This is a genomic window from Paenibacillus luteus, from assembly GCF_006542765.1.
Lineage (GTDB): Bacteria > Bacillota > Bacilli > Paenibacillales > Paenibacillaceae > Pristimantibacillus > Pristimantibacillus luteus.
On record NZ_SKCD01000016.1, the window covers coordinates 1 to 57671 of the forward strand.

Here is a 57671-nt window from a genome sequence, read left to right on the forward strand (position 1 = left end):
TCAGTCATGCGACCATATCGCGTATCCGGTATTAGCATTCGTTTCCGAATGTTATCCCAGTCTTATAGGCAGGTTACCCACGTGTTACTCACCCGTCCGCCGCTAAGTATCAAAGGTGCAAGCACCTTATCAACTCCGCTCGACTTGCATGTATTAGGCACGCCGCCAGCGTTCGTCCTGAGCCAGGATCAAACTCTCCAAATTGGTGTTTGAAATGCTCATTACTTTTTTATCGCTTTTTTCGCTTATCCCGAAGGATTTGCGAGGCAGTTATTACTCGTTGTTCAGTTTTCAAAGAGCAATCTATTCTTTCCTTTGTGTTGCTTGTTTTTCTTGTCGTCCGCATGTTTCTCTCGGCCGGAATTAGAATATATCATGCTACCCTACAATTGGTCAAGCCTTTTTCGAAAAAAACTTTAAAATCATCGTTTATTATTATTTCTCCGTTTAAAATAGGGAATATTTCAACAGTAACATTCCTATTTTTTCAGAATTGATACTATATAAAGTCCATTCGCCTATTATAAAATAAACACATCATCTATTCTATATCTGATTCACTCGAAGGAGCTGCGCTATGTCCCTTACTGAAATCCAACGTCTTCAAACGCTTCTGCCTACGTGGGTTGAAACGAACCGGCTGCTTAGCGCCAATGGAAAGGTCGCATCTTATATACCAGAGCTTGCTAAATCCCCGATCGATGCCCTTGGCATCCATCTCATCGATGCGCAAGGGAATTCCGTCTCCGCAGGGAACGCCGAGCTTTCGTTCACCATGCAAAGCATCTCCAAGGTATTCACCTTAATTCTGGCGTTGATGGATAATGGCGAATCCGGTGTCTTTGACAAAGTAGGCATGGAGCCCACAGGCGACAACTTTAACTCCATGCTCAAGCTGGAGTTGGTACAGCCCGGCATTCCCTTTAATCCGCTCATTAATGCTGGCGCAATTGCAATATCCTCTCTGATCGCAGGGGAAAGTCCCACTGAAAAGTCGAGACGGGTACTTGAATTTTTCCGTCTTCTCTCTAATAACAGCTCGCTGGATTACGATCTGGACGTATACCGCTCCGAATCCGACACGGCCAACCTGAATCGTTCCATGGCCTATTTCCTCAAAGATAACGGAGTGCTTGAGGGCGCAGTTGAAGATGTGCTCGATGTCTACTTTAGACATTGCTCCATCTGCGTAACTTGTACTGATCTCGCCCAGATGGCCTTGGTGCTTGCCCATAACGGCACGAACCCGATTACAGGAGAAGAACTCATTCCGCGCCGATATGTCCAGATTGCCAAAACGTTTATGACCACATGCGGCATGTACAACGCATCTGGGGAATTCGCGATTCAAGTAGGATTGCCTGCCAAAAGCGGTGTGTCCGGCGGCATTTTAACACTGGTACCGGGCCGTTACGGGATCGGCTTGGTCGGTCCGTCCCTGAATCGCAAAGGAAACAGCATCGCAGGGGTTGCCCTGCTTGAGCAAATGTCCCAAACCTTTGATTGGAGCTTGTTTTAGCCGCTGATCCACTGGCAAAATAAAAGGACGTCCGGCACGTTTCATCAACGTGGGACGTCCTTCATTGGGGATATACCGCTAGCTTATGGCTGAGTATTTACCAGCTTCACACTTTTGTTAAGGATAAAGAACTGCTCCGCCTTCTCGCGATGTTCATCCGTAATTTGCCCGCTAATTGCCTTATAAGCCACAAATATGGCCGTTGCGTCATCAACAAATCCGACTACCGGAATAAAGTCCGGAATCAGGTCAATCGGCAAAATCCAGTAAGCTAGCGCTCCAATTGCCGTTACTTTAGTAGCCAAAGGCGTCTTCGGATCTGCCGAGCAATAATACAGCGTCACGACTTCCTTGGCGAACGGAACTTTTGCCGCATGACGCTTCACCTTTGCCCAGAACCCTTCCTCTACATACTTGGTTTGCTTCTCATGATCCCCGATTTTCCCTATCCACTTATGAATGTCGACATCCTCTGGCTTGTTCTTGTCATCTATATTCATAGAAGCCTGCAACTCCTCATCCGTCACCTCATAAGGTACAGTTTCCTGAACCAGCTTCACGCCGCATGAGGAGCAAACGGCAGTCATAAGCTTGTCCGTATCCATCTCAATATTGAGTCCACAGCTGGCGCACTCCACTTTTGCCATGTTACCCACCTCCTTGTTTAAAATATTACAATTCCTATGGTTCATAAGATAAGTAGTCTTTATTTCTAAAAAAACAGCTTCCCTCTTCTTGCTAAGGACGACGAAGCCGTTTCTTCTTGTACCTAGTAATACTGTTCATCGGCGAAAATAGTTGCAATAAGGTTTTAGCTGCTCTGCAGCTGTCCGCCCACAAGCGAGCTGTAAAATCCTTTTAGATGCAGAAGCTCCGCATGAGAGCCTTTCTCTATAATAGCGCCATCCCTCAGCACAACAATCTGGTCTGCTTGTTGAATCGTATTGAGACGATGAGCGATCACAAAGCTTGTTCGGCCCTGCATCAACCGCTGCAGCGCTTCTTGTATTTTGATCTCGGTGACGGTATCTATACTGCTCGTTGCTTCATCCAGCACCAATATCGATGGATTGGCAAGAATAGCTCTCGCGATCGCAAGCAGTTGCTTCTGCCCTTGGCTAATGCCGCTGCCATCCGATTTCAGTATGGCATGGTATCCACTCTTCATCCGAACGATAAAGCTATGGGCATTTGCAAGCTTAGCCGCCTGCTCCACCTCGGCGTCTGTCGCATCAAGCTTGCCATAACGGATATTATCGCTAATCGTGCCCTCAAAGAGGAAAGGGTCCTGCAGCACAAAAGCCATATGAGAGCGCAAATTCTCGCGTTTGATCTCCTTCGTGTCCTGTCCGTCAATCCGAATGCTGCCAGAGCTGGGATCATAAAATCGGCACAACAGCTGGATAAGTGTTGTTTTACCCGCACCTGTGGGACCGACCAAGGCAACCGTCTCGCCAGGCGCTAATTTAAAACTTACATCCTTAATCGTCGCCGAGCGCCCTTCATAGGCGAAGGTAACGTGATCGAACACGACATGTCCTTTGACCTCGGCAAGCTCTGAAGCATTCGCCTCATCCGTGCGCTCCTCTTCCTCGCTAAGCACATCGAATACCCGCTCCGCGCCTGCAATCGCCGACAGCATCGTGTTCCATTGATTTGCAAGATCATTCAATGGGCGAGTGAACTGTCTGGAATATTCGGCAAAAATAACGATTACCCCTACCGTAATAGCATCATTTAAAACAAACACCGCGCCAATGCCCGCAATGATGGCAAAGCTTAAATTGTTGAGTGCATTCATCAGCTTCGGAATAAAGCCCGAGATCGTTTGAGCCCAAAAGCCGGAAACGAGAATGCGCTCGTTACGCTCCTTAAAAGCAGCGATGACCGTTTCCTCCTGCGAAAATGCTTTGACAATGCGCTGCCCCGAAAGCGTCTCTTCTATATAACCATTCAAGTCACCCAAATTGCGCTGCTGCGCTTTAAACAAACGGCCAGTCTGCTGTGTTATCCATTTCATACCAAACAGCATGAGCGGTATGACAAGAAACGTTAACAAGGTCAGAAGCGGACTAAGTGAGAGCATTACGCCAACCGTGCCGATAAGCAGAAGCACACTCGAGAACACCTGAATGACCGAGCTGTTCAACGAAGAACTGACGTTCTCGATATCATTCGTTACCCGGCTCATCAGCTCTCCGTGCTGCCTTTTGCTGAAATAAGGGATAGGCAGCCGGTGCAGATGCTCAAATAGCTGTACCCGCATGCGGTATACGGTCTTTTGCGAAATCGTGATCATCCAGATGCTTTGCAGCCACATCGTAATGGAATGGAGCGCATATACGACAGCCATGCCAATAAGAAACACCACGAATCCGCTATCCCTATTCATAATGAAATGGTCAATCGCTGTCCCGGCCAAGTATGGGCCCAACAAGGAGAAGCCGGAGCTGAGCAATATCATAATCATGACCGCAAAAAGCTTGCCTTTGTATCCAATTAAATAGCTCCACATCTGCCTAAGTGTCTGGGAAGCATTTTGAGCTCTTGGTTTTTTCTTCCCTTTGCCTGCGGCCTGCCCGCTTGCCGGAACCTCAACAGCTTTGTCTGGCCTTTGATATTGAAATGGCTCTTTGAGCTGTCTAAGCACGGGATACACCTTCCTTCCCGAACTGTGATTCGTAAATTTTCTGATATAAGCTGGACTCTCTAATCAATCGTTCATGCTTGCCCTGCGCAAGCAGCTCACCTTCGTCCAGCAGAAGTATAGAGTCCGCCGATATCGTAGAGCTGATTTTTTGCGTGACAAGAAAAGTCGTGCAGTTCATTTGCTTAAGCGCTTCAAGCAGCGCCGCTTCCGTCTGTACATCAAGCGCGCTAGTACTGTCATCCAGCAGCAAAATAACCGGCTTCCGAACGAGTGCGCGCGCAATGGTCAGCCTTTGCTTTTGCCCGCCGGACAGATTGACGCCCTTCTGCCCTACAATGGTGTCATATTGCTCCGGCAGCTTCATAACGGTGTCATGAATTTGCGCCAGCTTCGCAGCCTCTACAACCTCTTCGAATGTTGCATTTTCCTTGCCCCATCGAATATTTTCCTGCACGGTGCCCGTGAACAGCATAATCTCTTGAGGTACATAACCAATTTGCTTGCGGAGCTGCGCCAGCTTCAGATGACGATTGTCTATCCCGTCTACCCGAACATCGCCGCTCTGAACATCGTAAAGCCGGGGAATAAGCTGGATTAGCGAGGTTTTGCCAGAGCCTGTTGCTCCCATAATAGCAATTGTCTCTCCCGGCTTGGCCGAAAACGAGATTTGATGCAGAATCCGGCGGTCTGATTCCGGGTATTGAAACGAGACCTTGTCAAAGGATACCCCGCCCTCCTTGAGCCTTACAGCTTTATCGCTTTCGTCTGTATCCGTCAGGTCAATATCGGTCAAGATGACCTCCTCAATCCTTTGAGCCGATGCGCGTGCCCTAGAGAAGTTGACCACAATCCACGACATGATGGACAGCGCCGCTGTTGTTCTAGTCGCGTAATTGACAATGGCAACGACCTCCCCAACGGACGCGCCCTTCGTATCCAGCTCAATGCGGCCAAACCAAAGCACCGCCATCACACTGGCATTCATAACGAGCAGGATGATCGGCATGGTTGCCTCCGTCAAACGAAGAGCGGAAATCGTGTGATCCATCAGAAAACCACTTGCTCCTGCAAAGCGCCTAGATTCATGGTTCATCCGCACAAACACGCGAACGATTCGCATCCCGATTAGATTTTGCTGCATTACGCTATTGACTTGGTCGAGCTGCTGCTGAACGGAACGGAATAAGCTCTCGCCCTTCTTGAGCACCCAAAGAAGAAATACAGCCAGAAAAGGGATAACCACCGCAACCCATATCGCCAGCTTAGGATGGACGATAAAGGCCATCACAATGCTTCCGATGACAAGCAGCGGAGCGCGAAGCATAATTCGCAGTCCCATGAACACCGTATTTTGCAGCTGCGTAACATCATTGGTTAGTCTCGTTATAAGTGATGATTCAGGAAAGCGATTAAAATTGGCAAATGAGAACGATTGCACTTTTTCGTAGAGCCTCTCTCGCAGGTCAAAGCCGAAGCTTTGGCTAACATGGGAGGCATAGAAGGAGCTGAGGATACCAACGACAAACGCAATGAAGGAGCAACCAATGAGGAAGCCGCCCCATTTCAGTACAACAGACAGGTTATCCTGTCCAATGCCGTCATCAATGATTTTGGAAATGATATAAGGCTGCAAAAGCTCCACCATAAGCTCAATTAACATAAGAAGTAGAGCAACATAGGCGGCAAAACGATACTTTTTGAGAAAGGTGAACATGGTCAGCATCTTTAATCCTCCGAGTAAGGTTGGCTTATATTACCTGTCTTACCCATTATATCTACTAGTTTTAAAAATGGCATGTCGATATAAAAAAAATTAAGCAGTGGTAAAGGAAACTTTCGAGGTCATCTAGATGTATGGAGGGGGAAGAACATATAGCAAAAGGCAGCTAAGCTGCCTTATACGCCACGCACATCCTCATAAAAGACTCGGAACATAATATCATGGTTGTAGTTGCCGAAGCCTTTGCCGTACAAGGTCAGCCCGCCAACATGGACAGCGTCCTCCTTGACACCAATGCGGAAAGTCCAAAAATTGCGCTCCAGTCCAATTTCACTAATGCTGACGGACGACATATGCTGGCCATCAATTAGCGTGCCATCCTCTTGAATGCGAATCACCTTCAGCAGGCCGTACTGATTGACACGGTCTCCCCACCAAGCAGGAGAGAAGCGTCCTCTGACTTCGCCATAATCGCCAGGGCTTGTCCACATTCCGATATCCAGGCCATTCAGTGAAAAATCAATATCCGATGGCCAGTTATCATTTACGCCCGGCGCTTCCGACCCCAGCTCCAACGTAATTTCCAGTGCGACGGGACGCTGTCCCGAGAGCAAATAATTCGGTACTTTGTATTCCACGTAACCTTTACCGAACCACAAAATACCAGCATTCATCCGCTCCGGCTCCAGAAAGAAGCGTGGATCATCAAACTGTCCAATCAGCTTATCTACCGTTGCGATGCCGCAGGTTGGGAATACCTCGAACTCTGTAAAATGGCCAACAGGCACGCTAACGTCATGCACCTTCCGCAAATCCATCGTGGGGTGCGGCAGCTCGATGGCAATCGAACGCTCCGCAAGCGAGCAAATTTTATGCGTCCCCCCTTGCTTGCGCACCATTTTCGTCTGAACGATTCCAGCCTTCTCCAGCTTCCGGATGTGCATCGTCACAATTGCGCTGCTGAGGCCGACTCCCTCTGCAAGCTCTTTCACGTTCATCATGTTAGTTGCAAGCAAATTTATGATGGAGAGCCTTACTGGGCTCGCTAACGCTTCATATAAAGGCAGCCATGCCTCATCTGTATTTGCATTGATCAATACGGTCCTCTCCTTTCTATACTCCTTAATAATAGAAGGGCATCCCAAAAGCCGCAATAGCGGCTTCCGGATCCCCTGTCAGTTCTTCTTATAGCTTGATGCGAATCACGTTCCAAGATGCTTTGCCAAGCGTTGCTTGAATCTTCCCGCCGTCTGAAAGTGCAGCAGTGCCGGATGTATGAGGGGCTACGCGGTTTGGCGCGTCAACCGTGTTCGTCATTTTTAGATCCTCATGCTCAAGCACAATATGCTCGATAATCTGGAAATCTCCGAAGCTGCGAAGATCGATTTCAAAAGGCAGCGCTTCTTCGATGTTGCGGTTAACCGCAAAGATCGTCACTTCCTCTTTCTCTTCATTATGGACAGCCACCGTCTCCAAATACGGAACATCTGTAAAATCCTTCGTATCGTGCTTAGGCGATTTCACGAGCGGTACAAGAACCGTTCCGCGTCCGAAAATACTAGCATGCATATAAGGATAATAAATCGTTTGCTTCCATGCCGGGCCGCCGTTTTGGGTCATGATAGGCGCTATCACGTTTACCAACTGTGCGATGCAGGCCATTTTGACACGGTCGGCACGCTTCAGCATGCTGATCAGCATACAACCGACAACAAGTGCATCCTCATGGGTATACACGTCCTCAAGCTGAGGAGGCGCGATTTGCCATGGTTCCAGCTCTTTGTCTTGAGCGTTAGAATGGAACCACACATTCCACTCGTCAAATGAGAGATTGATTTTTTTCTTGCCGCGTTTTTTCGCCTGTACATAATCGCAAGTTGAAATAACGGTATTGATATAAGAATCCATACTCATGGACTGCGCAAGGAAGTTTTGCGTATCATTTTGTGAATTTCCATAATATTGATGAATAGATACATAGTCAATGGTATCATAAGCCAAATCAAGGACGGTTGCTTCCCATTCCGGGAATGTTGGCATGCCGATATGCGAGCTTCCGCTGGCAACAAGCTCGATCGTCGGGTCCACCCACCGCATCGCTTTACCTGTTTCGTTAGCAAGCCTTCCGTATTCTACGGACGTTTTGTGCCCAATTTGCCATGGTCCGTCCATCTCGTTGCCGAGGCACCAGGTCTTCACGTTATGCGGATCTTTGTATCCGTGCGCAATGCGAAGATCACTCCAATAAGAACCTGACTTATGGTTGGAGTATTCAATCAGGTTACGAGCATCATCAATGCCGCGGGTTCCTAGATTTACAGCCATCATCGCTTCCGTGTTCGCCTTCTTGCACCAATCCATAAATTCATTAAAGCCAATCCAGTTTGGTTCGATCGTTCTCCATGCAAGCTCCAGCCGCTTCGGGCGTTTGTCTACCGGACCAACACCATCCTCCCAGTTGTAACCGGATACAAAATTACCGCCTGGATAGCGAACGATCGGTACATCAATCCCTTTTACCAGCTCAAGCACGTCGGAGCGAAATCCTTGTTCGTCTGCTTGCGGATGATCAGCCTCGTAAATTCCTCCATAAACCGCACGCCCCAGATGCTCTATAAATGAACCGTAAATCCGTTTATCAACCTCACCAATTTGAAAATCTTTGTCCACAATCATCGTTGCCTTGTCTGCCATGCTCATCCACCTCGTCATCGAATTAATAGAATCGTTAATTAGTAACTCAATCATTAACAAGCGCTGTTACTTTTATTTAACTACAGCTTTATAGTTAATTCAAGTATTAATTTTAAGTGAATTGAAATAATATATATATAATTTCAACCTCATTAGTGAACATAAGAGACGCTTTTATGTGACAAAGTCAGAGTAACCTCTTGGAAAATAGTTCAATATTCCTAAATAACAACATTTTTTCTTGAGTTAGCACGTCTTTTAGACTACTATGGAACTATAAGGTAACCCCTTGGTTTCAACACTACGGCAGGAGTTGAGAACATGAGCAGTAACACACGCTCACTAGATGATGCAGCCGACCATATCATTGACACCCTGAAGCACTTTCTTCATGTAGACACCCTTGCAGTTGCAACGGCCAATGGTACGGGAAGCCGAATTCTCCGGGCATTCAGTCGCCATGAGATATCGAATCCAAACAGTACCCATATCACTTTGCTACAAAACTATAGCACCCTCGTCCTACATCATACCGCTCCTATACTCAACATTCCGAACATACACGATGATCAGCGTACAGCCTCTCTTCCGATTACCCAGCAGCTTGAAGCCACATCATTTATCGGCATAGCAGTAACTACCTCTGACCATCACCCCGTAGGCGCGATCTGCGCTTGGCATCACGAGCCCATCCAGCTCACAGAACAGCAGCTCGCCTTTCTCAAATCCATGGCGGCATTTTTTGGTTATATTTTGGATTTGGAAAATGCAAGCGTGACCGATAGTTTGACCGGTCTGTACAACAGGCGTTACTTATCTCATTTATACCAAAACGGCTCAGACAAGCAGTATAGCGTCATGTTTATCGATATTGATGATTTTAAGGATGTCAACGATACCTTCGGGCATGACTTTGGCGACGTGCTTCTGCTTCAAATCGCTGCAAGACTTAAACAAAGTGTCAGGAAAAGCGATATCCTTGTTAGATATGGCGGTGATGAATTCGTCATCTGCTTCCAGCATCTGGTTGAAAATCAAGATATCGATTTTGTTGCACGAAAGATCAAAGACTCCATCAATGAACCCTTCGTTATAGAGGGCCATACGATTTCCATTTCAGCAAGCATCGGCATTAGTGCCAAACATGGAGCAGGCAGCAGCCTAAAGGAACTAATCAGCGATGCGGATCAAGCGATGTACGGGATCAAACAAAACGAAAAGAACCTTTAAGCCGGCCTCTTCTGTCCGAATTTAACAATTCGGAAGGCTCCATCCGAAGGTTCTTATCCATTGCTGATGAGTCCAAAATGCATTTCGCAAATCGTACCCTCATTCGGTTTACTTCTGAAATATATTTTCCCATTCATCGCTTTCACTAAGCTTACAACGACCATTAGCCCAAGTCCCGTACCGCTTTCCTTTGTTGTAAAATAGGGACGCCCTACTCTTTTTATTGCCGTGCTGCTCATACCGACGCCTGTATCTCGAATAATGATTTGAACCATCTCTACTTTCAGCCGAGTGTGTACGGTTAGCGAGCCGCCTTCGGGCATCGATTCAATTGCATTTTTCATCACATTAAGCAGGCATTGTTGAAATTTTTTGGGCTCTCCCCATATTTGTAAGGACGTATCTGCCAAATGGTGGACATTAATCGTTATGTTCGCTACGACGGAGAACGGGTGCAGCCACGAAATTACACCATCTACTTCTTCTTTTACATTCAACAGCGTCGGCTCTTCCAATGACGGTTTGGAGAAATTCAAATAATCTGTAATAATGCTATTCGCATGGTCTATGCCTTCAAAGGCATAAGTACGGTAGCGCTCCATCGCTTCTTTGCTGACATTTTCATTTCCCATCAGCTGCAAGAAGCCTCTTGTCGTCGTTAATGGATTGCGAATTTCATGCGAGAGAGAGGCAGCCAATTGCCCGATTAACTGATATTTCTCCGATAGAATAAGCTCCCTCTGAAATCGCTCCTGATGCTTCACGTAGAAATAAATGAAATTGGTAAATAAAGAAGAGACTAACGTTATCGTAACAATGACGGTGACCAAGCGAGTATCCTCCCACCTGCCTTGCAGCCAAAGCGTACTTAAATAAAGAAGTAAATAGATCATAACGAGACAAATTGTATACAAAGACATTCGTTTATGTGAGCTGATCTCCATCTTATAATGAAGCAGCAGCCCGAGCCCCAAAAGAACCGTGCCTGCAAGCAGAGTAGGAAGCCCCTCTGTTTCTACGACGAAGATTCCACAAAAAACAAACGCCGCCCAGGTTGCGATGCCAGGCACGGCTCCCTCATATAAAGAAGCCAGCGCTATTGATAAAGGAATAAGGTGCAGAGCATAGACCATGGGATTATGCTCCTCATATCCGAGATAGACAAAGCTCAATAATGTCAGAATAGCTAAAAAGAGCAGCTTGCGCCGGCGGCTGTCAAAGATAAACTTTGGGTTAATGACAAGAAACAGAAGACAAGCCGCGATCATATACAGCAATCCATGTATAACAGGCAAAAGGACGGATTGAACCACGTTAACTTTCCTCTCTGAAATGAATCATTCCGTTACAAAGGTGAAAACCGACATTCTCCTACAACTATTCGACGTTATTACGCATTTACCTTTTCTGATTAAGGAGATCATGACGATTGCCTTTTTGGAGTTTCTCCGCTTGGCCGCATAGAAAAAAAGAGCCTCCTTTGCAGGAAGCCCTTCACTCTTATTGCTTTATTTCAAACTCGTCTTATCATTTGCTTAATGACAAACGCAGCTCGACCGTTAGGTTGTTTTCCGTTTCCATCACTACGGTATGAGGATTTTTCATGCCAAAGTCATCAAAGGTAACGACAGTGCTTGCCTCAAGCTTAAGTGAGCCCTGGTCATATACCGTCTGACCCGTGAAGACAACCTCTTTCGTAATTCCTTTTACGGTGAGCTCGCCTGTCATGCTTACATCATATACCTCACCCGTTTTCCACTCTGTTGGAAGACCCTCGAAGGACTTAGCCACAAAGGTCGCATTAGGAAATTGCGCCGTGTCCAAATATTCCGCTTCGGAAATATGCTGATCTCGTTGTGAATTTCCCGAGTCCATGCTGGTCACTTCAACGGTTCCTTCCGCTTTGGTCTGGGCAGCATCCTTCGAATTAAGATTCCAGCTGCCTGTTACTTTAGCAAGTTCATAGTTTACGGTATCTCTAGAGGTGGTTACAGAAAAATAAACCTTCGAATCCGAACCAATGCTCCACTCACCGTCAACGTCAGCTGCCTCATTGGATGCTGGCGTTGCCTCATCGGTCGCAGACTCCCCACTGCCAGATACTTCAGTGCTGTTATTTTCAGCAGGCGCTTGAGCAATGACGCTTTCGATTTCTACATGGTTACCTGTTAATCCGTCATAAACAAAATAAACGGCTCCACCAATGACGATGATTAAGGCTGCTGCCAAAGTAATTAATTTCTTATTTTTCATCTATATCCTCCTCTTTATGGTTGTGAATGATGTTTTCCTTTGAAGGGTTATGCTTATCCACTTCCTATAGGTTAATGGAAAGTACTGAGATAAAGCTGAATGGAAGCTGAATGTTTCCTGAAAATGTTGCCAGTTATGGATCAATTGCTTCGCTGTCTATCGGCATAACCTTGGCCTATCCTACATACAAATGGTATGAATCGTATTTTCGAATGCGGAGGGATGACGGATGACCCAAGATGAGATTCGTGCTTTGGAGCGATCCATCGATGAAATAACAGAAATCGCGCAAGGCTTTGGACTGGATTTTTATCAAATGCGCTATGAGATCTGTCCTGCCGAAATTATTTATACCTTTGGCGCTTACGGCATGCCCACGAGATTCAGTCATTGGAGTTTTGGAAAAAGTTTCAATAAAATGAAATTGCAGTATGATTTTGGGTTGAGTAAGATTTACGAACTCGTCATTAATTCTAATCCTTGTTACGCTTTCCTTCTAGAAGGAAATTCTTTGATCCAAAATAAGCTCATTGTTGCTCACGTTCTGGCTCACTGTGATTTTTTCAAAAATAATGCTCGCTTTAGCGTTACAAACCGGAATATGGTCGAAAGCATGTCGGCAACTGCTGATCGGATTCATCAATATGAAATGGATCACGGTACTGAGGCTGTGGAGAAATTCATTGATGCGATTCTTGCTATTCAAGAGCATGTCGATCCTACACTAATTAAACCTTACCAGCTAGATAAGAAAAGATATATCGAAATGGTACAAAAAGACAGCCAACGCTCAGAATGGAACATCCCTGCTTCTCAGTATGATGATTTATGGAATCTAGATCCTGACCGAACAGCTGCAGCCGAAGCTGCTGCACAATCCCAAGCTGCTGATGCTAAGCGTTTCCCTCCAAGGCCTGAAAAAGATGTAATATGGTTTATAGAGGAATATTCACCGACGCTTCAAGACTGGCAACGCGATATTCTATCTATGCTTCGAGATGAAATGCTTTACTTCTGGCCGCAAATCGAGACTAAAATCATGAATGAGGGCTGGGCATCGTACTGGCATCAACGGATTATACGCGAATTGGATCTGACTAGCGAAGAAACGATTGAATTTGCTAAGCTAAATTCCTCTGTCGTACAGCCTTCCCGTCATACACTAAATCCCTACTATTTAGGCTTGAAAATATTCGAGGATATCGAGCGCCGCTTCGATAAACCGACTGCTGAAGAGCAGCGCCGCTTCGGCCGTGTGCCAGGCAAAGGCAGAGAAAAGATGTTCGAGGTTCGTGAGCTCGACTCAGATATCTCCTTCCTACGCAATTACTTGACTAAGGATTTGGTCAATGATTTGGATCTTTACATTTTTGAAAAAAAAGGGCCAGAGTGGAAAATCACAGATAAATCTTGGGAGAATATCCGTGACCAACTCGTCTATTCGAAGGTCAACGGCGGATTTCCTAGCCTTATGGTTAAAGATGGGGACTTCAATCGTGTTGGCGAGCTCTATCTCATTCATGAATACGAAGGTATGGAGCTGGATCTGAAATACGTGGAGCGCACGCTTCCCCATGTCGTTCAGCTTTGGGGGAAAAATGTGCACCTGGAAACCTTCGTTGAGGATAAGAAGATCGTGTTTAGCTGTGATGGGAAGAAGACGAGTCGGAAGTTTGTTTGAGTTACGAGGATAGCGCTTCTTAAATTCTGCATTTAAGAGATACCACGTGTAATGCTAATACAAAGAACCCGATCTCATGGTATTATCCCCTTTAAGTAGACACTCAAAAAAAACCTCATGTTATCATGAAGGAAAGAGTGAACTTGGAGGGGATTTTTCTATGGCTAAAAAGGGACAAACATTTAAGCAATATACAGAAGAATTTAAGCTGGCTGCATAGCATTACACGCCCTCGGTCGTGTACCCGAACTGTCTTAAACGCGAATTCCATGCCACAGCACCTTCACAAAAAATGGTCACGGATATGACCTACATTTCCGACGGTACGAACTTCCACTACCTCTCTGTCATTCAAGATTTATTCAACAATGAGGTTGTCGCTTGGCAGTTGTCTACGCGCAACGATGTGCAACTCGTGCTGGATACCGTCGAAGAGTGGACAAGAAAAAGAGACGTTTCAGAAGCCGTTCACCACTCGGATCAAGGCTTCCAATATACGTCTCAGGCATACAACATGCGCTTAGAAGCATTCGGCGTTAAAGGCAGCCAACTCTCGCAAAGCAACCTGCCTAGATAACGCATGCTTTTTCATTTTGTCTGATAATTAACTATTTCGACCTTATCTTCTACCCGAGCGATTTCATTCTCCATATAATAGTCCTTCAATTCATCTTGGACGCTCTGCTCTGCTAATGGCACCTTGTCACGATAAGCAGCCCGAGTGATCACATGGGCGGCCACTGGAGCTGTCAAAAACACAAAGAAGATTCCCAAGATAAGGCGGATGCTGAAGAAACCGTCAGAAATTAAGAAATACAGCAATGTTCCAACGAGCGCACACAGCACGCCAAGCGTAGAACTTTTAGATGCAGCATGAGATCTTGTGTACACATCAGGTAACCGCACAATTCCAATCGCGCTGAACAAGCTGAAAATGGCTCCTATGAGAATAAGGACGGCCCCGATTATTTCACCGCTTACGTTCAATAACAACACCTCTTTCAATAAATCTGGCAAAGGCAACTGTTCCGATAAATGAAAGGATTCCGATCAGTAGTATGAGGTCAAAAAAAGCATGTGTGTGCAAAAGCACGGAGAAAACGGCAGTACTGGCTATCAGATTAATACCGATAGAATCCAACGCTTGAACGCGGTCTGCACTGGAAGGCCCTTTTATAATCCGATATAAATTCGCTAATATGGCCAACGCTAAAATACATAATGCAATGACCAGCACCGTCTTAAATATCATTTTCTCGTCACATCCTTTATCGCTTTTTCGAAAATAGATTTTGATTTTAATACAGCATCCTTAGATTCTGGCATGTTCAGACCGTGAATGTACAGTACCTTTGAATTAGGGCTTACCTCCATAATGACTGAACCTGGCGTTAAGCAAATTAATAAGGATAGGAGCGTGATCTCCAAATCCCCCTCCAAATCCGTTTCTACCTTGAAAATTCCCGGCTTAACATCGATTTTAGGGCGGAGTACATGCTTCACGACCATCATCGCAGAAATATTCAGCTCATGAATAAACAGAATGAACAGCTTGCCAATTGCGATTAGCGTAAACAGATAAAACGATGTTTTAAAAAATCGGCGGATGCACAATAAAATAAATAGACCTACAAAGTAACCGCTGATAAAGTTTAATATGCTCATATCCTCTTGCAGAAACATCCACAAGTAGGCGATGAATATGTTGAGTAGCACCTGAACGGGCATGGCTGTTTCCTCCTTTATTCAAACACGGCCTTAATATATAAGCTTGGATTCAACAATTCTTCCGCAGCTTGGTCTACGTAACCCGTAATCGCCTCCGCGCCGACTCCCAGAGCAACACTAGCCAGCGTCAACAGAGCGATCGGAAACAACAAGCCTTTCGTCGTCCCCTTCTCCTCATCTACACTTAGAGTCGTTTCGCCCCAGAAAGCGTTCATAAACAATTTGATCATTGAATACAAGATGAGCAAGCTGGCCAACAGCCCAATTGCCCCCAGCCAATAATAACCGGATTCAAAGACGCCTTGCGTCGTAAATACTTTACCAAGGAAACCACTTAACGGCGGAATTCCAACCATAGACAAAGCTGCAATGAAGAACATCCAGCCTAATTGAGGGTGAAGCCGAATTAAGCCGCTAATTTTCCTCAAATCGCTTGTACCTGTGAGATGAACAATTGTCCCCCCAATTATAAATATAAGCCCCTTAATCAGGATGTCATGAATTAAATAATAAATGGAACCCGTTATGCCTGTAGTTGTAAAAGAGACGAGTCCAGCCATTATAAATCCGACACTTATAATCACGTTGTAGGTTAAAATTTTTCTCAAATCCCAAAAACCGATCGCTCCAAGTCCGCCTAAAACCATCGTAATTGCGGCTAGTATCCCGATAAACAGATGAGTAATCTGCGGTTCATGATAAAAGATAAGTGTAAACATTCTGAAAATAGCATATATTCCTACCTTAGTGAGCAACGCTGCGAAAATAGCGGCGATTGCCGTTGGTGGTACGCTATAGGAGCCTGGCAGCCAGAAGAAGAGGAGCAAGCCCGCCTTCATCGCAAATACAATTAGGAATAACAAGGCGACGGTCGTAATTAGCCCATCCTGGCCGATCTCTGCGATCCGTTGTGATAAATGGGCGAGGTTCAATGTGCCCGTCATCGAATATAAATAGGCAATCCCAATCAAAAAGAACGCTGACGCAATAATATTCGTAAATATATACTTCAGCGATTCGCGAAGCTGCTTCTGAGTTCCCCCTAGTGAAATGAGTACATAGGAAGCAACCAGAAACATTTCAAAAAATACATATAAATTAAACAAATCCCCTGTCAAGAACGAACCATTGACACCTGTAAGCAAAAACAAAAATAACGGATAGAAATAAAGCTTTTCTTGTTTTCGACCAATCGAGGAAAAGGCATAGATCAGACAGCCTACTGCGACAATTGAAGTAGCCAAGAGCAGTAAGGCGCTGAACATATCACCCACGAAGCTAATGCCGAAAGGCGCTTCCCAGCCGCCCAGCTGAATCGTTTGAATACCGCTATCTTTGATCTGATTCATCAGTAGAATGGCAACGACGACAGTGGCTAGCAAGGCAACTAGACTAAGAATCCGCTGAAGATATATATTTTTCTGGAATATTATAAGAACCATACCAGTCATCAAAGGAATGATAACCGGTGCGATCAACAAATTATTCATGCTCATTTCCCCTTAATTGCTCCATGTCATCCGTCCCGAAGCTCTTATAGGCACGGTAACTTAGAACAAGTACTAATGCTGTTACGGCAAAATTAATGACGATCGCAGTTAATACCAAGGCTTGAGGAATTGCATCTGCAAAGCCTGCGGCCTTCTCTCCCAGCAGCGGGGCGCTCCCCTTCTTCAGCCCGCCAGAAGTAATGATCAACAAATTAACTGCATGACCCACAATCGACGCTCCGAGCACAATCCGCAGCAACTGCTTAGATAGAATCAAATAGGTTCCAATAGAAATTAAAATACCAACTAGTATGACCATTAATGTCTCCATATTAACGATCCTCACTTATGCTTAGAATAATATTGACGGCAGTGCCTATGACAGCCAGAGCGACTCCAGTGTCAAAAATCAGAGCAGATGCGAGCTCGGTATCTCCAAAGATCGGCAAATCCACATGACCGAAGGTCTGAGTTAAAAAAGGTTTGCCGAATATTACGCCAGCCATTCCGGTTCCAATCGCAATCAGCACGCCAAGCGCTGAAAGCTTCTTGAAATCAACTCGTATATTTTCCCTGACCTTATCGACTCCGAAAGAAAGATACAACAGGACAATAGCCGATGACATGCTCAGTCCCCCGATGAATCCCCCTCCCGGATGATGATGACCGTTCGAGAATAAATAGATCGAAAAGGTCAATATGATCACAGCAGCTACTCGGGTTACTGTTTTCAGTATCACATCATTCGTTTTCATGTTGTTCCCTCCCTTTGGAACGCTGGTGAACTAGTACATATACACCTAGCCCTGCAACGGCCAACACGGATATTTCAAGCATCGTATCGAAGCCGCGGAAATCCACCAATATAGCGTTAACTATATTTTTGGCGCCCGCCAGCTCAAAGGCATTTTCAAAAAACGAGGTAATCGGTTCAAACATTTTATGTCCATTCGCAGACAAAGCAAGCAAGGTCACCGTTAAACCCATCGCAATCGATATAATCAGGTTCGTCAACTTGAAAGGAATCCGTTCGATCTGTTTTGTCAACTTCGGTAAATGGTAGAAGCACAGCAGGAACAGCAGCGTACTCACTGTCTCCACCACCATTTGCGTCAATGCAAGGTCTGGAGCTCTAAAGATCACGAAGAACATCGCAACCATATAGCCTACCGCGCCGAGCGCAACGATAGCCACGATTCGATTGCCGGCAAGCAAGACCGTACCAGCGGCAATCACCATGGCAAGCACTAGTCCTACATCAAAAACACTAATGGCTGCATCATTAGAAAAATCGAACCGGATACCATAAAGCAGCAAAAGCGAGCTTAGCAATACAATGACAAAGAATGCAAACGTGTAGATCAGATAACTCCTCAGCGAGCCTGTCATATATCCATTCGTTAAGGATGTCGAGAATCTCTCCGTACCGGATAAGCCCTTATTGTACCAATGGTTCAACGTTAATCCTTGTGGATAATTACGCATAGCCTGAATCCATCGCTTCGATGATTTGAAGAAAAGGAGACCGACAACAATAACACCGATTGTCATCACGAGTTCTAGATTCAACCCGTGCCATACGCTAATTTTCAGGTCATAGGAAGACATCTCCGTCATCGGCAACATTGAGGTTAATGCTGGTGTAAGAATGTATTTGCCCAATACATTAGGGAAGCAGAAAATGAAAATAACGAGCAAGCCTAGAATGATTGGAGAAAACAACATACCCCAAGGCGCTTCATGCACAGTTCGCGTCAGTTTTTCGGGACGATATGTTCCTCCAAAGGTTTTAAATATAAAAATCATGCAGTACACAAAAGTAAATATACTAGCTATCCAAGCAATGATCGGAAATAGCAATCCAATCTTGCTCAAGCCGAAAATTCCAGCCTGGGATACCTCATTTACTGCCGCAAAAAACATTTCCTTACTCAAAAAACCGTTAAACGGCGGTAATCCCGCCATTGATAATCCGCCAACCAAAGCGATTGTGAACGTGATTGGCATCACTTGCATCAAACCGCCTAAGTAGCGAATATCCCTCCGACCTGTCTCATGGTCAATAATACCGACGACCATGAACAAGCTTCCTTTAAAGGTCGAGTGATTAAACAAATGGAACAACGCCGCAAATCCAGCTACCCCAAAGACGGTGCCGCTGTCACTGGCTCCAAAATAGACTGCTAATGAGCCGACTCCTAGCAGACACATAATCAATCCCAATTGACTAATCGTAGAATAAGCTAACATCGCTTTTAGATCAGTCTGTCTAAGCGCTGTCAAAGAGCCATAAAGCAGCGTAATGAGTCCAACTCCAGCTACCAGCCAGAACCATACGGAGCTGCCCCCAAAAATCGGAGTCATGCGAGCAACCAAATAAATGCCAGCCTTGACCATCGTAGCCGAGTGAAGATAGCTGCTCACCGGAGTTGGTGCTTCCATCGCGTCCGGCAGCCAAATGCTAAATGGAAATTGCGCTGATTTGGTGAAAGCACCCAACAAAACGCAAAGCATGGCAGGAATAAACAACGCATGATTTTGGATGACATCCAGGTTAGCAAGTATTTCACGAATGCTGTAAGTATCCGCCATCATGATCATCATAATAAATCCGGCTAACAGACCGAATCCGCCAAGGACAGTAATCAACATCGCCTTTAAGGCGCCTTGGCGCGAGCTCTTGCGCTCGTACCAATAGGATATCAGCAAGAAGGAAGAAACGCTGGTTAACTCCCAGAACCCATACAGGACTAAGAGGTGATCCGAGAATACTAATCCCAGCATGGCACCCATGAACATCAGCAAATAAATATAGAAATTATGGAGAGCCTCTCGAATCTTAGACATGTAATATATTGAATAAACAATAACTAATGCACCGACACCGCTGATGAGCAGACCGAATAAAAGACTAAGCCCATCCACATAGAAAACAATATTCATATCAAGAGAAGGAATCCAAGATAAGGTGTATCTATAGGTGTCACCAGCGGCTACGCCAGGTATATACTGCAATAAATAGATAAAAATAGTTAGAGGCACAACTAAAACGAACCATCCCGTATGCACCAAGCGGTTGAAATACTTATACAGTAAGGGAACAAACAATGCACTGATCAACGGGAGAAAAATAAAGGTATAGAACATAGTGAAGCGCACTCCTCCTTGTTTAAGAATTCTGCTTCTTTACCTGCGTATTGACTCTTTACGAAACATCCACTATAGTCTTACATAGTTTAATCGAGTCCAACTAATGCATTGAGGTGAAATACTTAAAATGAATAACAACGTTTATAATGAGAGCATTCTTGTTTGCGTGTATTATGGTCCCAATAGCGAAAGATTAATCAAACGTGGCTGTGCAATTGCCAATCTGATGAAAGCTCCACTTTATATACTGACCATTGATCCGAAGCCATTCGACGAATTGGATGCCGAGAAATTGTTCTATATCGAACAATGGAAAGAATATGCCCACGCACATACTACGGCCCAGTTTGTTATGAAGGACAATGAAAACCGCCCTGTCTATAAGGTCATTTCAGAAGTGGCCAGAGATAACAACATTACACAGATTATTCTTGGTCAGACGGCACACAGCCGATGGGAACAAATAACGAAGGGATCTATCATTAATTCCTTAGTACGCGAGATCCCATTTGTCGACTTGCATATTGTTTCCGTTGCCCGTTATATTCGGGATGAGGAAGGTCTTTATGAAAAAGGAATTCGAGCCTATTTGATTAAAGATGGGGAGCAATACAAGCTAAGCTTCAATCATGAGAAGCAAACCGATTATGAAGGCATCTTCTTCAAAGAAGTCGATACTGATTTCGATAACGGACTTTTCCGGTTTATGAAAGATGATGCAACTTTACACGTTCAAGTTATTGACGGAATTGTAACTGAATTAAAAAACATAGATATTCATGCAGCGATGAATCTTGACGACTCTAATAATTAAAAGAGAATAAAGCAACTAACCTTCTCTGCATGTTAATGTGGAGATTTTTTGTTGTTCCAACACAGATCATTTATAAATTCACATCCACTTTAACGGTTCTCTTCTCCGTCTTGTCGATTCCCAGATACTTTAACGTTTCCGCTGTGGAATGATGATGCAAAATCGACTTTAGGATGGAGATGGCAACCCCCCTATAATACGCATGGTAACCAAACGTCTTTCTTAGCGTATGGGTGCCGATTTTCTCTAATATTCCTACCTCCCTTGCCGAGTGGTTAATAATTCGATACGCCTGCTGACGGGTAATCGGACGACAATCCTTTTTGGATTTGAATAAATAATCCTCTGATTTCCAATCATTATTTGATAAATACTCGAATAGGATCTCCCCAACCTTGCTGTTTAGGTAATAAGCCTTTTCCTCTCCTGTCCTTTCATCCTTGATATAAAGATATTGCTTAGCATTCTGGCCATCCCAAACGTCCTGTACAGTAAGATTGAGCAAATCAAGAAGACTAATCCCGGTATTAATTCCCAATACAAAAAGCAAAAGATCCCTTACAGAGTGTTTTCTCAACTCATCTTTCATCGCTTGTATGGTTTCTAAGTCCCGAATTGGATTAACAAATTGCACAGAGAATCCCTCCGAATAATGTTACTTAACTTAAGGTTAACAGATATTAAGTAACATAACAATTAAAAATCACTTTGTTTTACAAAAAAATATAAACGGAAAGTATATCTAAAAATCAAACCCCACATAAAGAAGTTTTCAATTGTACATGATACCCAGTCAGATAAGAACCTAATCAACAAGCTGTGGTACTCTTTAATATTCTAGAATCAATTTGCATCCTCAGGGGAAGCTCACCCATTAAAAGAACTCAAAAAACAGCAAAAATCCACTACCTCATGCGGTAGTGGATTGAGATGATGGAGGCGATGGGGATCGTCCGTTTAAGGGAGAGCGATAAATAAGGGACCTAAAGTAACAGACCAATAATTGAAGTTATTCATCTTTCCTGGACTCCCCATCCACTTCCATAGACATGTAAACATCTATGAGATCAATTGATTCTTGTTGTGGTAAATTTAATAATGAAAGAAGGGCAGATTTAGCTCTCCTCGGTTTCAATACCCTAACTTAAGCAAATTATATCCAGCTTAATCTATTAATATCGCTATATTGCCTAGTTGTTCCCCTTGCTGCATTCGGTGAAAGGCTTGAATCGTATCTTGTAATGGATATACTTGATCAATTATCGGGTGAAGTGAGTGGCGTTCCATGAATTGAAGCATATCCGTAAACTCTTTACTACTTCCCATTGATGTACCAATGATACTGATTTGAGGAAAGAAAATATCTCGGATTGGGAGTTCTATTCGATCTCCCGAGCTTGCTCCAAACGTCACGATTCGGCCATTTGGCTTTATGACATCAAAGTAATAGGGGAACGTTACAGGCCCGATGCTGTCGAGAATAAGATCCACGGTGTGTCCGTTCATACTGTCCTTCCAGTTGCTATGGGTATGGAATGCATGATCAGCCCCATGTAAGAGTGCAGTTTGTCTTTTCGCCTCATTTCGCGACGTGACGCTGACTCGTGCCCCTGCCGCTAAAGCCATAAGCATGGCATAAGACGCTACCCCGCCTCCAATGCCGGGAATAAGAACATGTTCCCCCCGTTGCAATTGTCCTCTCGTGAACAAAGCTCGATACGCTGTCAAAGCAGACAAGGGCAGCACGCCTGCTTCTTCCCAAGACAAGTAAGCTGGCTTTTTGACAGCATTCCGAGACGGAATAATGATATACTCTGCAAATGTACCATCCGATGGCCCCCCTACAATGGCTGGAACCGAAGGGACATCGTCAGGAGATTCCCACCCGATGCACGGATTAATGATAACTTCGGAACCAACTCTACAGTCGGAAACGCCCTCACCTATCTCTTCAATCCTGCCTGCTCCATCCGAACCAATAATCAGGGGAGCTTCCTGTTCCATTCGGTCTGCCATGATGAACAAGTCTCGATGGTTCAACCCTGCAGATTTCAGTTTTACTTTTACTTCTCCGTAGCCTGGCTGTTTGTCACTAACGTCTTTGTATGTTAAGCCATTCAAGCCGCTTTCGTCGGCATGTACGACTGCTTTCATCTTCATTCCTCCCTCTACCTTATTGTGTACTTCTTTTAAAAATTGTACTTGGAGGATGAAATCCTGTAAAATTGTCAAAATCGAATGTGACTATCAAAAATGATCATACCAAGCAGGTGAATAGAAATGGAAATCAGTGATTTGAAAATTTTTCAAACCGTCGCTCACGAGGGCAGCATAACGAAGGCCGCGCAAGTCTTGAACTATGTGCAGTCCAATGTGACCACTAGGATACAGGATCTTGAGAATCAGTTAAAAGTACCACTCTTCCGTCGTTCCAACCGGGGAATGACGTTAACAGCGGCAGGCGAAAACTTGTTGAAATATGCAGATAAAATCCTGTCTTTGATCGACGAAGCGATAAAATCCACACAATTCTCGGAACATCCCGTCGGTCCCTTGCGGTTAGGTTCTATCGAAACGACAGCTGCCACTCATTTGACTCCATTATTGACTGAGTATCACTCACGTTACCCTGATGTTCATCTATCACTTGTAACCGGTGAAACGCACAGTCTTTTGCAAAAAGTATTGAAATATGAACTTGATGGAGCTTTTGTATACGGACCTATCTATGAGCCCGAAATTGAACATGTTGCTGCTATTGAAGATGAATTAGTACTTATCTCGGAACCAGGAAAAAATGACATGCACGATTTACTCATAAAACCAATGTTGTTTTTCGACGTTGGGTGCACCCATCGCAAAAAGGCTGAGCATTTTCTAAGAGAAAACGGATTGACTTCCATTCAAATAATGGAGTTTGGCACGTTGGAGGTTATTCTAAATGGAGTATCCGCTGGCCTCGGCGTGTCTTTATTGCCACAATCCTCAATTGTCAATTCGGAAGAGGCAGGAATCATCGCTTCCCACCGACTGCCTGAAGAGTATCGGGATTTACAGGTGTGGTTTGTGTATAAGCGGGAATCGATCTACTCCAGTGCATTATTAAAATTCGTTCAATCCATTGAGTCATTTAAGTTCTTTGCAAAAAAAAAAAACGATATTCTCCGAATCGATAATTTCAAATTCTCACATTAACTCTAATGTTCTATATATTCATTCTTCATTATCAATGATATTCACTCCAAAGATACTTAAGTCTTCTGGGATCTCTTTATGCAGCTGAATACTTCTTCGCTACCGATTCAACCATTATATTTCCTCTCTTTCCATAATAAAAATCGATTTGAACAATGACAGCTAGAATCTTCTTTTACTCATGATGGGGTAGCGTCAGGAAAATATGAATTTACAACGATAAGGAAATTACAATATTAAATACCCTTGATCCATTCAAGATCAAGGGTTTCCTGTTTAGCAAAATGAAGCTTTTGTTAAACAAGTGTGTTGAAATGTTTATTTAAATTATCTTGTTATTTAACCGGTATTCGAGTGCCATTTATAATTATTGCTTTAACTTTGGTAATATCTAAAGGCGCTTTCGTATCCCAACTTGAATTAAAGGTATGTTTATCAGGGTTTTCGCTTCCTCCACCACCATCCAATGGGATAATACCGTCAACTGTTTCAATTTCAAGCAGCATATCACTGACCATGAAATTTTCACCTTTATAGGTACCGATTATTTGTAATCCTAAAGGACTGAGGGTTATATATTCAAAAAGATGACCTTCAACTGAAATATCATTTTTCCAAGTACGTAAATTGGCAGTTGTATCACTTGATTTTGCTGCCACCTTCCAGTTGCCTTCAACCCCAGAATAAACGGAACCCGTATAATATAAAGTGTATTTATTAAGATTTTCGCTGCTTACAGGAAATACAAATTCTTCATATTTATATTTAGCGTCATCATAATCGTTATTTTCATGATCAATAAGTTTTTTTTTCTGATCACTGAGAAATACCAAACTATAATCACTGGAGATTAAATTACCGTCCGAACTCTTTAGAGTAAGCATGGCATCACTAGAACCAAACTCTTTATTAAAAATTTTCCCTATCTGCACATGCAATTTTCCATCTATCATACCGATATTTGAAATCCATTGATCTTTTTCACCGTGGGGCATGGAAGCATAATTCCCTGGCATAAGTGCCTCTGTTAATGAACCGAGGTCACTTGGTACATTACTGCCCCCCCAAATCTCTGCTTTTTCAATAGGAATCGTTTCTACCTCTTCAACTCCTGTAAGGGATACGGAAATGGGTTCGTCTTTATAGGCTTTTGCGTTAAAATAAATAAGGAAACTGCCAAGCTCCAACCGATCTGTTAATGGTGTGTCTGGATCAGCCGTGATATTAAACTCATAATAAATGGTATTTGTATCTTTATTAAAATTAAGCATTTTTTGTTTCCATGACAGGCTGGCTGATAAAACTTCGTCTCCACTTTTGACTCCCTCTTTTGTTGGTGAATGCATTTTCACATTGAATCCGTCTCTAAAATCAGTTTCTTCCGTCAATCGGTTTTGACCTGTTCTATCCTGAAGAGATAAGTAGATAATCGCCCTATTATCATATTTCTGTGCACCGATAACCTCCATGCGAATTCCTTTGTCCTCACTATAGACTCCTACCGGTTCAACAATCTTACCAAAATCAGGATTAAATCTCTCTATGAACCAATCAAAATCCCCTAAAGATGAAGCAGTTGCACTAGTAACTAATACGAACGATATCGCAATAGCTGCAATCGTTGACCTTGTCCACCGTTTGCGGTGTCTAGCAGGCATGTTAGCACTACCTTCATACAATCGGCTTTTAACCTGTTCAGCAAGTTTACTTGAATCAACCGTAATCTGGGAGAACATTTCATGTATATGTTTTTCGTCCATATTAAATTTGCCCATAGTTAGACTCCTTTCTACCATATGCAATATTAAAATATTTAATTATTTTATCTTTAGCCCGTTGATATTGTTTGCGTAATGCCGCTGGAGAACTTCCTATAAGCTGAGATAGTTCCTCGTAACTCTGCTCATCCATAATCCGCCCATATAACAAGGCACGTTCCATAGGTTTAAGCTTCTGTAATGCGCGAAGCATCTCATCACTCAAACCTTTATCTTTCTCTGGTAAAACTACTTCAATACGAATATCATGAAAATAATGGATCTTACGCTTTTTCAGTTGATTTAAACAGCGATTATATGTAATTTTGTACAACCATGCGGATAGGTTATTGCCATCAAAACTATTCCGATTTTGATAGGCTGAAAGAAAGACTTCTTGTACAATATTTTCCGCTTCATGATAATCACATAGAATCGCCGTTGCATAGCGAAGGAGTTTTTCACCGAAGAGATTGATTATCTCTTCCAGTTCATCTTCTCCACCATTAACAAACCTTTTTCCAATGTCTATTTCCTCCATACGCTCACCTCCTTTTTTTTATCAGTCGACTGTACCCTTACAACCGTTCAAAGAGCTGTTTTGTGACATGATTTTTAATTTAATCGGAAAGTAGATTATGCAATTCGATTTTCACCACCAAGGTATAGCCAGCCAAATCGGGTACACTAAAAATAGCCAACCCCCTTGATGGTACGGGGGTTAGCTATTAAATTTGAATGTTAAGTTTTTAACCTATTGAACATTTTGTTAAACTAAATTATTTTTAAATTGCTCCATCCAATTCTGCAAGGCATCAACAACCTTCTCCAACTGGTCATCTTCTCCGATTTGAGGTGCACTATCTCCCTTTTGCGGACCATAGGATCCGAATTGCCCGTGATTTCCACCATTAATCGAAACATATTCCGTTAACTCAGGAAGATTGGCTTTTGAACTTTCCCAAACATCCAGATTGAGCACCGCGTCAGAAGTACCTGTAATTTGTAGCGCGGCAAGGTCCGTATCGGCAAGGCTTCCGCTATCATCGGCATACGAAGCTAAGAAATAAATACCTGCCAGTTGATCGTTGTGCTCTGAAGCATACCTGGCCGCAAACGCGCCCCCCAGCGAGTGACCTCCGATGACAAAGGTTTCGCCCGGATGTTCCTGCACGAAGGAATCGGCTTTGTTTTGCCCGAAAATAGCCAGATTAAGCGGCATTTTTGCAATGTATACACGGTGACCTAACTTAGCAAGCTCGCTTGCAAACGGCGAATAACTGCCCGGCTCAACTAAGCCGCCAGGATAAAAAATAATATTGGGCTGCATGATGCTTCCATCCGCAGGCTCGAATGTATACCCGTCTTTCCCCTCTGTTACGTTTACCTCGCTGTTGCTTTGCAATGCCGACTCCGCTTTAGTGCTTGGTGTGTATGTTTGAGATTTTAGATACAGGAATGATCCAGCGGCAACAAGCGCGATGAGGACGAAGCCCGCGAGCAGGATGCGCAGCCATATACGTTTTCGTTTTGTCTTTGTCACTGAGCAACTCTCCTTTGAATAACTTTTATTATTTTTCAATTGTTGCAGGCTTGGAAAGCCTCCATGTCAGATAACTCATGTAGGCAAGCATGCCAAATAGTACAGCAATAGTGGTCATATGGGCTAGTACAACGAACATGTACAATTCCGGACGGTTAAGCGTATACAGCATGCCTACGCCAGTAAGAACTTGGAACAAAATGAGACCAACAGCAAACCGGGCTTGCATCGTCAATTCCCGATTGCTCTTGTAATACTTGTAAATCCAAAACCACAATATGACAACGAGCAAAACCAGCAGCATACCGGCGATCCGGTGAGTCAATTCAATCGTTATCCCTCCTGCCAATTCCGGCAGCCGACTGCCTGTGCAAAACAACCCGGTACAGGAACCTGCCGAATCAGTATGACTTACAAATGCGCCGGTATAGACCACCAAATAAGAATATACGGTCAAGCACCATACAAAATAGCGAAATGCCTTGCTTGTCCTCGGCATTTGCTCAAATTTCGCAAGTCCCCGCGCTTTCTGTTCTTGCCTCGAGCCAAGACTCGTCATTAAAGAACTCGCTAAAGCGATAAAGGCGAAGCCCAAATGGAGCGCCATCACGGGGGGAGATTGTGAAAATACGACTGCTAATGCACCCATTGCGCCTTGAATGATGACAAAAACCAGTGTTAATGCTGCAAAAAATTGCAAATCTTTTCGCTGCTTCAAATACACTAAAAAAGTTAGGAGAGTAGCCACGGCCAAAATGCCTGCCGTCGTACTCACCAGCCTATGTGTGTATTCGATGACGGAAGCAAGCGTATGAGCCGGAACAAATTTCCCATGACACATTGGCCATTCCGTGCCGCATCCCAGACCGGACTCTGTTCTGGTGACGATGCCACCTCCAAATGTCGCGAAAAACATAAACAGCGTTGTTGCGTAACTAAGCCATTTCAACCGAGTAATCGTTGCCAATATTTTTCACCTGCCTATTCTTGATGCAACCATAACAATTTTCATGGAGGAGATACTTCGATCTCATTAATTATATTTACCGGTAGGTAAATTATCAAGACGCTTTTGATTAAAATGATGAATTGTCATAAAATATTCATGGAGGTAGTTATGATAAAAAAACACTCGCAACGCGCGCCAGGTAGACCCAAGCATGCAAAAGATGATCCTTCCATACAAGAAATGATTATTAAGACTGCATCCAAACGTTTTATGGAGTATGGATACGAGTCTGTGTCGCTGCTGCAAATCGCCGAAGAATGCCAAGTGTCCAAGCCAGCTATTTATTATCATTTCATTAGCAAACCGGAATTATTTAAAGTGGCAGTTACAACCGTCTTAAATCAAGTACATAGACATATATCTCGTATTCTACAGGAGGCCGAACACCTCGAAGAGGGATTGGTTACAGTAGCCGAAGCGCGGTTAACCAATCCCCATGCCGAAATCGAAACGATGCTGAGAGAAGCTGAGCCCTTTTTAAATGAGGAACAACTAATGGAAATAAGACAATCCGAGCATAGCATCTACCAGTTATTAGCGGAACATTTTCAGGTGGCAATGGACAAACATGTGCTTAGAGTCAACGATCCCATGCTTCTGGCACAAACCTTCTCCGCGATGATGCTGCTGGGAAATCGAAAAGACACCCTTCTAAAATACGCATCCAACAGGGCATTGGCAAAAGAAGTGGTTGGAATCTTTCTGCGAGGCACATCCAATGCGGGTAACAAAAAGTAAAAAGAGGGCAAAATGCTATTTACCGTATTCCTTTAAGATCAATTGCATCTAACAACCAAAGAATGGGTCACCTTTGTTTATGAATATGTTTATCTGCAGTTTGATTCGTTCAATAAATTTATTGGTTTAACCCTTATGTCTCAATACACAATACTTTTAGCTTAAACCTAAATTACGAAAGCCCATAAAATCAGGGGTTCGAGAAAATTAAAACTGGTGATCGCATCCAATTATGGATACTGCATTTGCAATTGGAGCCAGGATGAATGAAATAAAGCATCACTTCCCCCGTCCCCACATGAAGGGGCAACGGGATTTCCAAGACTAATTATGGGATTATCATTGTACGTGTTTACGTCTGCAATAGTTGTAAACATGTAAAACTTTTCTTTAATCCACCGCAATAATATCAAACGAGCGCCGTAGCCTTTACGGCGAGCATATTCAATATATTATTACTTATCTTTATAGCACCATCGCGCGATGGCAAATCCACACAAAGCACACGCTGCACATACAATAAGCCATTGAAAAGTTTCAATCATTTATGAACATAACCTATCATTCAGATCCTTTAAACCAAATCGTATCAAACGCCGAGTAACCTTCATTCAGAAGCCGCCCCGTTCTTTAATTCGTTACCCGTAATACGGTTTGACCGTTATCAAACGTAAAAAGCTTACGTCATGTGATGCACACCGCCATTTCACTATGATATCCTTCTAAAGCTCTCACAGTTGTATAAATTCAACATAAAAAACCGGATGCTAAAATCCGGTTTTTTGTATATGCTGGCGCTTTAGCTTAACGATTTTTTTGTCATTTAGTTGTGAACGACCGTTTCCTGTTCCTGCTAAAGCCAGTGTGGGAACGCAAAAAAACAATTCACCCTCATTCATGGCTTATATACGAGAATTTAAAAGACGCTTTGACAGGAATCGATTTGGGAATACAACGGAGATCGGATGCCATCAGTGGGCTGAACCGTTACAGTTCTACACCTTTATGCCCTTATGCTATATTCGGTTTAATTTCAAATCCATAGAGGAGCAGCTCCATCATGGATCAAAATATTAAACAAGCGATAGTTAAAGGTGAAACCTCACTTGGCATCGAATTTGGATCCACCCGAATCAAGGCTGTACTAATTGAATATAATTTTGAAATAATCGGTTCCAGCAGCTATGAGTGGGAAAATCAATTAATCGACGGTTATTGGACCTACCAACTCAATGAAATAATTAAAGGGTTGCAAGAAACCTACCACCAATTAAAGCAAGAGGTTGAGAAAAATTATGGCGTAACACTGCAAAAAATCGGATCAATCGGATGTTCTGCCATGATGCAGGGCTATATTGCACTTGATCAAGCAGGAGAGCTATTGGTTCCGTTCCCTACATGGCGACATGCCACAACGGGAACAGCTGCATCGGAGCTAACCGAGAAATTTCAGTTTAAAATTCCAGAGCGCTGGAGCATCGCACATTTGTATCAAGCCATTTTGAACGATGAAGAGCATGTTGCTAACATCGATTATATGACAACTTTGTCGGGGTACATTCATTGCCTGTTGACTGGCAGCAGGGCTCTTGGTATGGGGGATGCCTCTGGTATGTTCCCTATCGATGGGTCTGCACAGCAATATAATGAAAATATGATTAAGCAGTTTGATGGTTAAATTGCCGATAAAGACTACCCGTGGAATCTTAAAAATATTTCACCTAACGTTTATACTGCAGGTGAACATGCTGGATACCTAAATGAAGCTGGTGCCCGACTCATAGACCCATCAGGCAACCTGCAAGCAGGTGTTCCTCTATGTCCTCCGGAAGGCGATGCCGGAATAGGCATGGTCGCTACGCTAACTTTATGAGAGTACATCTCTTTTCCGCGATTGCTGCATTAAGGCTCGGGATGGATCGTTTGACACAGAAGGAGCATGTAACGATTGACCGTATTTTGGCGTATGGAGGATTGTTCAAAACACCGCTAGTCGGTCAAAAAAATGTGTGCCGCAGCACTGAATGTTCCCGTCTCGGTCATGTCTATGGCTGGTGAGGGCGGCGCATAGGGGATGGCAATTTGGGCATCTTATATGGTTAACAAGGAGCAGCACGATAGTTTGGCTGATTTCCTAACTCATAAAGTGTTCAATAATGCAGAAGGGCTAGAAGTTTATCATGACAGCGCAGATGTGAATGGTTTTGCCATGTTTATGGAGCGTTACACGGAAGGGCTGGCCATTGAGCAGGCAGCGGTAAATCATTTTGTGGAAAATTGGAAGAAATAGGACATGAAAAGGGACTGACGCGAGGCGGTCTTTATTTTGTTTATGAATGGGACTAAATTCTATTTAAGAGTCAAACAGCCCCCACCTTGTCATCAAGGACAATCACTCCTTATTTCTCCCACAGGCGTGGTTTTATATGTCTATTCATGGGGATGCTTGTTCATCGTGATTGTTGCAATTGGCATATTGCTATACCTCAATTTGATAATCTACAGCCCTTCCAGCCTAGCGGAGCTTGCAAAAATGCCGCTAAATCTAGCCATTTTCGGTCAAAAGCTTTTATAAAGAATTCAAGCGCAAGTAGTTGAAAATCCATCAACAAGTCGAAACGCCATACACTAACATAAAAACACGATAGGCATAAGCTTCTGTTGAAGGTCATGCCTATCGTGCGCGTTACAGCTGTAAGTGGCTGTATGTCTAGTATTCTTTCTGCACTTTTGGTAAATCAAGCCCTACCTAACTTAACTTCAGCCAACGGATGCCGTACGGCTCCAACACATGGGTGTCATATAAGTGTTGCTCATTTAGGCAATCGAACAAAGGATGCTTTAGCTCCAGATTGAGCGAGTTTGCCGAGTAATTTAATACGATGGCATAAAGCTGCTGTTCTGTGTCTATACGATAAACCACTTCTGCCTCTGAAGGCAAGTTCCCCCATGGCGAGAAACCGTCTTTTGTCATAAGCATATCAAGCAGTGCGTTAACATTATCTAGGGTAAAGAACGTTCCGCAGTAGACGATAGCCCCCTTCCCTGTAGGACTGCACGTAATTGCGGGAGCACCAGCATAATAGTCTTCGGTATAGCGAGCCAGCACTTCAACCGTTTCTCTCTCCGGACGAAGCACCTCATGCAAGGTCGGAGCATTCTTCGCTTGCCCCTCAGTAAATTGGATACGCTGATTAGCCGGATCGGTAACCATCGTAATATCTTCGACAGAAATGCCAGCTAATTGCCTTAGTACACCTGGAAAAGGCAGCTGATGGGCATGATTGTTCCGATTCTTGTAACCACTGCGGGGTCCGAAAACGACAGTTCCGCCTTCTAAAGCGAAATTCTCCAATTGCTCTATTTCCTTCGGCTCAAGAAGTTGGGCATTCGGTATGAAAATCAAGTTCACACCGTCCAGCACTCCTTCCTCTGCCAATGCCTTCAGATCAAGAACATTTACACCGATATGTCTGCAGCTTAATGCCAAATAGATATTTTCCTCACTGCGCCAATATTCGAAGCCAGTATGACGATCAATTTTGCAATTACTGTCATTGTCATAGTCTGTTAGAATCAGAGCAGTCGCTCGGACCGAAGTGCCAACGATGAGAGACGAGAGCCGTCGTGTCTCTTCTGCAATACGTGCCGCCTCGTCCAAACGACGGTTCGGCTGGTTGCCATAATCGTTGAGACCGTGCCATAGCGTCTCTGCCCCATAGGGACAAGTGCGCCAACGGAAATAGAGGACGCCGTCTGCCCCATGAGCAATGGATTGCCAGGTCCAAAGCCGAATTTGCCCTGGCTTCGGTGCTACCTGAAGGTAGTCACCGCGGTCATTGTTCAGCCCGTTACCTGTCTGTCCACCGGGCCCTGCCTGTTGCTCCAAAATGAGATATTTAGAAGAGTAGCCGCGCACCTTGCTCAAATGTTTGCCGCTCAGCCTGTCTTTCTCTTTTACTGGCAGGTCGTCGCGCATAAGCTGGAATGTCGGATACGAATCATAAGACAGAAAATCAACGGTTTGTTCCGTAAATGGACGATAGTCAATATTCCCGAATATGCCATTGTGAGTGGCAAACTGATGGGGGGCAGCTTCTTTAATAATTTTATATTGCAGCTTTGCAAATCTGATGGCCGAATCAGATGTAAATCTGTAGAAATCAAGCAGATGACTCGGATTGTGATAGGTGACAGTCGGCCTCGGCAGGTATATTTGACTCCAAGACGTGTATGTTTGGGCCCAAAACGCTGTCCCCCACGCCTCATTAAGCGTCTCCAGTTTGCGGTACTTCTTATGGCACCAGGAACGGAACGCATCATGGTCACTGTCTGCAAAACTGGTATCGGAGTGGCAGTTCAGTTCATTGTCAATCTGCCAGCCTATGACAAGTGGATGAGATTTGTAGTGACCAATTAGAGCATTGACAATGCCTTCGCACAGCCTCCAATACACAGGCGATGTATAGTTGTAATGGCGCCTGGAACCGTGCTGCATTACTGCCCCCCGAAAATCGACTCGCAGCACTTCGGGATATCGTTCGGTCAGCCAAGCTGGGGGAGCGTAGGTAGGCGTACCCAAAATGACTTTGAGACCGTAGCGTTCACAGAGTTCGAGTGCCCGATCGAACAAAGAAAAGTCATACTTCCCTTCCTCAGGCTCCATGACATTCCATGCGGTCTCCCCCATTCTCACGGTATTGATGCCCATCTCTTTCATACGCCGAAAGTCGTCGTCCCATATCGTCTCTGGCCAGTGCTCGGGATAATAGCATACTCCTAGTAAAAATTCATCCGTTTGAAACTTCTTATCTAAATTCGACATTTTCCTATTCCTCCCAAAGATCAGCCTTTAACAGCACCGCCCGTCAAGCCTTGTACCAGTGTCTTGGAGCCGAATAGAAACAGGATGATCAACGGTAGCGTCCCCAATGTCAGCCCCAGAATGCTCGCCGAGTAATCCGTACGGAAGACCGTCGATAGATTGGCTATCCCTAGTGGAAGCGTGTAAAGCTCAGGTTTGTTGATCGTCACAAGCGGCAATAGATAGTTGTTCCACGAGCCTAGAAAGCTGATCAAGCCTAGCGTGCTCATCGCCGGAAGCATAAAAGGCAGGACAATTCTGATCAGTACACCAGGTTCGCTGCAGCCATCGATTCGACCGCTCTCAATAACCTCAGTGGGCACGGAAGAGCGGATAAACTGAGCCATGAAGAACACTCCAAAGGCATTGTTTAATGCAGCCAGAATGAGAGGAGCATGCGTATTGTTAAGATGAAACCATTTCATTTCCATCACATACGCAATAAGACCCAACTGTCCTGGAATCATCATTGTCGCAAGAATGAAACCATACAGAACATTACGGCCCTTGAACTCAAACTTAGCGAAAGCATAGCCTGTTAAGCCAGCAACACCAACCGACAATACTGTAAACAAAACAGCGACATAAAAGCTGTTCCAGTAATTTAACAAGAAATTAGCAGACATTATGGTTTTTAAGTTTTCTAGCAGGTAATTGCTGGGCAAGATGGGAAGCTCACGAAACAAGTCCTCAGAGTAATAGGTGCCCATCACAATCATCATATAGAATGGGAACAGAAAAATAAGACAGAAGATACTAAGTAAACTGATGCTCGACCATTTTATTAATCCTTTCATCTTCCCTTGTCCTCCTTGTTAAACCATTTGATGCTTATCACCGAGAAGAGGGCTATAAACAGGAAAGTAGAGTAGGCAATTGCCGCTCCTTTGCCGTACTTGAAAGCACTGCTGTCAAAAGATGCGTCGAACATGTACCAGATCGGAGTAAATGTTGATCCATCGGGTCCCCCTACCATGCTGGAGCCGGAAGCCCATCCGCTGAACAGCAGCATTGGCTCTTCCACTAATTGCAAACCGCTTATGATCGATGTGATGATCAAAAATAGGTTAATCGGTTTAAGCAGCGGCATCGTAATCCGGAAAAACACATCTTTGGCGGAGGCTCCATCAATGATTGCTGCTTCGTAGATAGAACGATCAACGCTGGCCATCCCAGCTGTGTAGAACATTACAAAGTAACCGAGATTCTTCCAAAATACCATCGTAATGACGATCCACCTTGCAGAATCCGCGGAGCCTAACCAATTGATCTTCTCCGTCAACAAACCAATTTCAACGAAAAGTTGGTTGAGTATGCCACCCTGCCAATCGAAAAAGAGAGCAAAGATAATGCCAACTGCTACAGGCGTTGTCATATACGCACTGAACACACTGAGACGAAAAAACGTCTTACGCCGAATCAATTTACTTTCTATAACGCTTGCTAGAAGCATACCTACAATAACCAGAGCAGGCAGATAACCCAGCAAGAACAAAAATACATTCAACAGCGATTTCCAAAAGTAACTGTCATGAAAAAACAGTTGTTTGTAGTTTTCTAATCCGATGAAATTTCGGTTTCCGTACAAATCCCAATCCGTCAAACTCATGTAGAAGGTGAACACGATAGGGAATAGACTTAACACCGCATAGGATACAAAGTATGGGGCTATAAATAAATAAGGCCATTTATTTTTTCGGCTCATGCCGCTTGCTTTCATGGTCATCTCCCACTCCCGTCACTTGCTAGTAAAGAGCGGTCGGCACTATGGTTAGAACAGCGCCGACCGCCTGCTATGTCTGCTATTTAAAAATAAGTTCTGAGTGATTTTTCTTTAATTGCTTTTCCCATCTCATAAGCGCTTCTTCCGCATTGAAATTAGGATCTTGAGCCATCGTTTCCAGAACCAACTCTGAAGCGGAATAAATGTCCTGATCATACTTGGTCACCTGTTTCGCCTTCATGCTTGGAAAAACTTCCTCGACCCAGAAACTTCCCAGATCCTGACCGCCAAAGAACTCATCCGGTCCTGAGGAAAGCTTGGAAGTATCCTCAAAAAATGATTTCAATGGCAGAATATAGTTTGATACTTTGAAATTCGCTTCCGCACCTTCATCTGAAGCAAGAAGCCAATTCATATAGGTCCAAGCGGCGTCCTTATTTTTGCTATCTTTCCAGATGCCGATCGTTGTTCCTCCATACGGGTAACCTCCTTCTGGAGGTACCATTAATCCCCAGCGTCCATTGCTGCTCTTGTCATTTGGCTTGATAACAAATTGAGGCGACCAGTTGGCTGCAGGGTAGAAAATTACATTATCTTGTGAATAGGAAGCGTTCCAGGTTGGTGACCACATGCCAAGCTTGCCCTCAGTCTGCGAGTCCCGCATCACTTGCAAGCGCTTGAACAGCTCCAGCACCACTTCACGATTGACTGTAGTACCGTCTACCACAGCTGTTGTTCCCTGCTTCGATAGTATCGTATAGGCATCCATCAGACTGCCCAGCATATATGTTTTGCCGCCGCTCTCCTGCACTACTTCCTTGCCCTTCTCAATGAAGGCATTCCAATCCGGAAACAAAGCAGCGAGCTCTTGAGGATCATCGGTGCCAAAAAACTGCTTTGCGAGGTCACGCTTGTATGCCAGCGCGCCCGGTGATCCCGACTGTTCCAGACCTACCAATTCGCCTTTGCTGTTCGTCAGGAGCGGCAGTTCAAAATCAAGAAGCTTGGATGAGTCGAAATTGTACGGTTCAGAAGAAATATCCTCCAGTACATTCAGCTCATACATAGCTCCACGGAAGGCTTCTTCCGCCCAGAGGATGTCCGGTAACTCTGAGCCAGAGGCGATGGAGGTCTGTACTTTTTTCAAGTAATCGCCTGCCGATACCTCAACAAAATCAATGGAGATATTAGGATGTACTTTATTGAATTCAACTAAAGAAGCATCGAACCACGCTTTATCCCACCCCCAGGCTGTCAACTTTACAGGTGCATCCTGGTTTTTTCCATTTTCGCTAGCGGTACCATGGTTTGCATCATTGGATCCGCATCCAGCAATCACTACCATAAGACTAAGCGCCAGACACGCTACCCACGTACCCACTTTACGTCCCGTTCGTTTCATTGTTGTTTTCCCCCTATTTTTATGATTGTGGCAGCATTTCGGCTCTTTACTCTACTGCGTCTGCTGCTCTACACGTACTATACTTCCAAGCTAGGGGACCAACAACGGGACAATCCGATAATTTTGTATAAAATCTGATACTATCGTCATCAGTGATTGGATCACCTTATGTTTTCCAGCTTCGCAGGTATCTCGATAGTTACCGTAAATCCTTCTCCCAATACGGAAGAGATGCTCATCGAGCCTTCATCTCCATATAAATATTTTATTCGCTCACGAATATTTGCAAGTCCGATCGGCTTTAATCCTCCTGGCCCCTTATCTCGTGCCAGCGGTTCTCCGTGAATATTCTTTAGCTGTAATTGGTCATCCATTCCTGATCCATTGTCGCTTACACATAGCATCAACCGTCCCCCCGCCAAGCGGATAATGATCTGTATCTGCCCGGTCTTATCTATATCAGCAAACCCATGGAAAATTGCATTTTCCACTAATGGCTGCAATAAACTTTTCGGCACCATGCAGTCTTGTGTTTCTTCTTCGACACGCCATACCAATGAGAAGCTGTCTGCATACCGGTAACGCTGAATACGAACGTAATGATCGATGATCACGATTTCATTTCTGACCGTGGTATAGAATCCTTCCTCCCCAAGCTTCACTGCATCATGAAGGACGCCAATAAAAGACTCCATCATCTCTTCAATTGGCTTATGCTTAGCCTTTCTAGCCATATAAACAACCGTATTTAACGTATTGTAGATAAAATGCGGATTAATCTGGGCAAACAGCAATTCCGTCGACATTTGTCTTTTCCATCGCTCCTGCTCGACCTTCTCCTCAATCTGTTTTTGAATTTCGTCGATCATTTTCTCAAACCCTTGTTTGAGTATCGACAACTCATCCTTGCTCTTGAATGTCAAACTCACATTGTAGTTGCCCATGGAAACCATTTTCATCGCCCGAGTCATCTGCGAGATTGGTCGCGTAATATTCGTAACAATTGGATAAAAAATAAGGATACACAGAATTAGGCACAACAATACAAAGACGACCCAATATCGCAATACATACCCCACCAGCTCATAAAATCTGTCTTTCGAAGTAAATGCGACCAGAGACCAGTTGGTTTTCTCAAAATGATTGGTCAAGTAATAACCGTCTGAGCCGGTATCCTTGCTCATACCTGGATGGAGGGATGCGGTTGCTTGTATCAGCCGTTCTGCTGGTATGCCATGATTGTGCCATACAGTCCCGTCCTTCTCCACCCATGCATATTGATCAAAGTTTGTTTCCAAGTAATTAAACATATCCATAAATACGGCGTAATCAATATTAAGCACTAGCACTCCGCCATATTGAGGATCGAAACGAATAAAGAAACTGACGACTTTTTTAGGACCTGGATTTAATATATCATGAGGTATAGTGAACCCACTTTTTGCTTCCGTTTGGATCTTGCTTTGATACCAGTCTTCCTGAAGCAGTTCTTTATAATAAGGATCCGTGTAAAGGGATGACCAGTACACTTTGCCATCACTTCTAATAATAGCCGAGCTCTCCAGGTAGTCTCGAAGTACATTAAACTTTGTTAGTTGTGTAACCACATCACTGTACGCCTCTAATTCTTCAAAAACTGACGGGTAACTAGTTCGGTTGGCAAAATCTTGCAGCAACCCGTCATTGACCATGTTACCCGCATACTTGTAGACATCGTCAATAAGCTGATTCACTTGCAAAGCAGCTTGCTCAAGATGAATGCTATTCTCGGCAAGTGCTTGTTCTTCCAGAATCATAGAGAAACGCTCATATGCGAGAAGGCTAATCGTCGTGAGAGACAAAATTACGATAAAGATTACACTGCTAATAATTTTATTGCGGATTGTATGCATTTGGCTTATCCCCGACTTTCCTGTCCATTGTAATCTTTCGGATGAAAGCCGGTAGAACGTTTGAACACCTGGCTGAAATATTGACTCGTCTTGTAGCCTACCCGCTCTGCAATCTCATATATTTTCAAGTCACCTTCCAGCAGCATTTTTTTGGCAGCCCTAATTCGACAATCGGTTGTATATTCAAGCAGTGATTGGCCGGTCTCTTTCTTGAATGTGGTCCTCAGATGTACACTGCTGATTTGCAGCATGGAAGCTACCGTATCCAAAGTCAAATCCGGATCAGCATAATGCATTCGCACTTTTTCCATGGCTTTAATAACCCAGCGAGAGTAACCTCCAATCTGAGATGATTTTTTCACTTTTAAAGACAATAATTCGGTTATGACACTGACAATCTCGGCAGCGTTAGCCCCTATTGTCTGTTCTGGGGGCACATGCAATAGACTCGTCCATGCAGGCAGATGATTTAGAAGCTCACGCAAATCGGACAAGTTTTTAGTGTCTAGCATAGCTTGTAGCCTTGTCTGCAGTCCGGCCCATTGCCCCTCGGATTGAATCAAATCCTTCAAAGACGGAAACGGTGAGACATTACGGGATGCGGCTTGCCGTACTTGCTCCATTAAAAATAGAGCACGAGGAGGCTGCAATAATGAGAAATCGTAAGCCTCTTGCATGCTCATCCATAACTTCTGAGAATCTTTGTTCGCCAACTCACCCATAATTATCGATGGCTCAATGCCTGTATGCATACCCAGCAACCGCTGCAATGCGTATGCAACGGCCTGCATGCTATACTGAACAATCAACTGACTATTCGGCACATCCAGCTTTAGAAAAACAACATGTCCAAGCTCCTGCTCCATGATTAGAATTTCTTCTACATGCTCCACTTGTTCTTCAATAGCTCTCTCTATTAAACCTAACGTTTCGCTAGGCACATGGCTGGCAATGCGACTGCCATCGGCGCATACCTGGCTACCGAATTCCCAATAAAGCAATCCAGTTTGTCGTTCCAGGCGTTTCCTAGCTTGAGTGAGCAGATGGCCATCCTGCGACGTGAATCTCCCGGATAATAGGTTTCGAATCATGAGCCGCAATGCGAGATCCCGATCCATTCCTTCCGTTTCAATTCTCATCTTGATCTCCAGCAAATGATTCAACAGACGATCTTTGCTAATTTCATGTTTAAGAAGGTAGTTTGCTGCTTGAAGCTCAATCGCCTGTCGAGCATAGTCAAAATCTCGATAGGCTGTGAGAAATATCAGTTTGGTCTCTGGTGCAATCTGCTGAATATGAGCTCCCAGCTCCAGTCCGCTCATTGGCGACATGGAAATATCAGTGATAACAATCTGCGGTTTCCATTGTTCAAAAATTTGCAACGCCTTGCGTCCGTTCGTTGCTTGTCCTACAATTGTAAAACCGTGAGCACTCCAGTCCACCATTTCATAAACGTTCTCCAGTGCAAGTGGTTCATCATCCACCAACATTACGCTAATCATCGTGCTCATACTTGTTCCACCTCGCTTCGTTACGTTACTTCTTTTCTTTTATTTTGACCCTTTACCCATACGCAATTCTAATGGAAAGGTGATTCATAGTCTACAACAGGTATAATTAATAAAAGGTTCGCCCCGATAACGATTCGAATCGTCACATAAGGATTAACGAAAATCCATAAAACGATATTGTTCTTTAGCAGCTGTCGCGGTGGCAAACTGCTCTTCGGATTATTGAACTAAAGTTCCCGTTAGATCAATCGCTAACCCGACAACAACTTTATTCCACTAAACCCAAAAAAGCCGCGATTTACGCGGCACTTAATGAGATAAAGTTTTATCAACCGACACATGGCTGTGATAAGTCAGGTTAAGAGTTCCTAATGAGCTCTTCTCGATTATAAAATTAAAACGTATTATATATATTTTCACATTCTTGACCGGTCGGTTCATAAAAACAGTGCTTCTTCCATCGTCCTGCAATCGGCTGATCATACCAAGTTGGCGGGCATGGTCCGGGATTTTCGAACGATCCTGGACGGAAATACCATAGGGAAAATTTGGCTGGCCAATTCCGCTCCCCATTCACAGCCCGTTGCGCCAGACGGCGCTCCCTCTCTCTTGCGTTTTGATAGTACAAACTATGCTGCAACGCTTCAAACGCATGCTCCTGGTTGATCATTTGAGGAATTGTCCGGATATCTTTAAAATCGGAGCAGTTCCCTCTTATTCGGTTAATACCAACATTTCCAACAAGGAGCATGCCCATTTCGCCTTCGGTCTCAGCTTCAGCTCGAAGCAACCTTGCCAACATATCAATATCCTGTTTCCTGGCTTTTACAACTGCCATTGGCTCACCTCTTTAGATTTCTAGACTTATCATATTGCAGGTGAAGCGGATGTGTTACTCTGGCAAAAGAGAGAGCGATAATAAATAGCCGTTCCACCACACTCTTCTGCCAGCTAGCATAACAAAATTTCATAAAATGCAGCCCGGTAGGTTACTAGACACCATGATAAAAATGCTAAAAAATAGTCGGCACCATTCCACCATCCATCCGAATTGGAGAACCTTTAAAGGCGGATGCATACGGACTACATACAAATGTTGCAAGTCTGCCTATTTCAATAGGTTTAATAAATCGCTGTATTTCAGATTGCGGCAGGTTTGCTTTCATAAAATGTTTCTCTTTTTCCGCGAAAGTCATTGCTTCATCCGGATATATACTATCAATAATTTGATGTACATTTTCAGAAAGTGTTGGTCCTGGCAAGATCGTATTGACTGTAACTTCTGTTCCTACTGTTAATTTAGATAAGCTTTTGGACAATGATAATAGCATTGACTTGGTCATACAATACTGGGGCATTTGTCCGGAAGGCATAATGGCTTCCTCACTCGCAATAAAGATAATGCGACCGTAATCATTTTTCAACATTTTAGGCAAATAAAATTTAGATAGTCCATTCGCAGCAAGAACATTTGTACGGAAATAGGTTTCCCATACTTCGTCATCAACATCCTCATATTTCATGATTTCATATATCCCCATACTGTTTACTAAAATATCGATTTCGGGATATTTTTCAAATAATGCTTCTCTTTGGCCAATATCGACAATATCGGCAGTAGCATTTTGCGGGAAAGTATTTGGGAAACTTGTTTTAATTTCATTAACTGTACGTTCGACGTCTTCATTATTACGTCCATTAATGAGTACATTAACGCCGGCTTTGGCAAGCTCAATGGCAATTGCTTTCCCAATTCCTTTTGTAGATCCTGTCACTAAAGCTGTTTTGTTGTTTAAACCCATATCCATATCCATTTCTCCTTCTTGTGTTACGGGGTAGTGCCTATATTACAGGGTATGGGTTGTACAGTAACTAGCCTCTCGCGCCAACGTTCTTGTTTGACACGCCAATTTATAAAATAAGTGCTAGTCCACTAGCAAGATGAAGATTGTAATAATGAATTGCCGGATTTCCTAGCCGTCCTGCAGTTACCGAGTTTGTATCGCATGTTCTGTGCGCCAATTCGAGGGAGTATCACCTTCCCAAAGTCGAAAGGCGCGGTAGAAAGAATTCTGGTCTTGGTATCCAATCAAGAATGCCACTTCCTTAATATCGAGCGAGGGGTCAGCCAAGTACTCTCGTGCCTGCTCATGTCTAGCTTGTGTCAACAGCTGCTTGAAGCTTGTGCTTTCGTCAGTAAGTCTACGTTGCAAGGTGCGGTCACTCATACTGAGCTCCTTCGCTACAGCCTGAATGTCCGGCCGTCCCCCTGTGAGGCTGCGTTTCATGATCCATTTGACCATCTCAGCAAATGAGCGACTTTGCTTCTGTTCATTCAACGATTGGTCAAGAATGGGAGTCAGAATCTCTAGCAGCTCTTCGTTGTAAGAGACAAAGGGGCGGTCTAGATCTCTCCGATGCAACGTCAGCCGATTGCCATTCGCATCCATTCGGATTGGGCACCCAAAGTAAGCTTCAAGGGCCTGCACATCGCCCATTGATTGCGAAAATTCGACGTACCGCGCCTTCAAAGATGCGCCTGTACCCCTGCGTCCAAGCTCCATAAGAAATGCCAGTGTGAGGCCAACAAGCAGTGGCGGACCCGGTTGCTCCGTATTCAGCCATTCCAGTTCGATCGTACAGTGCTCAGCCTCCTCCGTGATATGTAAGCTTTCGGGCGGGCAAAGTTGTTTATACCGAGCCATTCGGTTTAGAGCGTCGCGATAGTTTCGAGCATGGTAAGTCGCTAACACGGTCGGAGGAAACTTAGCTGTTTCATAGTAAGTCGCCATCATGATGATTCCCTTGGCAGTGTCACCGATGAGATCGGAATAAGCCTGCCAGATAGAAAAATATTGGGATTGAGTGACTTCCGGCTCAGTGATAAGGGTGAGCGGCAATCGTGCTTTTTGGGCTACTTCGTGGTCTGCAATTCCTAATTGACGTAATCCCTCCCAAAACCCTGGCGAGATTTTAATTCGATCAGAGGTGTGAGGCTTCATAAACTTTGCACTCCTTTTGTTTTCATATTTCTATCATTCCAATACTTCCTCAACGAAGTTAGCAGCCAGTTATCTGATTGTTAGGCTCAAGGAAGTGTATTCGAAACAGAAAAAAGCAAAATCCACAAACTTTTGCTTTGTGGATTTACATGGTGGAGGCAAAAGGCGTCGACTCCCTTTATTCCTTTAAGTATCTAAATATTTTTATTATTGATTTAGAAAAACCTTGAAAGAAGTCACTTAGATATTTTTGGACTAGAAACCGAACCACACTAAAGAATAGTGAAATAACGATTATAAACACTGCTAGTTTTATTCCTGTTTCTACATATACCATTGAGATAAAGCCCTCCTATTCAACTATCATTATATACTTAAACTTCGAAGATTAAGCTAAGACAAAGTTAAAAAAGAGAAGTTTCAAAAGAGAAATCGTAGCACAGCATAAAAAAGTTTGAGAGAATAACTGAAAAATATGATTATAATATTTGAATAGCCTCTCACTCGTAAGCTGAACTATTTTAAAACAAGTTGTAACGTTTAACGTTATTTTCGGATATATAGCTTGAGGAGGTGAACAGATGCAGGACACCGAGGAATTATACAGGGAATATTCGACCCAAGTATATAAATTCGTCTTTAGTTTTTGCCATAATCACTTATTGGCAGAAGAAATAACTCAAGAAACCTTTTATAGAGCCATAAAGTCCATACATAGGTACGATGGAACTTGCAAAGTATACGTGTGGCTTTGCCAGATTGCTAAGCATGTCTGGTACAAGGAGCTGGATAAGCAGAACAAGAGGCGGTACGACAAGTTAGAAGATACCGCATTAGTGGACTCTGATTCCACGGAATCTCAATTCATTTTAGCACAGGATAAAATGGATTTGTTCAAAAAGCTTCATTTGCTTGATCCCAATACGAAAGAAGTCATGTACCTGCGTATGACTGGGGAATTCAGCTTTAGGGAAATTGGCGAAATTCTTGGCAGAGATGAAACGTGGGCAAGAGTAACCTTTTACAGAGGTAAACAAAAATTGATGAAAGGAAGATCATCATGAAATGCGATATTGTACGGGATTTATTGCCTTCTTATATTGAAAAGTTAACTTCTGATCATAGTAACGAAGAAATCGAAGTGCATCTGCAATCCTGTAAAGAGTGTCAACAGTTTTATAAGGAAATGATTGAAACAACTGGTCTTTCCCTGCCCGTCATTGATAACGAAGAAGTGGAGAAACTAAATTACTTAAAAAAGGTTAAGAAAAAGAACAAAAAAGCGATTGTGATTTCCATCGCTGCGGTACTCGTACTGGCTGCTTCCATTATTGGGCTCTTTGTCATTGGTTTCCCGTTGTCGTCTAAAGATGTAAACATCGTTTACGAGAAGAACAACGGAATTCTGGAAATAAATTTGACTTTGAAGAAGAAAAGCCAAGATTTGGTGTTTTCGAGCAAAAGTGAATTTATTAAGGATAAGGATGGAAATGTTATTGGTTACGTAAGTCGCTACACTCCTAGAGGCTTGCTTCATAATCCTTTGGATAATGTAGGAAATGAGGTTATGGTAGGCACTCACTTGAACAACGAAGCGGAGCAACCAAACACCTTTATCATTGAATTTAAAGATAAAACGATGACGTTCGTTAACGGGGTTCTGATGGAATAGAGCATTGTAGTGGATAGTACCTAAAGAAGAGGGTGTCCCGAAAGCCATATGCTTCAGGGATACCCTCTTTATCATTGAATGCTCGCCTATTATACTTCCTTTAAAAATTCACTTATTGCTCAAGCAATTTATCCAACAAGCGAATGATCATCGCAACTGACTCAGCACGGGATGCAGATTCATTCGGTTTGAACGATCCGTTGCCTTTGCCACTTACGATACCTGCATTTGCGAAAGCGTTGATTTGTTCAGAAGCCCAGCTCGTAACTACATCCGAGAAGAGATTGGATGTGCTAGGAACATAGTTCGTCATCCGAGCAAGCATAGCAACGATCTCAGCACGGGAAATATCTTGATTAGGATGGAAAGTACCATCACTATAACCTGTGATTATCCCATTAGCCTGTAATGCTGCAATCGCTTCTGAGGCCCAATGCCCTTTTGCATCAGTGAAAGTGGAACTGTTTGAACCCTTTAGACCAAAAGCTTTTGCAAGCATTGTAGCGAACTCAGCGCGAGTTACCTGTTCATTGGGATGGTAAGAACCATCGCTATAACCCGTTACAATCCCCATCTTAGCAGCACGTTCCACTACTGAAGCGCTCCATGAAGACGCTGGAACATCCTTAAAGCTTACGGCAGGAGCAGATTTCTCTTTTTCCACAATGGCCTTAACTACGTCCACATCTACCTTTTCGTTGAAGACAGGCTTCGAAAGCGTCGGTGTTGTTGTCGGCGCCGATGTTGGTGTCGGTGACGGCGTTGCTGTCGGCGTTGGTGTTGGTGATGCTGTCGGCTTCGGTGTTGTCGGTGTTGTCGGTGTTGTTGGTGTTGTTGGTGTTGTTGGTGTTGTTGGTGTTGTCGGCGTTGTCGGCGTCGGTGACGTTGTTGGTGTCGGTTCAATTTCTGTAGTTTTCACGACAGTAAACTCATCGATCTTATTTCCCGCACTCGTGCGTGCTTCCACATGGATTCCGTCCTCAGAAATTTCAATAGCGGAATATACCGGCACGTCTTCATCAAAAATATAATTCAAATAATTATACTGAGTACCATCGTAGAATTTCCAGCCCGAAGCACCGCCATCTAGATATACGGTACCTTCATTTGTAGCCTTATTGGGCTTTCCATTCTGCATTGGATAGGTACGCGCATACACATGATCATGACCAACGAGAACCAAATCCACTTTTTTCTCTTCTAAAATTGGCGCAAAATACGTTTGCGTATACTCCACCAACGTTTCTCGACCATTCTCTGTATGGTAGGCAGGACGGTGGAACATGGCGATCGTCCATTTTTTATCATTTTTTTCTAAATCTTCTTTGAGCCATGCTGCTTGCTCAATCATTTGTTCCTCTGTACCCTCTGAGTTCAATACGACAAAATGGGTATCATCTACCTCATAAGAGTAGGCATATTGCAGCTGAGATTCTGGGCCGTTCGTTGGAAAATTCGCACCTTTGGTGAATACTTCTTTCCCCTCACTCTTCACATCATGATTACCCAATGTTAGAGCGGTTGGAATTTTTGTTGCATAGACCGAAGAGGCTTCCCAGAACTTTTCCCATTCTTCAAATGCGCCGCCAACATCAACCATATCCCCGCCATGCATAACAAACTGTGTGGATGGATGTTGTTTCAATGCACTCGTCATAAGTTCTTGATACGCTTTAATTCCTTGTGATTGATTCGTATGAGAATCGGTAACATACAAGAATGAGGTCGGTGTTGTTTTATCTTGGTCAATTGTCGAATATTCATGCCACTCCGACCAATTGCCCTCATAGCCTACGCGATATTTGTAGGCAGTATTTGCTTTCAAGCCTTCAATTAAGGCATTATGAAACCGGATCTCACCCTTCGTTCCATTTTCCTTCATACTAAGCACTTGAAGCTCACTCTCAGCTTGATGCTGTTTGACATGATTGATTTCAGGGTTAACACCCGTTCCCCACTCGCTAGCTTCAATGTATTGAAGATAAGTGATGGTTTGGTCTGGCTTTGTTTGCCAAGCAGCGCTCAGCTCGGATGACAGATCTTCTGCCACGTAAGTTTGAACATTTTGAGGTGCATCAGTACCGTACTGCTCTACGACTTCATAATTGACAACCTTACTGTTCTTATCACCGTTGACTGCTTGAACCTGATAGGTTCCAAGTGCCAATGTCGTTAGGTCTGTCGTTAATTGTCCTTTAGCATCTGTTTTACCAAGGCTGCTGTTCAATAGCTGCTTGCTAACGTCAGATTCAGAGATATAACCTGTGGTTTTGCCATCTTCAAAAATAATCTCGAATAATCCATCCTCAGCTTCTGCTGAAGCATAGTAACGTTCACCAGCTTTTGCAACCATAACTACAGCAGAAGACGTATCGTCATCCTCATATACATTAGACGTTACGGTATTAACCGTAACTACAGAGCTCTGCTTTAATAATCCAATAAAAACAATATCCGCTCCTTCATACGGCTTGCCCTCATGGTCTACTACTGTAAATGTAGAAGGCGTGCCTAAACCAACTCCCATCATTTCCACCTGGTATGGAAAGGCGATTGTATAGTGGATAGGAGCAGCTAGTGGTGAACTAGTTTGAACTCCGCCAGCTATGAGATTTGTATTGCTCATGGTTATGGACTTGTAATATTCACCGCGCTCTAACGCAGCATGAGGGCTCACTCTAAAGTTAACCGTCACGACTTCTTGGGCTGCAACTGCTACGTTATTAAGTGCTACCTGAACAACTCCGTGCTCATTATCAATATCTGAGGTGAGGGCTACTCCGGCTGCTTGGCTAATGCTTTCTACTTGAAGGGTGCTGGCATCATAATTTAATGCAAATTCTGCCCGTTCTGCATTCAAGTAGTCTTTGATACCGACTTTAACAGAGTATATTTCATTACTTACTGCTTCTTTGGCAGCATTCGTAAACAAACGTTCTCCTGCATTCACTGTGAAGGCGTATGTTTTTCCTGCCGGATTTCCAGCTTTATCCTTCACGTCAATAGCAAGCTCATGATAACCGCCATCCACTTTTTTGCCAGGATAGGTTAATAAATGTGTACCTTCAGAATACTGCACCTGCTCCGTAATATCCGTTCCATCCAAATGAACAGATAAGGTATCCAAATCCAAACCTGATCCGTTATCCTCCATCTCAACCTTTAATTCGTCAAGTGGAGTGCTTAATACTTCATTTGGGATAGGCGATATAGGTTTAATGGTGGGAACCTCTTTATCCTCATCAACCTCTTCATAAATAAAGGTAATATCATCTACCCAGATAGAGCCTTTATTTTTCTTGCTCATATTCGATTGCTTCAATTGGAAAAACAATTCGAGGACAATTGGACCTGGCTTACCTTGCGGAACAGTTGCCTCGATATATTTCCAACCAGACCAGTCTACACCCATTTGATTCTGATCATAAAATTCTGCTTGGAATGAAGATCCTTTACCATCTCTGAATTTTGTCGTTAGCAAATGTCCTTCATTGTTCCCATATACCCACATGCCTACTTTAGTAGGGTAACCGGTAACTGGGATATTCCCTGTTTTATACCCCACTTCAATTTGAGAAGGGTTATCTACGATGCCTATCATATCGTAATCAATTCTAGCTGAATATTGCCCATTTCTTACAAGCTTCTTGTTATCTTCCAAATGCAGCGTTGCATTATACATGCGTTTAGGGTTGAATTTCACATCCGAGATTCCATCTTCAAAATCTTCAACGATAGCGGATGGCGTAGAGCCATCTACTGCGTAGACACGATTATTTGGACCAAAACCGGTATGTAATCCTCCTCCTAGCAATGATATTACTGATGCGATTACGATTGCTTTACGAAATGCTTTTGCTTTCATTATTTTGCCGTCTCCCCTTAGTGAAATTCTTGTTCAATAATTACTATATCAGCGCAATGTAAACTTAAATCTCTTTAACTATTAAGAAATTATATTTTATTCATTTGAATTGTAATTAAGAGAGTTACTGATTGTGTTTACGACAACTCCTTGCGGCCTTCAATGAGCTTGTAAGCTCTTGCGTTAGCCTGGAAATGCAAAAAAATCCGCAACCTAATTGCGGTTGTGGATTAATATGGCGTATGCACAAGGGCTTACAAGATATGGAACTGTTCACTATAAGTACAGTTTCCCTCACCCACCAATTTCTTTTGGCCAAAAGGTACTTAAATATGGAACAAGCCCTTTTCTATTTTTCATATAAATACAATCATTTGAAAATTTGCTTATTCTTATCTGTGTGCTATTCGTTACTTTTGAGAAACAAATAAATTTAGCTGTTTGCCTTCCAGATACCGGTGAATAATAAACAAAACCAACTTCTTCAATTTCCTCCCAAGTTAAGTTTATATTTCGTTTGAAAGACTTGAATTCAATGCCTTTTTCGCTGATGATTACTTTTTTATTTATGCCAACAAAATAAAAAAAACTTATTGCAATCGAATACCAAATCGTAAGAACTACTATTCTAATCCACAGATTTATTTCTGCACTAAAACACACTATCATAGTTAAAAAAAACGATAAAATAATTAAGTAGATCACCATAGCAACTATTACAGCTGGATTTACAAATAAATATTTTCTCACGTTCAACCTCCTGCTTAGTTCAAGAATATATGATCATGTAGTTCAAAAGCTATTTCAGAGGCCCCTCTACAGGAATAACTATTTTGCTTTTGACAAACACATGGGCGAGATATTTTGAGTTATCCTCTACTTGTACATATCCTGGTGCTAAAGAGAATTTCTTTAATTCATCATCTATGATGACCAAAACGCTCTTCATATCTCTGTATCTCGATTCGCTGCTTAAAACTGTAATTTCTTTACTTTGGTAACTGATCATAAATGAATCCGCAAAAAGATTAACAAACTCTACTGCTGTAAGCACCCCTAAGAGAAGTCCAAACATATAGAGTCCAATAATTATTATTTTATTTAGCTTTTTCAAAGTTGATTTAATTTCGTACAACGCAATATACGGAAATTCATAAAACAGTATATAACAGACCAAAAAACTCGTTGTGATTTTGAAACTCAGAATTCTTTGTTCATACATATCGTATTTTAAAATGATTATACTGATCATGATCATAATAATAGAAAAAACGACGGGTAGCGTCCGTTTCATGCTTATTTTCTTCATATATTCCTCGCTTTACATGATGCTACGCTAGAGGCAAGAAAGCGCATGAGCGATCATCATAATTTTTGAAGTTTGAGTTGTATTGTTTCATTCAATAATTATACCTCATTTCCATTTTCTCGCTCCTATTAAAATAAAAATAAGCACCGCCCAAAAAGCATGACTTGCATGCTTTTTGGGAACGGTGCTTCAGTTTGCTTGCGGCATCTGTCGTGCTAATTATTGATTATTCCGTTGATACCAGCTTGAGAAGTCGAACGATCAAAACAACCGATTCTTCTCTAGAAGCGTTAGCATTTGGAATAAATTCATGCTCTGTTTTGCCCTTGATAATTCCGGCATTGCCTAAAGCGTTAATTTGATCTTTCGCCCAGCTACCATTAATATCCTCAAATTTAGCGTTTGTATCTAACTGTGCTAAATCAAGTACTCTAGCCAATAATGCCGCGATTTCAGCTCGTGTAATGACACGATTAGGTTCAAAGCTTCCATCCGCATAACCTGTCATAATCCCCTTCTCTAAAAGGGCTCTAATGGCATTTTCAGCAAAATGGCCCGTTGCATCTGTAACCACTTGAGTTCCTGTAGCTGTGAATCCAAGTGCTTTTACAAGCATTTGAGCAAATTCCCCACGAGTGACTTTCGCCTCACCGCGGAATGTCCCGTTTGCATATCCCTTTACAATTCCAGCACGAGTAGCGAAGTCAATGTCGTCATAACTCCATGAATTCATTTTCACATCTGCAAAGGTTGTTGAACTTGCTAATTCAGCCTTTAGCTTAATTTCAGCAACTGCTTTTTTATCCACTTTGTCATTGTAAATCGGTTTGTTTACAACAGGCGTTGGTGACAATGTCGGCGTTGGGGTTGGCGTTAGTGTCGGTCCTGTTGGTGTCGTTGGTGTCGTTGGTGTCGTTGGTGCCGTCGGTGTTGGCACTAGTGGTGCTGCTTCCACTGTCACGGTATAAGTGGTTGCCGTTGTTGCATTCTGCGCAGTAACAATGACCTTGTTGCCTGTCGCTAATGTAGTCGCTCTCTCTACTCCGTTCGCCTCATAGACTTCAAAAGTCGCATGGGCTGCTGGGGTGATCGCTGCCTTAAACGCAGCTAACGTTGTTCCATAAGGAATATTCGTTATCGTTTCATTCCCTGTTGCGCCTGTGCTTACTGTGCCGATGGTCGAAGTCAATGTAGACGCCGTGCTTCTTGGCTTGATGTCCGCTAGACCAACGATTACTGCTTGTTCAACAGATGCCATATGATCTAATGTAGCTGCTGTACGGACGGTGATCGTATCTCCTTCTTCTACACCAATGTTATCTACAAAAGTGGCACCCGTTGCTACGGCAATGTAATTCCCGTTATTTACTTTGTACTCCATTACATCTGTAACCTCATTCAAACGCGTGGTATCAACGTTAGTTCCTGGTGTCAGTTGCCCCGCTGGAGGACCTATTTGCACCGTTATGGTGTAGATAGTTTTCGTAATTTCATCCTGCGCTGTAACAATGACCTTGCTACCTGTAGCTAATGTAGCCGCTTGGTCTATCCCGTTGGCCTCATAGACTTCAAACGTCGCATATACTGCTGGGGTGATCGCTGCCTTAAACGCAGCTAACGTTGTTCCGTAAGGAATATTCGTTATCGTTTCATTCCCTGTTGCGCCGGTGCTTACAGTGCCAATCGTCGAGGTCAATGTAGATGCTGTGCTTTTCGGATGAATGTCCGCTAGTCCAACCGTTAAAAGCTGTGCAAAAGACTCCATATGATTCAATGTAGCTGCTGTACGGACGGAGATCGTATCTCCCTCTTCTACACCGATGTTATCTACAAAAGTGGCACCCATTGCTACGGCAATGTAATTCCCGTTATTTACTTTGTACTCCATTACATCCATAACATTACTCAAACGCGTAGTATCAACGTTTGTTCCTGGAGCTAAAATACCAGCCGGAGGACCCGCTTGAACCGTTACGGTGTAAGTAGTCACTGTTGTTGCATCCTGCGCTGTCACAATAACCTTGTTGCCTGTTGCTAATGTAGTAGCTTGGTCTATTCCATTTGCCTCATAGACTTCAAATGTGGCATGAGCTACTGGTGTAATCGCTGCCTTAAACGCAGCTAACGTTGTTCCATATGGAATGCTCGTTATGGTTTCATTCTCTGTGTCGCCTGTGCTTACTGTTCCAATCGTCGAGGTTAACGTTGACTCTGTGCTTTTTGGCTTGATGTCCGATAGACCAACGAGTAGTACTTGTTCAACAGATGCCATATGATCTAATGTAGCTGCTGTACGGACGGTGATCGTATCTTCATCTTGTACGCTAATGTTATCTACAATAGTAGCACCCGTTGTAACTGCAACGTAATTCCCGTTATTTACTTTGTACTCCATCACATCCGTAACACCTTTCAAACTTGTGGTATCAGCGTTTGTTCCTTGTGACAAATATCCTGCTGGACGACCTTGTTGCATGGTTACTGCATATGTGGTCTTCATTGTTGGATTCTGCGCTGTAACAATGACCTTATTACCTGTTTCTAATGAAGTTGCCTTAGTTATTCCGTTCGCCTCATAGACTTCGAATGTCGCATACGCTGCCGGTGTAATTGCATCCTTAAACGCAGCTAACGTTGTTACATACGGAATGTCCTTGATCGTTTCATTCGCCGTTCCGCCTATGCTAACTGTTCCAATCGTCGAGATTAACGTTGACACAGTGCTTTTTGGATGAATGTCTGCTTGACCAACCGTTAATACTTGCGCATCAGTTGCTGGATAACCAGATCCTGCTGCTGTACGGATGGAGATTGTATTGCCCACTTGTACGCTAATGTTATCTACAGAAGCAGCACCTGCTGCAACAGCAACGTAACTGCCATTATTAACTTTGTATTCCATGGCATCCGTAACACCGTGTAATTGTGTGGTGTCTACATTGGTTCCTGGCACTAAACTGCCTGTTGTTGGCGCTGCTGCTCTTCCTGTTACTGTGTAGCTTTCAACCATTGCTTCGTTATAAACCGTTCCCTTAACCGCAATAGCTTTAATGGTCATATCATCCGTTACCACGATAGGTGAATGGTAAAGTGTACTGTTCAACGTCGGCTCATCGCCGTTTGTCGTATAATAGATAGCTGCGCCTATCGTCCCGCTGCTAAGCTCTATCTCTGAATTCCACACAACAGAGCCGCCTTCAATATCCGCTGTAGGCGTTTCTGCTAAGAAAACTTGCAGCTCTGGATAATGGCCTTCTTTTATGATCCACTCACTGTCGAAATCCCAGGTCGAAAATGTAGATGCAGTTTTCATCTCAGTAGTCGACTTCGGTATTCCTTTTCCTGAATTATTATAATCTCTTGAAACTTCTTTATCATAGTAGTTATCAACGAATAGGCTCGCTCCGTCACCATCATAAATTCCACCTACCAACCCACCTGCGGGATAAAATCCTGTAATGCCCCCGGCAGCATAATTATTTGTAATGGTACCTTTATAGGAAATCCCTATTAAACCACCTACATTATTAGAAGTGGACGTAGCATGAGCTGTAGAATAGCTATTTCTAATATCGCTTTTATCTAGATATCCAATTAGTCCTCCAGTATACATCCCTGTAACGTTACCTGTCACATAGCTGTTTGACACTGTTGCTGGACCATATATGGCACCTGCTAAACCACCTGCAAACATCCCATTCCCAATCACTTCCACATATTCTAATCCAATATTCTTTATAGAAGAACCCGAGGTTAAGGATCCGAAGAGACCGATATAACCTGCGTTACTATAGACTTTCAATCCCTTTACCACATAACCATCACCATCGAGTGTGCCACTAAATGAAGGAATAGGCGCCCAATATTGCCCACTATTATACCCAGCACCCGCTTCCGAGAGGTAATCCGTTAAATCAATATTTCCTCCAAGCTTGAAATGGCTACCAGAATAATTACGAATTCTATTTAACTGATTAGGTGTCGTAATGATATAAGGATTGCCTATCACTCCGCTTCCTCCACTAAAGTCTGACGCCGCAAAGACCTGCGAAGGATTCGCCAAAGGTGCAAATAACGAAATAATGATGACGAAACACAGCATTCCAATTAAGCTAGTCTTTCTCCTTTTCCTGATTGTTAATAATGTTTGTACCATAAAATTCTTTCACTCCCGCTTCATGATTTAGTCATTGTACTGCTCAAAGACTTAATCATAGCCATGAAGTCTAAAAAGGTATACTCACTAAAGTTAGCATTGCGCAAATAAAGTAGAAAAAACCACTATTTACGCGTCTTATGGCGTTAATAGTGGCTTATTTGTCGAACTATTCAATACGTTTAATCTAATAAAAGAAGTTCTCTTGCTCGCGTAATCGCTTGAGCACGACGCTTCACTCCTAATTTTCCATATACACGAAATAGATAACTTTTAACTGTTCCTTCTGTTAAGCCAAAACGATAGGCGATTTCCTTATTGGACAAACCGTCCGTCAGCGCGTACAGGATCTCTGTTTCACGTTTCGTCAAATGCTCAGGCAGCTGTATTTGATCCTCGGCCGGAATAGCTGCAAAATGAAGCTCTGCATCACTTGCTGCACTTATCTGTACCTTCGATTCCTCTAACGATTTTAGATATAACATCCGAGTGATCATCAGATCCAGCATATCCCGTACATCCTTGGTAAACACTCCGGTGATGAAGTTGTTTTCCAGATAAAGGAGGGAAAGCAATGGTTTACCCGGAACAAGAATTGGCATACATAGTACAGATTTCGACTCATTTCGACGAATATAAGGATCTGCGGCATAGGAGCTGCGCGAGGCATCAGCAAGCATAACCGATTCGCCTGTTTGGATCACATAACGAGCAATAGCCTCTGCATATTCTATTGTGTCTACAGCAGTTCTCACTTCACCAGACTGATCCATAATGGAAAAGCGCTCTTCATCGCTGTTCAGTACATATCCCTTTTCTGCGCCCGAATAGCGAAGTGCGGTTTCAAGGAAACGGTTTAGTACCGTTTGGTTGAAATTCGTACGGGACCATTCGGTAATTTGGTGTAAGAGCGTCCTCTCGTCCGCGATTGCGGGCATTATTTTCCGATCCATTTCAATCGCTTCAACCTCTTCCACAATCGTCCTATCTAGTGCTTGTGATACAAAGGATGCTGATCGCAGCTCGTGGTATGTCTCTCTCAGTTTCCTTGCCTTGGCAACAGCCCCCCATTTTATATAGGCAGCGCATGCATCCGCGATAAGCGTATCTGCTCCGATCGTACTGCCTGCTTCTCTATAGAAAATCGAAGCCCGTTCTAATGCGATCCCCTCCATTAATGGTTGGCTCTCTAATCGTGCAGAACGAATCGCATCCTCATATCCTTTTGTTGCAGCTACTATATTTCCATCGATTCGCATTAGCTCAGCTCTGATAAGCAAATAAGCCGAAGACTCCTGTCCGAAATAGCCGGTCCATTTCTTCATAGCATACAATTGTTTGCTAAGCTTAAGACGAATACCCTTACGCTCCCCTTTCGACGAATCCACATACATAGCAGCAAGGGTCAACGAGTGATAAATATGCTGCTTGCGAACTTGCATCCGTGTCTGCCTAAACGTGTTAAAACGGCCTTTCTCAACCCAGTCAAGCGCTTCACGATACCGTCCCTCCAAATAAGCAATTTCAATTTGGCAGGTACAGATGTAATAGACTTCATGATTCAGCGTCTCCTCTGAGCGCACGCTCTGTAAAGGTAAAGCAACTTCATCACTTTCCTTGTCCTCACCCTGCATTCTCGCCACATACCATCTTGCAATTCGGAATATGCTGTGCGTTACCTCATCTACAAGCATCTGCGAAGTTTCTTCAAAATCTGAAATACGTTCAGACAACGCATACAAATCACCGATATGCGTGGTTGTACTCGTCAACATAGCAATACTCACATAAGTCAAATTGGCAGATTCCATCCCATAGCGCATCGATTTCTCAAAATGCTCGACGCCTTCTTCTGGATTCTGTTGAAGTCTTGCAAGCCCCCTGATGTAGTTCAGTCGGCATTGCAAGTCATTGCTTTCAAAAGAAGTAGAAAGAAGAATAGCCGTATCAATATAATAAAGCCCGGTATAGGATAGAGAGATTTTATTTCTAAGAATGACCAAACCGTATCCAGCGAGTAAATACGCAAATGCTTCGTTATTTCCATGCTTCAGTCCATACCGAATGAATCTTGAGAATAATACGGCAGTCAATTCCAAGCTCAACGTAAATACTGACGTGGATATGGCCATTACGAGATCAGACAATGCTTTATAATGAGGGTCACGATTTATGGGTAATTGCGCAAGCGCCTTACGCTTGTTGTACAACGCAATTTGCACCAGCATTAATTCCTTGGCAATCTCTGCTTTAGAAGGCTTAAGAGGCAGTCTCCACCCGAATTCCTCCAGTGCCCGCCGACCGATATTTACGGCTATAACGTCTCTCTTCAAATAACTATTCATCCCAATCCAAATCATATAAATATGAGAGCGTTCAACCACATCCGTTGTACGCAGCATCAACCGTTTGAGCAGTTCTTCCGCGGCATCCGCGCGTCCGCACATATATTCACATTCGGGCATCTCCAGCATCAAACGATAGGCAAGTGAATGCGTACCTTCTCCGTCATCCTGAACTAGGTGCAATCCCATATTTAAATAGTGCAGAGCAGCCGTAAACGCGGTCGCAGCCTTCGATTTCAGACCTGCCTGAAGATTGTATTCGGCCAGCTCGCTTCTCTCCGCCTCCTCCACCATCTCTTCGCAGCCCAAATTCAGATGATAAACCATATCAAAAATCGTTTCTTCCGTCTGACTGTGGGAGCGCAGCACTCGTCCAATCTTTAGATGCAGGCCCGCTTTCGCTGATTCGGGAACGGACATATAAGCAGCCTGCTGTACCCTGTCGTGTAAAAAAGTATAATAACCGTCATCCGTCCCATAAGCGTCATACTCTCGATAAAGTAAGCCTTCAGCCTCTACGGAGTGTAATAGCTTTCTTGTATGGGCCACGTCGCAATCGCTTACTAGAGCAATCATTGAAGGACGGAAGCGATGACCGATAGCCGCTGCAATGGCAAGCAGCTCAATCGTCTCTGCTCGCAGCTTCCGAATACGGTCGTTTATCAAATCAAGAATATCGGGGTCTTCAGGCATCTGTGTCACTATGGCTGCTTCCCAAGCCCACATCGATGCTTCCTCATCGAAATAGAGCTTTTGCTC

The 57671-nt window shown here is 43.5% G+C and carries 47 protein-coding genes and 1 rRNA gene (1 of these 48 running past the window's edge); 13 read left to right on the forward strand and 35 right to left on the reverse strand.

Annotated elements, in window-relative coordinates; genetic code table 11:
• Positions 1-204 (reverse strand): 16S ribosomal RNA (locus E0496_RS13620); the annotation flags it as partial.
• A gap of 373 nt (positions 205-577) precedes the next feature.
• Between E0496_RS13620 and glsA the strand changes: the two genes are divergently transcribed.
• Positions 578-1519: a glutaminase A gene (glsA, locus tag E0496_RS13625; RefSeq protein WP_141502277.1), complete on the forward strand. Its 942-nt coding sequence runs from the start codon at positions 578-580 to the stop codon at positions 1517-1519.
• Positions 1520-1602: 83 nt separating this feature from the next.
• Here glsA and E0496_RS13630 read toward each other — a convergent pair whose 3' ends face one another.
• From E0496_RS13630 to arfA, 5 genes are all read right to left on the reverse strand, one after another.
• The gene (locus E0496_RS13630) at positions 1603-2166 is read right to left on the reverse strand and encodes a YkvA family protein (RefSeq protein ID WP_241674798.1); all 564 of its coding nucleotides are present in this window, start codon (positions 2164-2166) and stop codon (positions 1603-1605) included.
• 164 nt (positions 2167-2330) lie between these two features.
• On the reverse strand, positions 2331-4169 hold the full coding sequence (locus tag E0496_RS13635; RefSeq protein ID WP_241674799.1) for an ABC transporter ATP-binding protein: 1839 nt from the start codon (positions 4167-4169) through the stop codon (positions 2331-2333).
• The gene (locus tag E0496_RS13640) at positions 4162-5892 is read right to left on the reverse strand and encodes an ABC transporter ATP-binding protein (RefSeq protein ID WP_141502279.1); all 1731 of its coding nucleotides are present in this window, start codon (positions 5890-5892) and stop codon (positions 4162-4164) included. The genes E0496_RS13635 and E0496_RS13640 overlap by 8 nt, the downstream gene beginning before the upstream one ends.
• A gap of 173 nt (positions 5893-6065) precedes the next feature.
• On the reverse strand, positions 6066-6983 hold the full coding sequence (locus E0496_RS13645; protein WP_421923879.1) for an ArsR/SmtB family transcription factor: 918 nt from the start codon (positions 6981-6983) through the stop codon (positions 6066-6068).
• A gap of 91 nt (positions 6984-7074) precedes the next feature.
• Positions 7075-8583 (reverse strand): arabinosylfuranosidase ArfA, encoded by a 1509-nt coding sequence (arfA, locus tag E0496_RS13650; protein ID WP_421923847.1) that lies wholly within the window; start codon positions 8581-8583, stop codon positions 7075-7077.
• 321 nt (positions 8584-8904) lie between these two features.
• Here arfA and E0496_RS13655 point away from each other — a divergent pair, with 321 nt between their 5' ends.
• Complete coding sequence (locus E0496_RS13655; protein ID WP_141502282.1) at positions 8905-9813, forward strand: sensor domain-containing diguanylate cyclase; 909 nt, start codon at positions 8905-8907, stop codon at positions 9811-9813.
• Between the two features lie 53 nt (positions 9814-9866).
• Here the strand turns inward: E0496_RS13655 and E0496_RS13660 are convergent, their stop codons facing one another.
• Entirely contained in the window at positions 9867-11126 is a 1260-nt protein-coding gene (locus E0496_RS13660) for an ATP-binding protein (protein WP_141502284.1), read from the reverse strand.
• 19 nt (positions 11127-11145) lie between these two features.
• Between E0496_RS13660 and E0496_RS36875 the strand changes: the two genes are divergently transcribed.
• On the forward strand, positions 11146-11277 hold the full coding sequence (locus tag E0496_RS36875; RefSeq protein WP_277755852.1) for a hypothetical protein: 132 nt from the start codon (positions 11146-11148) through the stop codon (positions 11275-11277).
• Positions 11278-11340: 63 nt separating this feature from the next.
• Here E0496_RS36875 and E0496_RS13665 read toward each other — a convergent pair whose 3' ends face one another.
• Positions 11341-12066 (reverse strand): YceI family protein, encoded by a 726-nt coding sequence (locus tag E0496_RS13665; protein ID WP_141502285.1) that lies wholly within the window; start codon positions 12064-12066, stop codon positions 11341-11343.
• A 229-nt stretch (positions 12067-12295) separates the two neighbouring features.
• On the opposite strand from E0496_RS13665, the gene E0496_RS13670 reads away from it, so the two are divergent.
• Both E0496_RS13670 and E0496_RS13675 read left to right on the forward strand, forming a co-directional pair.
• Entirely contained in the window at positions 12296-13747 is a 1452-nt protein-coding gene (locus tag E0496_RS13670; protein ID WP_141502288.1) for a SpoVR family protein, read from the forward strand.
• Positions 13748-13985: 238 nt separating this feature from the next.
• A complete protein-coding gene (locus E0496_RS13675) occupies positions 13986-14324 on the forward strand; it encodes a DDE-type integrase/transposase/recombinase (RefSeq protein ID WP_277755853.1) in 339 nt (112 codons plus the stop codon).
• 11 nt (positions 14325-14335) lie between these two features.
• On the opposite strand, the gene E0496_RS13680 is transcribed toward E0496_RS13675, so the two are convergent.
• From E0496_RS13680 to E0496_RS13710, 7 genes are read right to left on the reverse strand one after another with little or no spacing between them, the layout of a single operon-like run.
• Positions 14336-14752, reverse strand: coding sequence for a Na+/H+ antiporter subunit G (locus E0496_RS13680; protein ID WP_421923851.1), 417 nt, complete (start codon positions 14750-14752; stop codon positions 14336-14338).
• The gene (locus tag E0496_RS13685) at positions 14718-14999 is read right to left on the reverse strand and encodes a Na(+)/H(+) antiporter subunit F1 (RefSeq protein ID WP_139996556.1); all 282 of its coding nucleotides are present in this window, start codon (positions 14997-14999) and stop codon (positions 14718-14720) included. The genes E0496_RS13680 and E0496_RS13685 overlap by 35 nt, the downstream gene beginning before the upstream one ends.
• Entirely contained in the window at positions 14996-15475 is a 480-nt protein-coding gene (locus E0496_RS13690; RefSeq protein ID WP_139996555.1) for a Na+/H+ antiporter subunit E, read from the reverse strand. Before E0496_RS13690 ends, E0496_RS13685 begins: the two co-directional genes overlap by 4 nt.
• A 14-nt stretch (positions 15476-15489) precedes the next feature.
• A complete protein-coding gene (locus tag E0496_RS13695; RefSeq protein ID WP_139996554.1) occupies positions 15490-16965 on the reverse strand; it encodes a Na+/H+ antiporter subunit D in 1476 nt (491 codons plus the stop codon).
• The gene (locus tag E0496_RS13700; protein WP_139996553.1) at positions 16958-17296 is read right to left on the reverse strand and encodes a Na(+)/H(+) antiporter subunit C; all 339 of its coding nucleotides are present in this window, start codon (positions 17294-17296) and stop codon (positions 16958-16960) included. Before E0496_RS13700 ends, E0496_RS13695 begins: the two co-directional genes overlap by 8 nt.
• 1 nt (position 17297) lies before the next feature.
• Positions 17298-17720 carry a Na(+)/H(+) antiporter subunit B gene (locus tag E0496_RS13705; protein ID WP_139996552.1) on the reverse strand — a complete coding sequence of 141 codons (423 nt, stop codon included), beginning with the start codon at positions 17718-17720 and terminating at the stop codon, positions 17298-17300.
• Positions 17707-20112, reverse strand: coding sequence for a Na+/H+ antiporter subunit A (locus E0496_RS13710; RefSeq protein WP_141502293.1), 2406 nt, complete (start codon positions 20110-20112; stop codon positions 17707-17709). The genes E0496_RS13705 and E0496_RS13710 overlap by 14 nt, the downstream gene beginning before the upstream one ends.
• A 130-nt stretch (positions 20113-20242) precedes the next feature.
• On the opposite strand from E0496_RS13710, the gene E0496_RS13715 reads away from it, so the two are divergent.
• Entirely contained in the window at positions 20243-20929 is a 687-nt protein-coding gene (locus tag E0496_RS13715; protein WP_141502294.1) for a universal stress protein, read from the forward strand.
• Between the two features lie 70 nt (positions 20930-20999).
• On the opposite strand, the gene E0496_RS13720 is transcribed toward E0496_RS13715, so the two are convergent.
• Both E0496_RS13720 and E0496_RS13725 read right to left on the reverse strand, forming a co-directional pair.
• Positions 21000-21563 carry a tyrosine-type recombinase/integrase gene (locus E0496_RS13720; protein WP_141502296.1) on the reverse strand — a complete coding sequence of 188 codons (564 nt, stop codon included), beginning with the start codon at positions 21561-21563 and terminating at the stop codon, positions 21000-21002.
• A 530-nt stretch (positions 21564-22093) separates the two neighbouring features.
• Positions 22094-23083 (reverse strand): zinc-binding dehydrogenase, encoded by a 990-nt coding sequence (locus tag E0496_RS13725; protein WP_141502298.1) that lies wholly within the window; start codon positions 23081-23083, stop codon positions 22094-22096.
• Between the two features lie 126 nt (positions 23084-23209).
• Here E0496_RS13725 and E0496_RS13730 point away from each other — a divergent pair, with 126 nt between their 5' ends.
• Entirely contained in the window at positions 23210-24124 is a 915-nt protein-coding gene (locus E0496_RS13730; RefSeq protein WP_141502300.1) for a LysR family transcriptional regulator, read from the forward strand.
• Between the two features lie 335 nt (positions 24125-24459).
• Here the strand turns inward: E0496_RS13730 and E0496_RS13735 are convergent, their stop codons facing one another.
• The 4 genes from E0496_RS13735 to E0496_RS13750 all read right to left on the reverse strand — a co-directional run bounded on the left by E0496_RS13735 (position 24460) and on the right by E0496_RS13750 (position 28391).
• Positions 24460-25899 (reverse strand): DUF4179 domain-containing protein, encoded by a 1440-nt coding sequence (locus E0496_RS13735; protein ID WP_141502302.1) that lies wholly within the window; start codon positions 25897-25899, stop codon positions 24460-24462.
• Positions 25886-26422: an RNA polymerase sigma factor gene (locus E0496_RS13740; protein ID WP_141502304.1), complete on the reverse strand. Its 537-nt coding sequence runs from the start codon at positions 26420-26422 to the stop codon at positions 25886-25888. The genes E0496_RS13735 and E0496_RS13740 overlap by 14 nt, the downstream gene beginning before the upstream one ends.
• Before the next feature lie 228 nt (positions 26423-26650).
• Complete coding sequence (locus E0496_RS13745; protein WP_141502306.1) at positions 26651-27424, reverse strand: alpha/beta fold hydrolase; 774 nt, start codon at positions 27422-27424, stop codon at positions 26651-26653.
• A gap of 28 nt (positions 27425-27452) precedes the next feature.
• Entirely contained in the window at positions 27453-28391 is a 939-nt protein-coding gene (locus tag E0496_RS13750) for a COX15/CtaA family protein (RefSeq protein WP_141502308.1), read from the reverse strand.
• A 150-nt stretch (positions 28392-28541) separates the two neighbouring features.
• Here E0496_RS13750 and E0496_RS13755 point away from each other — a divergent pair, with 150 nt between their 5' ends.
• From E0496_RS13755 to E0496_RS36535, 4 genes are all read left to right on the forward strand, one after another.
• A complete protein-coding gene (locus E0496_RS13755; RefSeq protein WP_141502310.1) occupies positions 28542-29171 on the forward strand; it encodes a TetR/AcrR family transcriptional regulator in 630 nt (209 codons plus the stop codon).
• Positions 29172-30231: 1060 nt separating this feature from the next.
• Positions 30232-30849, forward strand: coding sequence for an FGGY family carbohydrate kinase (locus tag E0496_RS36525; protein WP_241674800.1), 618 nt, complete (start codon positions 30232-30234; stop codon positions 30847-30849).
• 140 nt (positions 30850-30989) lie between these two features.
• Positions 30990-31229: an FGGY-family carbohydrate kinase gene (locus tag E0496_RS36530; protein WP_241674801.1), complete on the forward strand. Its 240-nt coding sequence runs from the start codon at positions 30990-30992 to the stop codon at positions 31227-31229.
• Between the two features lie 16 nt (positions 31230-31245).
• Positions 31246-31461 carry a hypothetical protein gene (locus E0496_RS36535; RefSeq protein ID WP_241674802.1) on the forward strand — a complete coding sequence of 72 codons (216 nt, stop codon included), beginning with the start codon at positions 31246-31248 and terminating at the stop codon, positions 31459-31461.
• A gap of 459 nt (positions 31462-31920) precedes the next feature.
• On the opposite strand, the gene E0496_RS13770 is transcribed toward E0496_RS36535, so the two are convergent.
• The 9 genes from E0496_RS13770 to E0496_RS13810 form a co-directional block, all read right to left on the reverse strand.
• Complete coding sequence (locus E0496_RS13770; protein WP_141502314.1) at positions 31921-33996, reverse strand: beta-galactosidase; 2076 nt, start codon at positions 33994-33996, stop codon at positions 31921-31923.
• Between the two features lie 20 nt (positions 33997-34016).
• On the reverse strand, positions 34017-34832 hold the full coding sequence (locus E0496_RS13775; RefSeq protein ID WP_141502316.1) for a carbohydrate ABC transporter permease: 816 nt from the start codon (positions 34830-34832) through the stop codon (positions 34017-34019).
• Complete coding sequence (locus E0496_RS13780; protein WP_141502318.1) at positions 34829-35761, reverse strand: carbohydrate ABC transporter permease; 933 nt, start codon at positions 35759-35761, stop codon at positions 34829-34831. Before E0496_RS13780 ends, E0496_RS13775 begins: the two co-directional genes overlap by 4 nt.
• A 76-nt stretch (positions 35762-35837) precedes the next feature.
• Entirely contained in the window at positions 35838-37160 is a 1323-nt protein-coding gene (locus tag E0496_RS13785; protein WP_141502319.1) for an ABC transporter substrate-binding protein, read from the reverse strand.
• A gap of 161 nt (positions 37161-37321) precedes the next feature.
• Entirely contained in the window at positions 37322-39052 is a 1731-nt protein-coding gene (locus E0496_RS13790) for a sensor histidine kinase (protein ID WP_141502321.1), read from the reverse strand.
• A 5-nt stretch (positions 39053-39057) separates the two neighbouring features.
• Positions 39058-40563, reverse strand: coding sequence for a response regulator transcription factor (locus E0496_RS13795; RefSeq protein WP_141502323.1), 1506 nt, complete (start codon positions 40561-40563; stop codon positions 39058-39060).
• 394 nt (positions 40564-40957) lie between these two features.
• Complete coding sequence (locus tag E0496_RS13800; RefSeq protein WP_141502325.1) at positions 40958-41401, reverse strand: cell wall hydrolase; 444 nt, start codon at positions 41399-41401, stop codon at positions 40958-40960.
• Positions 41402-41576: 175 nt separating this feature from the next.
• The gene (locus E0496_RS13805) at positions 41577-42371 is read right to left on the reverse strand and encodes an SDR family NAD(P)-dependent oxidoreductase (RefSeq protein WP_141502327.1); all 795 of its coding nucleotides are present in this window, start codon (positions 42369-42371) and stop codon (positions 41577-41579) included.
• A 180-nt stretch (positions 42372-42551) separates the two neighbouring features.
• Complete coding sequence (locus tag E0496_RS13810) at positions 42552-43565, reverse strand: AraC family transcriptional regulator (protein ID WP_141502329.1); 1014 nt, start codon at positions 43563-43565, stop codon at positions 42552-42554.
• Positions 43566-44146: 581 nt separating this feature from the next.
• Here E0496_RS13810 and E0496_RS13815 point away from each other — a divergent pair.
• Complete coding sequence (locus E0496_RS13815; RefSeq protein ID WP_141502331.1) at positions 44147-44629, forward strand: RNA polymerase sigma factor; 483 nt, start codon at positions 44147-44149, stop codon at positions 44627-44629.
• A complete protein-coding gene (locus E0496_RS13820) occupies positions 44626-45237 on the forward strand; it encodes a zf-HC2 domain-containing protein (protein WP_141502333.1) in 612 nt (203 codons plus the stop codon). The genes E0496_RS13815 and E0496_RS13820 overlap by 4 nt, the downstream gene beginning before the upstream one ends.
• A gap of 112 nt (positions 45238-45349) precedes the next feature.
• Here the strand turns inward: E0496_RS13820 and E0496_RS13825 are convergent, their stop codons facing one another.
• The 5 genes from E0496_RS13825 to E0496_RS13845 all read right to left on the reverse strand — a co-directional run.
• Positions 45350-49102: an S-layer homology domain-containing protein gene (locus E0496_RS13825; protein WP_141502335.1), complete on the reverse strand. Its 3753-nt coding sequence runs from the start codon at positions 49100-49102 to the stop codon at positions 45350-45352.
• Between the two features lie 294 nt (positions 49103-49396).
• Entirely contained in the window at positions 49397-49852 is a 456-nt protein-coding gene (locus E0496_RS13830; RefSeq protein WP_141502337.1) for a hypothetical protein, read from the reverse strand.
• Positions 49853-49901: 49 nt separating this feature from the next.
• Positions 49902-50354: a hypothetical protein gene (locus E0496_RS13835; RefSeq protein WP_206669771.1), complete on the reverse strand. Its 453-nt coding sequence runs from the start codon at positions 50352-50354 to the stop codon at positions 49902-49904.
• A gap of 283 nt (positions 50355-50637) precedes the next feature.
• Positions 50638-54420, reverse strand: coding sequence for an S-layer homology domain-containing protein (locus E0496_RS13840; RefSeq protein WP_161601415.1), 3783 nt, complete (start codon positions 54418-54420; stop codon positions 50638-50640).
• A gap of 329 nt (positions 54421-54749) precedes the next feature.
• Positions 54750-57671: the 3' portion of an AAA family ATPase gene (locus E0496_RS13845; protein WP_161601416.1), read on the reverse strand. 1443 nt of this gene lie beyond the right edge of the window; 2922 of the gene's 4365 nt are visible here — the last part of the coding sequence; the start codon falls outside the window, past its right edge; its stop codon occupies positions 54750-54752.

Bases quoted from the DNA above. Each gene is read 5' to 3' on its own strand.
- glsA (WP_141502277.1), top strand. From the start codon at position 578: ATGTCCCTTACTGAAATCCAACGTCTTCAAACGCTTCTGCCTACGTGG.
- E0496_RS13630 (WP_241674798.1), bottom strand. From the start codon at position 2,166: ATGGCAAAAGTGGAGTGCGCCAGCTGTGGACTCAATATTGAGATGGAT.
- E0496_RS13640 (WP_141502279.1), bottom strand. From the start codon at position 5,892: ATGCTGACCATGTTCACCTTTCTCAAAAAGTATCGTTTTGCCGCCTAT.
- arfA (WP_421923847.1), bottom strand. From the start codon at position 8,583: ATGGCAGACAAGGCAACGATGATTGTGGACAAAGATTTTCAAATTGGT.
- E0496_RS13655 (WP_141502282.1), top strand. From the start codon at position 8,905: ATGAGCAGTAACACACGCTCACTAGATGATGCAGCCGACCATATCATT.
- E0496_RS36875 (WP_277755852.1), top strand. From the start codon at position 11,146: ATGAATCATTCCGTTACAAAGGTGAAAACCGACATTCTCCTACAACTA.
- E0496_RS13665 (WP_141502285.1), bottom strand. From the start codon at position 12,066: ATGAAAAATAAGAAATTAATTACTTTGGCAGCAGCCTTAATCATCGTC.
- E0496_RS13670 (WP_141502288.1), top strand. From the start codon at position 12,296: ATGACCCAAGATGAGATTCGTGCTTTGGAGCGATCCATCGATGAAATA.
- E0496_RS13685 (WP_139996556.1), bottom strand. From the start codon at position 14,999: ATGATATTTAAGACGGTGCTGGTCATTGCATTATGTATTTTAGCGTTG.
- E0496_RS13690 (WP_139996555.1), bottom strand. From the start codon at position 15,475: ATGCCCGTTCAGGTGCTACTCAACATATTCATCGCCTACTTGTGGATG.
- E0496_RS13695 (WP_139996554.1), bottom strand. From the start codon at position 16,965: ATGAATAATTTGTTGATCGCACCGGTTATCATTCCTTTGATGACTGGT.
- E0496_RS13700 (WP_139996553.1), bottom strand. From the start codon at position 17,296: ATGGAGACATTAATGGTCATACTAGTTGGTATTTTAATTTCTATTGGA.
- E0496_RS13705 (WP_139996552.1), bottom strand. From the start codon at position 17,720: ATGAAAACGAATGATGTGATACTGAAAACAGTAACCCGAGTAGCTGCT.
- E0496_RS13710 (WP_141502293.1), bottom strand. From the start codon at position 20,112: ATGTTCTATACCTTTATTTTTCTCCCGTTGATCAGTGCATTGTTTGTT.
- E0496_RS13715 (WP_141502294.1), top strand. From the start codon at position 20,243: ATGAATAACAACGTTTATAATGAGAGCATTCTTGTTTGCGTGTATTAT.
- E0496_RS13725 (WP_141502298.1), bottom strand. From the start codon at position 23,083: ATGAAAGCAGTCGTACATGCCGACGAAAGCGGCTTGAATGGCTTAACA.
- E0496_RS13730 (WP_141502300.1), top strand. From the start codon at position 23,210: ATGGAAATCAGTGATTTGAAAATTTTTCAAACCGTCGCTCACGAGGGC.
- E0496_RS13735 (WP_141502302.1), bottom strand. From the start codon at position 25,899: ATGGGCAAATTTAATATGGACGAAAAACATATACATGAAATGTTCTCC.
- E0496_RS13740 (WP_141502304.1), bottom strand. From the start codon at position 26,422: ATGGAGGAAATAGACATTGGAAAAAGGTTTGTTAATGGTGGAGAAGAT.
- E0496_RS13755 (WP_141502310.1), top strand. From the start codon at position 28,542: ATGATAAAAAAACACTCGCAACGCGCGCCAGGTAGACCCAAGCATGCA.
- E0496_RS36525 (WP_241674800.1), top strand. From the start codon at position 30,232: ATGGATCAAAATATTAAACAAGCGATAGTTAAAGGTGAAACCTCACTT.
- E0496_RS36530 (WP_241674801.1), top strand. From the start codon at position 30,990: ATGTCCTCCGGAAGGCGATGCCGGAATAGGCATGGTCGCTACGCTAAC.
- E0496_RS36535 (WP_241674802.1), top strand. From the start codon at position 31,246: ATGGCAATTTGGGCATCTTATATGGTTAACAAGGAGCAGCACGATAGT.
- E0496_RS13770 (WP_141502314.1), bottom strand. From the start codon at position 33,996: ATGTCGAATTTAGATAAGAAGTTTCAAACGGATGAATTTTTACTAGGA.
- E0496_RS13775 (WP_141502316.1), bottom strand. From the start codon at position 34,832: ATGAAAGGATTAATAAAATGGTCGAGCATCAGTTTACTTAGTATCTTC.
- E0496_RS13780 (WP_141502318.1), bottom strand. From the start codon at position 35,761: ATGACCATGAAAGCAAGCGGCATGAGCCGAAAAAATAAATGGCCTTAT.
- E0496_RS13785 (WP_141502319.1), bottom strand. From the start codon at position 37,160: ATGAAACGAACGGGACGTAAAGTGGGTACGTGGGTAGCGTGTCTGGCG.
- E0496_RS13790 (WP_141502321.1), bottom strand. From the start codon at position 39,052: ATGCATACAATCCGCAATAAAATTATTAGCAGTGTAATCTTTATCGTA.
- E0496_RS13795 (WP_141502323.1), bottom strand. From the start codon at position 40,563: ATGAGCACGATGATTAGCGTAATGTTGGTGGATGATGAACCACTTGCA.
- E0496_RS13800 (WP_141502325.1), bottom strand. From the start codon at position 41,401: ATGGCAGTTGTAAAAGCCAGGAAACAGGATATTGATATGTTGGCAAGG.
- E0496_RS13805 (WP_141502327.1), bottom strand. From the start codon at position 42,371: ATGGATATGGGTTTAAACAACAAAACAGCTTTAGTGACAGGATCTACA.
- E0496_RS13810 (WP_141502329.1), bottom strand. From the start codon at position 43,565: ATGAAGCCTCACACCTCTGATCGAATTAAAATCTCGCCAGGGTTTTGG.
- E0496_RS13815 (WP_141502331.1), top strand. From the start codon at position 44,147: ATGCAGGACACCGAGGAATTATACAGGGAATATTCGACCCAAGTATAT.
- E0496_RS13820 (WP_141502333.1), top strand. From the start codon at position 44,626: ATGAAATGCGATATTGTACGGGATTTATTGCCTTCTTATATTGAAAAG.
- E0496_RS13825 (WP_141502335.1), bottom strand. From the start codon at position 49,102: ATGAAAGCAAAAGCATTTCGTAAAGCAATCGTAATCGCATCAGTAATA.
- E0496_RS13835 (WP_206669771.1), bottom strand. From the start codon at position 50,354: ATGATCAGTATAATCATTTTAAAATACGATATGTATGAACAAAGAATT.